The sequence below is a fragment of the Williamsia sp. z71 genome (genome assembly GCF_059553375.1).
On record NZ_JCANWX010000002.1, the window covers coordinates 172,113 to 228,581 of the forward strand.

General features: G+C 65.6%; 56 protein-coding genes and 1 pseudogene (2 of these 57 running past the window's edge). 39 read left to right on the forward strand and 18 right to left on the reverse strand.

Annotated features, from left to right (window positions below; genetic code table 11):
- Window positions 1-950, reverse strand: the 5' portion of a protein-coding gene (locus AC51GR_RS04900; RefSeq protein WP_496323492.1) for a cytochrome P450. 397 nt of this gene lie to the left of the window's left edge; only the first 950 of its 1,347 coding nucleotides appear in the window; its start codon is at window positions 948-950; its stop codon lies off the left edge, out of view.
- Between the two features lie 81 nt (window positions 951-1,031).
- On the opposite strand from AC51GR_RS04900, the gene AC51GR_RS04905 reads away from it, so the two are divergent.
- Together AC51GR_RS04905 and AC51GR_RS04910 are read left to right on the forward strand one after the other, a co-directional pair.
- The gene (locus AC51GR_RS04905; RefSeq protein WP_496323493.1) at window positions 1,032-1,652 is read left to right on the forward strand and encodes a TetR/AcrR family transcriptional regulator; all 621 of its coding nucleotides are present in this window, start codon (window positions 1,032-1,034) and stop codon (window positions 1,650-1,652) included.
- A 158-nt stretch (window positions 1,653-1,810) separates the two neighbouring features.
- Window positions 1,811-2,743: an SDR family NAD(P)-dependent oxidoreductase gene (locus tag AC51GR_RS04910; RefSeq protein ID WP_496323494.1), complete on the forward strand. Its 933-nt coding sequence runs from the start codon at window positions 1,811-1,813 to the stop codon at window positions 2,741-2,743.
- 34 nt (window positions 2,744-2,777) lie between these two features.
- Here AC51GR_RS04910 and AC51GR_RS04915 read toward each other — a convergent pair whose 3' ends face one another.
- Window positions 2,778-3,350 carry a TetR/AcrR family transcriptional regulator gene (locus AC51GR_RS04915; RefSeq protein ID WP_496323495.1) on the reverse strand — a complete coding sequence of 191 codons (573 nt, stop codon included), beginning with the start codon at window positions 3,348-3,350 and terminating at the stop codon, window positions 2,778-2,780.
- A 121-nt stretch (window positions 3,351-3,471) separates the two neighbouring features.
- Here AC51GR_RS04915 and AC51GR_RS04920 point away from each other — a divergent pair, with 121 nt between their 5' ends.
- Both AC51GR_RS04920 and AC51GR_RS04925 read left to right on the forward strand, forming a co-directional pair.
- The gene (locus AC51GR_RS04920) at window positions 3,472-4,416 is read left to right on the forward strand and encodes an SDR family NAD(P)-dependent oxidoreductase (RefSeq protein ID WP_496323496.1); all 945 of its coding nucleotides are present in this window, start codon (window positions 3,472-3,474) and stop codon (window positions 4,414-4,416) included.
- A complete protein-coding gene (locus AC51GR_RS04925) occupies window positions 4,413-5,498 on the forward strand; it encodes an NADH:flavin oxidoreductase/NADH oxidase (RefSeq protein ID WP_496323497.1) in 1,086 nt (361 codons plus the stop codon). The genes AC51GR_RS04920 and AC51GR_RS04925 overlap by 4 nt, the downstream gene beginning before the upstream one ends.
- A 25-nt stretch (window positions 5,499-5,523) precedes the next feature.
- Here AC51GR_RS04925 and AC51GR_RS04930 read toward each other — a convergent pair whose 3' ends face one another.
- Together AC51GR_RS04930 and AC51GR_RS04935 are read right to left on the reverse strand one after the other, a co-directional pair.
- The gene (locus tag AC51GR_RS04930) at window positions 5,524-5,709 is read right to left on the reverse strand and encodes a YbdD/YjiX family protein (RefSeq protein WP_496323498.1); all 186 of its coding nucleotides are present in this window, start codon (window positions 5,707-5,709) and stop codon (window positions 5,524-5,526) included.
- Window positions 5,706-7,973 carry a carbon starvation CstA family protein gene (locus AC51GR_RS04935; protein WP_496323499.1) on the reverse strand — a complete coding sequence of 756 codons (2,268 nt, stop codon included), beginning with the start codon at window positions 7,971-7,973 and terminating at the stop codon, window positions 5,706-5,708. The genes AC51GR_RS04930 and AC51GR_RS04935 overlap by 4 nt, the downstream gene beginning before the upstream one ends.
- A gap of 166 nt (window positions 7,974-8,139) precedes the next feature.
- On the opposite strand from AC51GR_RS04935, the gene AC51GR_RS04940 reads away from it, so the two are divergent.
- From AC51GR_RS04940 to AC51GR_RS04985, 10 genes are all read left to right on the forward strand, one after another.
- Window positions 8,140-8,292: a hypothetical protein gene (locus AC51GR_RS04940; RefSeq protein WP_496323500.1), complete on the forward strand. Its 153-nt coding sequence runs from the start codon at window positions 8,140-8,142 to the stop codon at window positions 8,290-8,292.
- Between the two features lie 154 nt (window positions 8,293-8,446).
- On the forward strand, window positions 8,447-9,145 hold the full coding sequence (locus tag AC51GR_RS04945) for an alpha/beta hydrolase (protein WP_496323501.1): 699 nt from the start codon (window positions 8,447-8,449) through the stop codon (window positions 9,143-9,145).
- A 44-nt stretch (window positions 9,146-9,189) separates the two neighbouring features.
- Window positions 9,190-10,554: an aminotransferase class I/II-fold pyridoxal phosphate-dependent enzyme gene (locus AC51GR_RS04950; protein ID WP_496323502.1), complete on the forward strand. Its 1,365-nt coding sequence runs from the start codon at window positions 9,190-9,192 to the stop codon at window positions 10,552-10,554.
- 151 nt (window positions 10,555-10,705) lie between these two features.
- Window positions 10,706-12,088, forward strand: a complete 1,383-nt coding sequence (locus tag AC51GR_RS04955) for an LLM class flavin-dependent oxidoreductase (RefSeq protein ID WP_496323503.1) — start codon at window positions 10,706-10,708, stop codon at window positions 12,086-12,088.
- Window positions 12,089-12,124: 36 nt separating this feature from the next.
- Entirely contained in the window at window positions 12,125-13,654 is a 1,530-nt protein-coding gene (locus AC51GR_RS04960) for an ABC transporter substrate-binding protein (RefSeq protein ID WP_496323504.1), read from the forward strand.
- Window positions 13,651-14,676: an ABC transporter permease gene (locus AC51GR_RS04965; protein WP_496323505.1), complete on the forward strand. Its 1,026-nt coding sequence runs from the start codon at window positions 13,651-13,653 to the stop codon at window positions 14,674-14,676. Before AC51GR_RS04960 ends, AC51GR_RS04965 begins: the two co-directional genes overlap by 4 nt.
- 7 nt (window positions 14,677-14,683) lie before the next feature.
- On the forward strand, window positions 14,684-15,544 hold the full coding sequence (locus AC51GR_RS04970) for an ABC transporter permease (RefSeq protein WP_496323506.1): 861 nt from the start codon (window positions 14,684-14,686) through the stop codon (window positions 15,542-15,544).
- A complete protein-coding gene (locus tag AC51GR_RS04975) occupies window positions 15,534-16,400 on the forward strand; it encodes an ABC transporter ATP-binding protein (protein ID WP_496323507.1) in 867 nt (288 codons plus the stop codon). Before AC51GR_RS04970 ends, AC51GR_RS04975 begins: the two co-directional genes overlap by 11 nt.
- Window positions 16,390-17,238 (forward strand): ABC transporter ATP-binding protein, encoded by an 849-nt coding sequence (locus AC51GR_RS04980; protein ID WP_496323508.1) that lies wholly within the window; start codon window positions 16,390-16,392, stop codon window positions 17,236-17,238. Before AC51GR_RS04975 ends, AC51GR_RS04980 begins: the two co-directional genes overlap by 11 nt.
- Window positions 17,239-17,350: 112 nt before the next feature.
- Window positions 17,351-18,694 (forward strand): wax ester/triacylglycerol synthase domain-containing protein, encoded by a 1,344-nt coding sequence (locus AC51GR_RS04985; protein WP_496323509.1) that lies wholly within the window; start codon window positions 17,351-17,353, stop codon window positions 18,692-18,694.
- On the opposite strand, the gene AC51GR_RS04990 is transcribed toward AC51GR_RS04985, so the two are convergent.
- Window positions 18,691-19,446 (reverse strand): hypothetical protein, encoded by a 756-nt coding sequence (locus AC51GR_RS04990; protein WP_496323510.1) that lies wholly within the window; start codon window positions 19,444-19,446, stop codon window positions 18,691-18,693. The genes AC51GR_RS04985 and AC51GR_RS04990 overlap by 4 nt on opposite strands.
- Before the next feature lie 48 nt (window positions 19,447-19,494).
- Entirely contained in the window at window positions 19,495-20,079 is a 585-nt protein-coding gene (locus AC51GR_RS04995) for an HhH-GPD-type base excision DNA repair protein (RefSeq protein ID WP_496323511.1), read from the reverse strand.
- A gap of 245 nt (window positions 20,080-20,324) precedes the next feature.
- Between AC51GR_RS04995 and AC51GR_RS05000 the strand changes: the two genes are divergently transcribed.
- Window positions 20,325-21,797 (forward strand): sugar porter family MFS transporter, encoded by a 1,473-nt coding sequence (locus AC51GR_RS05000; protein WP_496323512.1) that lies wholly within the window; start codon window positions 20,325-20,327, stop codon window positions 21,795-21,797.
- 18 nt (window positions 21,798-21,815) lie between these two features.
- Here the strand turns inward: AC51GR_RS05000 and AC51GR_RS05005 are convergent, their stop codons facing one another.
- From AC51GR_RS05005 to AC51GR_RS05020, 4 genes are all read right to left on the reverse strand, one after another.
- Complete coding sequence (locus AC51GR_RS05005; protein WP_496323513.1) at window positions 21,816-22,535, reverse strand: lysoplasmalogenase family protein; 720 nt, start codon at window positions 22,533-22,535, stop codon at window positions 21,816-21,818.
- Between the two features lie 7 nt (window positions 22,536-22,542).
- Window positions 22,543-23,727: a lipase family protein gene (locus tag AC51GR_RS05010; protein ID WP_496323514.1), complete on the reverse strand. Its 1,185-nt coding sequence runs from the start codon at window positions 23,725-23,727 to the stop codon at window positions 22,543-22,545.
- 34 nt (window positions 23,728-23,761) lie between these two features.
- Window positions 23,762-24,658, reverse strand: a complete 897-nt coding sequence (locus AC51GR_RS05015) for a hypothetical protein (protein WP_496323515.1) — start codon at window positions 24,656-24,658, stop codon at window positions 23,762-23,764.
- A gap of 247 nt (window positions 24,659-24,905) precedes the next feature.
- Window positions 24,906-25,727 carry an Rv1157c family protein gene (locus AC51GR_RS05020; protein WP_496323516.1) on the reverse strand — a complete coding sequence of 274 codons (822 nt, stop codon included), beginning with the start codon at window positions 25,725-25,727 and terminating at the stop codon, window positions 24,906-24,908.
- A gap of 379 nt (window positions 25,728-26,106) precedes the next feature.
- Between AC51GR_RS05020 and AC51GR_RS05025 the strand changes: the two genes are divergently transcribed.
- Genes AC51GR_RS05025 through AC51GR_RS05040 form a run of 4 tightly spaced genes read left to right on the forward strand, consistent with a single transcriptional unit; the run spans window position 26,107 to window position 30,255 of the window.
- On the forward strand, window positions 26,107-27,132 hold the full coding sequence (locus AC51GR_RS05025; RefSeq protein WP_496323517.1) for a thiamine ABC transporter substrate-binding protein: 1,026 nt from the start codon (window positions 26,107-26,109) through the stop codon (window positions 27,130-27,132).
- 5 nt (window positions 27,133-27,137) lie between these two features.
- Entirely contained in the window at window positions 27,138-28,781 is a 1,644-nt protein-coding gene (locus tag AC51GR_RS05030) for an ABC transporter permease (RefSeq protein ID WP_496323518.1), read from the forward strand.
- Window positions 28,782-29,855 (forward strand): ABC transporter ATP-binding protein, encoded by a 1,074-nt coding sequence (locus AC51GR_RS05035; RefSeq protein ID WP_496323519.1) that lies wholly within the window; start codon window positions 28,782-28,784, stop codon window positions 29,853-29,855.
- Window positions 29,848-30,255 carry a (deoxy)nucleoside triphosphate pyrophosphohydrolase gene (locus tag AC51GR_RS05040; RefSeq protein ID WP_496323520.1) on the forward strand — a complete coding sequence of 136 codons (408 nt, stop codon included), beginning with the start codon at window positions 29,848-29,850 and terminating at the stop codon, window positions 30,253-30,255. The genes AC51GR_RS05035 and AC51GR_RS05040 overlap by 8 nt, the downstream gene beginning before the upstream one ends.
- A gap of 8 nt (window positions 30,256-30,263) precedes the next feature.
- Here the strand turns inward: AC51GR_RS05040 and AC51GR_RS05045 are convergent, their stop codons facing one another.
- Complete coding sequence (locus AC51GR_RS05045; RefSeq protein ID WP_496324087.1) at window positions 30,264-30,446, reverse strand: hypothetical protein; 183 nt, start codon at window positions 30,444-30,446, stop codon at window positions 30,264-30,266.
- Window positions 30,447-30,620: 174 nt separating this feature from the next.
- On the opposite strand from AC51GR_RS05045, the gene typA reads away from it, so the two are divergent.
- The 6 genes and pseudogenes from typA (at window position 30,621) to AC51GR_RS05075 (ending at window position 38,000) form a co-directional block, all read left to right on the forward strand.
- Complete coding sequence (typA, locus tag AC51GR_RS05050) at window positions 30,621-32,531, forward strand: translational GTPase TypA (RefSeq protein ID WP_496323521.1); 1,911 nt, start codon at window positions 30,621-30,623, stop codon at window positions 32,529-32,531.
- A 105-nt stretch (window positions 32,532-32,636) separates the two neighbouring features.
- Window positions 32,637-34,538: an ABC transporter family substrate-binding protein gene (locus AC51GR_RS05055; RefSeq protein WP_496324088.1), complete on the forward strand. Its 1,902-nt coding sequence runs from the start codon at window positions 32,637-32,639 to the stop codon at window positions 34,536-34,538.
- Between the two features lie 18 nt (window positions 34,539-34,556).
- Complete coding sequence (gene mshB, locus AC51GR_RS05060; protein WP_496323522.1) at window positions 34,557-35,429, forward strand: N-acetyl-1-D-myo-inositol-2-amino-2-deoxy-alpha-D-glucopyranoside deacetylase; 873 nt, start codon at window positions 34,557-34,559, stop codon at window positions 35,427-35,429.
- Window positions 35,430-35,443: 14 nt separating this feature from the next.
- Window positions 35,444-35,854, forward strand: coding sequence for a hypothetical protein (locus AC51GR_RS05065; RefSeq protein ID WP_496323523.1), 411 nt, complete (start codon window positions 35,444-35,446; stop codon window positions 35,852-35,854).
- Between the two features lie 95 nt (window positions 35,855-35,949).
- Window positions 35,950-37,230, forward strand: a pseudogene (gene cofG / locus AC51GR_RS05070) (7,8-didemethyl-8-hydroxy-5-deazariboflavin synthase CofG); the annotation flags it as partial.
- A 14-nt stretch (window positions 37,231-37,244) separates the two neighbouring features.
- Window positions 37,245-38,000, forward strand: a complete 756-nt coding sequence (locus AC51GR_RS05075) for a hypothetical protein (protein ID WP_496323524.1) — start codon at window positions 37,245-37,247, stop codon at window positions 37,998-38,000.
- Window positions 38,001-38,005: 5 nt separating this feature from the next.
- Here AC51GR_RS05075 and AC51GR_RS05080 read toward each other — a convergent pair whose 3' ends face one another.
- Together AC51GR_RS05080 and AC51GR_RS05085 are read right to left on the reverse strand one after the other, a co-directional pair.
- Window positions 38,006-38,395, reverse strand: a complete 390-nt coding sequence (locus AC51GR_RS05080; RefSeq protein WP_496323525.1) for a rhodanese-like domain-containing protein — start codon at window positions 38,393-38,395, stop codon at window positions 38,006-38,008.
- Window positions 38,392-38,934 (reverse strand): cysteine dioxygenase, encoded by a 543-nt coding sequence (locus AC51GR_RS05085; RefSeq protein ID WP_496323526.1) that lies wholly within the window; start codon window positions 38,932-38,934, stop codon window positions 38,392-38,394. Before AC51GR_RS05085 ends, AC51GR_RS05080 begins: the two co-directional genes overlap by 4 nt.
- A gap of 420 nt (window positions 38,935-39,354) precedes the next feature.
- On the opposite strand from AC51GR_RS05085, the gene fdxA reads away from it, so the two are divergent.
- Both fdxA and dapC read left to right on the forward strand, forming a co-directional pair.
- Window positions 39,355-39,681, forward strand: coding sequence for a ferredoxin (gene fdxA / locus AC51GR_RS05090; RefSeq protein WP_331887121.1), 327 nt, complete (start codon window positions 39,355-39,357; stop codon window positions 39,679-39,681).
- Between the two features lie 7 nt (window positions 39,682-39,688).
- Entirely contained in the window at window positions 39,689-40,804 is a 1,116-nt protein-coding gene (gene dapC, locus AC51GR_RS05095) for a succinyldiaminopimelate transaminase (protein ID WP_496323527.1), read from the forward strand.
- Between the two features lie 95 nt (window positions 40,805-40,899).
- Here dapC and dapD read toward each other — a convergent pair whose 3' ends face one another.
- Window positions 40,900-41,850, reverse strand: a complete 951-nt coding sequence (dapD, locus tag AC51GR_RS05100; RefSeq protein ID WP_496323528.1) for a 2,3,4,5-tetrahydropyridine-2,6-dicarboxylate N-succinyltransferase — start codon at window positions 41,848-41,850, stop codon at window positions 40,900-40,902.
- Between the two features lie 233 nt (window positions 41,851-42,083).
- Complete coding sequence (locus AC51GR_RS05105) at window positions 42,084-42,494, reverse strand: VOC family protein (RefSeq protein ID WP_496323529.1); 411 nt, start codon at window positions 42,492-42,494, stop codon at window positions 42,084-42,086.
- Window positions 42,495-42,581: 87 nt separating this feature from the next.
- Between AC51GR_RS05105 and dapE the strand changes: the two genes are divergently transcribed.
- The 11 genes from dapE (at window position 42,582) to AC51GR_RS05160 (ending at window position 52,086) form a co-directional block, all read left to right on the forward strand.
- Entirely contained in the window at window positions 42,582-43,694 is a 1,113-nt protein-coding gene (dapE, locus tag AC51GR_RS05110) for a succinyl-diaminopimelate desuccinylase (RefSeq protein WP_496324089.1), read from the forward strand.
- A gap of 63 nt (window positions 43,695-43,757) precedes the next feature.
- Window positions 43,758-44,537 (forward strand): LOG family protein, encoded by a 780-nt coding sequence (locus AC51GR_RS05115; RefSeq protein WP_496323530.1) that lies wholly within the window; start codon window positions 43,758-43,760, stop codon window positions 44,535-44,537.
- Complete coding sequence (locus tag AC51GR_RS05120; RefSeq protein ID WP_496323531.1) at window positions 44,534-45,073, forward strand: LOG family protein; 540 nt, start codon at window positions 44,534-44,536, stop codon at window positions 45,071-45,073. Before AC51GR_RS05115 ends, AC51GR_RS05120 begins: the two co-directional genes overlap by 4 nt.
- A gap of 157 nt (window positions 45,074-45,230) precedes the next feature.
- Window positions 45,231-46,949 (forward strand): long-chain-acyl-CoA synthetase, encoded by a 1,719-nt coding sequence (locus tag AC51GR_RS05125; protein WP_496324090.1) that lies wholly within the window; start codon window positions 45,231-45,233, stop codon window positions 46,947-46,949.
- The gene (folP, locus tag AC51GR_RS05130) at window positions 46,903-47,814 is read left to right on the forward strand and encodes a dihydropteroate synthase (protein WP_496323532.1); all 912 of its coding nucleotides are present in this window, start codon (window positions 46,903-46,905) and stop codon (window positions 47,812-47,814) included. The genes AC51GR_RS05125 and folP overlap by 47 nt, the downstream gene beginning before the upstream one ends.
- Window positions 47,811-48,827: a glucosyl-3-phosphoglycerate synthase gene (locus AC51GR_RS05135; RefSeq protein ID WP_496323533.1), complete on the forward strand. Its 1,017-nt coding sequence runs from the start codon at window positions 47,811-47,813 to the stop codon at window positions 48,825-48,827. Before folP ends, AC51GR_RS05135 begins: the two co-directional genes overlap by 4 nt.
- Window positions 48,828-48,960: 133 nt before the next feature.
- A complete protein-coding gene (locus tag AC51GR_RS05140; RefSeq protein ID WP_496323534.1) occupies window positions 48,961-49,815 on the forward strand; it encodes an SDR family oxidoreductase in 855 nt (284 codons plus the stop codon).
- On the forward strand, window positions 49,812-50,555 hold the full coding sequence (locus AC51GR_RS05145; protein ID WP_496323535.1) for an acetoacetate decarboxylase family protein: 744 nt from the start codon (window positions 49,812-49,814) through the stop codon (window positions 50,553-50,555). Before AC51GR_RS05140 ends, AC51GR_RS05145 begins: the two co-directional genes overlap by 4 nt.
- A gap of 33 nt (window positions 50,556-50,588) precedes the next feature.
- Window positions 50,589-50,909 carry a DivIVA domain-containing protein gene (locus tag AC51GR_RS05150; protein WP_496323536.1) on the forward strand — a complete coding sequence of 107 codons (321 nt, stop codon included), beginning with the start codon at window positions 50,589-50,591 and terminating at the stop codon, window positions 50,907-50,909.
- A gap of 131 nt (window positions 50,910-51,040) precedes the next feature.
- On the forward strand, window positions 51,041-51,208 hold the full coding sequence (locus tag AC51GR_RS05155) for a DUF3117 domain-containing protein (protein ID WP_023963302.1): 168 nt from the start codon (window positions 51,041-51,043) through the stop codon (window positions 51,206-51,208).
- 41 nt (window positions 51,209-51,249) lie between these two features.
- On the forward strand, window positions 51,250-52,086 hold the full coding sequence (locus AC51GR_RS05160; protein WP_496323537.1) for a putative RNA methyltransferase: 837 nt from the start codon (window positions 51,250-51,252) through the stop codon (window positions 52,084-52,086).
- Here the strand turns inward: AC51GR_RS05160 and glgA are convergent.
- Window positions 52,059-53,228 (reverse strand): glycogen synthase, encoded by a 1,170-nt coding sequence (gene glgA, locus AC51GR_RS05165; protein ID WP_496323538.1) that lies wholly within the window; start codon window positions 53,226-53,228, stop codon window positions 52,059-52,061. The genes AC51GR_RS05160 and glgA overlap by 28 nt on opposite strands.
- A gap of 155 nt (window positions 53,229-53,383) precedes the next feature.
- On the opposite strand from glgA, the gene glgC reads away from it, so the two are divergent.
- Window positions 53,384-54,601 (forward strand): glucose-1-phosphate adenylyltransferase, encoded by a 1,218-nt coding sequence (gene glgC, locus AC51GR_RS05170; protein ID WP_496323539.1) that lies wholly within the window; start codon window positions 53,384-53,386, stop codon window positions 54,599-54,601.
- A gap of 22 nt (window positions 54,602-54,623) precedes the next feature.
- Here the strand turns inward: glgC and AC51GR_RS05175 are convergent, their stop codons facing one another.
- Together AC51GR_RS05175 and AC51GR_RS05180 are read right to left on the reverse strand one after the other, a co-directional pair.
- Window positions 54,624-55,190 (reverse strand): NUDIX hydrolase, encoded by a 567-nt coding sequence (locus tag AC51GR_RS05175; protein ID WP_496323540.1) that lies wholly within the window; start codon window positions 55,188-55,190, stop codon window positions 54,624-54,626.
- On the reverse strand, window positions 55,187-56,469 hold the 3' portion of the coding sequence (locus AC51GR_RS05180) for a coenzyme F420-0:L-glutamate ligase (RefSeq protein ID WP_496323541.1). 103 nt of this gene lie beyond the right edge of the window; only the last 1,283 of its 1,386 coding nucleotides appear in the window; its start codon lies beyond the right edge, outside the window; the stop codon is at window positions 55,187-55,189. The genes AC51GR_RS05175 and AC51GR_RS05180 overlap by 4 nt, the downstream gene beginning before the upstream one ends.

Consider the following 56,469-nt stretch of genomic DNA (forward strand, 5'->3'; position numbering starts at 1 on the left):
CGTTGGCATTCCTTGATCACGAGCGTCGCCGAATACAGCTCGCCGAGTTGGTCCGGAGTGGGGGAGTCGGTCTGGAGCGCCAGCGATTCCTGGCGACAACGTTCTTGCCACTCCGGGTGCTTTCCCAGTTCGAACAGGACCGTGCTCAACGTGCTGGTGGACGTGTCGTGGGCGGCCATCATCAGGAAGATCATGTGATTGATGACGTCGCGCTCCGACAACCGCTCGCCATCGGCCTCCACCCGGCACAACACGCTGAACACGTCGTCGCCCATGCCTTCTCGCCGGGCGGGCAGATACCGCTCGAAGAATGCCTCGAGTGTGGCCCGTCCGCGGACGCCCCGGCGCCAGCGGGTGAAGGGGAGCGGGTAGCGCACGATCGAGGTCGCGGCCTGGACGCAACCGATGAACGATCGATTGACGCGGTCGATCTCACCGGGCGCCAGGCCCTCGGCGCCACCCATGAACAGTTCGGTCGCGATGTCTAGGGTGAGTTCCTTGAGTGCCGGATATGCCAGGTGGTCGTTCGACGCAGGCAAGGTGCGTACGTGTTCGGCGATCGTCGGCTGCATCAGTTCGGTGTAGGCCGCCAACCGCTCCCGCGTGAACGCCTTCGCCAGGATGCGTCGGTGGCTGCGGTGTTCGTCGCCGTCGAGCAACATCAGGCCGCGGTCGAAGAACGGGCCGATCAGGGTGCGCCAACCGGCCCCGTTGACCAGTGCGCAGTCCCGGTTGATCAGGGCTTCCCCGAGTGCGTCAGGGCCGAGTATCAGCGCCCATTTCTGGCCCAGGAACGAGAGCTCCGACACCGGACCGCCGGTTCGGTACCGGTTGTCCATCAACTCCAGGGGTCGGCGGAAATAGGCAAAGGCGTCCCCGATGAAAGGCACGCTCCGACCGCCGGTGATGGGTGTGGCGCCGACCGGCGCGGGTGAGGTTTTGTGGGCCATCTGGATCACTTTCTATCTGACAGGCGTGTCTTCCTGATAACGTAGCGTGCATCACATCGAGGCGGGTGTCAACATGGTGCGGTGGCGGTCTCAGAGCGGAAGTACGGTGGCGCAAGCGCACATGAGCGGGTGAGCCGCCGGCGCAGGCAATTGCTCGATGCCGCGTTGGAGGTCGTTTCTTCCGTCGGGGCGGAACGGGCGACGATGACCGCGGTCTGCCGGTCGGCGGGGTTGAGCGAACGGTACTTCTATGAGAGCTTCAGCGGGCTCGATGCGTTGATGAGCGATCTGCTCGACGAGCTCGCTGCCGAGGTCCGCGCGGCGGTCCTGGACGCATTGGCCGACGACCCGGACGCCGCGCCTGAGCAACAGATCCGTTCGGCGATAAGCGCTTTCATCGCCATCATGACCGAGGATCAGCGCAAGGGGCGAGTGGTGCTCACCGAGTCGCTGGGCCTGGCCGCCACCCGCGAACACCGCCGCGCCATCGTCAACGAATTCGCCGGGCTGCTGGCGGCCAGGATTCCGGAGATCTTCGGTGACGACGCGGTCCCGGTGCAGGACCGCCGGCCGTTGGCACTTTTGCTGGTCGGCGGTATCGCGGAACTGACCGCCGAATGGGTCTCCGGCGGCCTGAATGCGTCACCGGACCGGATCGTCGAGGTGGTCACCCGCCAGCTGTCGCTCAACCGGGTCGGCTGAACCGGGCCCCACTGCAGCGATGTGCTGAGGAGTGATGCGTCGGTGCTGAGGCGCGACACCTCCATCGTCGGCAAATCGCGACTTTGCCGGCGACAACTTTCGCGCGGGCTACATTCGAAGTGCACCGGATTGTTCATCGGAGGTCTGGAGGTTTACCGATGGCCGACAGGTACTTCCACTGGAATCTGCAAGCGATGCCGGACCAGAGTGGGCGACGGGTGATCATCACGGGTGCGAGCAGCGGGCTCGGCGCGATCATGGCCCGGGAGTTCGCGAAACGCGGGGCCGATGTCGTCGTGGCGGTACGCGACGTCGCAAAAGGGTGTCGGGTGGTGGACAAGATCCGGACCGTGCGGTCCGACGCCCGGGTTCAGGTCGGGGAGATCGAGCTGACCGACCTGCAGTCGGTGCGCGCCTTCGCCGAACACATGGCCGCCCTGGACGAGCCGATTGATGGCCTGATCCTCAATGCGGGAGTCGGCAATCAGCCGCACCTCCTCACCGCGGACGGTATCGAGAGCACCTTCGCGGCCGACGTCGTCGGACATTTCGAGTTGACCGGCAAGCTGATGCCGCTCCTCGACCGGGCGAGCGCCGGGCGGGTGGTCAGCGTGGGCTCCAACCTCTACCGCCGGGTCAAGATGGAGGTCGACTTCAGTGACCTGACCTTCGAGCATGATCATTCACCCCACGGCGCCTACGTCAGGGCGAAGGTGGCAACGGTGTTGTTCGCTGTTGAACTCGAGAGGCGATTACGCGAAAGTGGTTCGTCGGTACGGAGTTTCGTCGGACATCCGGGTTTCACCAAGACTCCCATGCACAACACGGTGACCGGTGTACTGCCGCGAGCGGCGATGGCGGTGGCACATGCGACCGTGGCGCGCGAGCCGGAGGAAGGTGTGCTGCCGCTGCTCTTTGCCGCAACCAGTGAGCACGCCGAGACCGACAGGTTCATCGGCTGGCACCTGCGTCGGGGTGACAAGCGGATCTGGAGCGACGAGATCAGGGGCGTCGGTCTCGATCGTGAGTTGGCGCAACAGATGTGGGAGGCCATCGAAGCGGTGACCGCGGGCCCGGCTCAGGACGGATGACGTGCCGGGTGGGGGTCGATGCCGGACAGTGGACCTAGGCGCGTAGCCCTTTGACGAGCACCTGCACGTAGTTGTTCAGCGAGTCGCGGCCGGCGGTCCGGACGGCGAACGTGGTGCCGCAGATCAGATGTTTGATGTCGGCGGCATCGAGCGCGGCCGAGATCGCGCCCTCTTGCACACCCCGCGCGAGAACCTGCGAAATCAGCTGTCCCAGTTCGCCGAACAACTCTTTGGTGTCCGGGCAGGTGGGGCTTTCGGACGCGAGCACCGCGGCCAGGCCGGGGTCGTCGAGCTGGAGTTCGATCGCGGATCCGATCAGTTCTTCCAAGGCGTGCAGCGTGTCGGGATCCTCGGCGATCTCGCGCGCGATCACGATCAGCTTGTCAAAGGAGTCGACGGCCAGGGCCTCGAGCAGCACCTGCCGGTTGGGGAAGTGCCGGTACGCCGTCCCGACCCCGACCCCGGCGTCTTTGGCAAGTGCGTTCATCGCCAGGGTGTCATCGCCGCATGCGAGGCAGTGACGGGCCGCGGCCAGCAACGCGTCGCGATTGCGCACCGCGTCGGCGCGGAGGCCTTCGCCCGGATGTGCGTGCTGGATGTCGTCCACAGGCCGAGTGTACCGGAGGAAAAATCCATTCGGATGATCTATCCACTTCTGCTAGGTTTGTCGAAGCGGATCAATTATCCGAATCAGTTCGGTCTCGATTCCACGACCAGGAGGAGAAGTGATGGGCCAGAAAACCACCTACTGGACGCTGGATCAGATGCCCGACCAAACCGGCAGGCGCATGATCGTCACGGGAGCCGGCAGCGGCCTGGGTGCGATCGTGGCCCGAGAGTTCGCCGCACGCGGTGCAGAGGTGGTGTTGGCGGTTCGTGACCTCGACAAAGGCGAACGGGTGGCAGACGCGATCCGCGTTGCACATCCGGAAGCGCGCTGCCGGGTCGACGAACTGGATCTGGCCGACCTGGCCTCAGTCGATGCGTTCGCTGCCCGGATGCTGGATGACGACATCCCGCTGGACGTTCTCGTCCTCAACGCGGGCATCGCGAACCAGCCGCATGTGGTCACCGCGGACGGCATCGAGAGCACCTTCGCCACCAACGTCGTCGGACATTTCGTTCTGACCGACCAACTGCTGCCACTGCTCGAACGCGGTGACGATGCCCGAGTGGTCAGCGTGGGTTCGAATCTCTATCGCCGCTTCCGGGCCGACCTGGACTTCGGGGACCTGACATTCGGCCACGACCACTCACCCAGCGGGGCGTATGTGCGCTCGAAGGTTGCGACGGTGCTCTTCGCCACCGAGCTCGAGCGTCGATTGCGAGGGATGGGATCGTCTGTCCGCAGTTTCATCGCACATCCCGGCGTGAGCACCACCCCCATGCACGACACGGCAACCGGCATCCTGCAGCGGACGGTCGTGGCGCTCGCCCACGCGACCATCTCCCGGGATGCCGACGAGGGCGCCCTCCCGATCCTGTACGCCGCGACAAGCGAAGACGCGCAGGTCGGTCGTTTCATCGGGTGGCACTCGCGCCGGTCGGACAAGCGGATCTGGAGCGACGAGTTCGTCGGGGCGGGCCTGGATGTATCGCTCGCGCAGCAACTCTGGACCCGTCTGTCGGCCGTCGGAATCGATGAGGACTCACGGTCGTTGTGGACCGTATGACCCACCCTGCGCTCTTCACGCCGATCACCCTCCGCGGACTGACGATCACCAACCGGGCATGGCTGGCGCCGATGTGTCAGTACAGCTGCTCTGCCGAGGACGGCCTGCCCACCGACTGGCACCTGGTTCATCTGGGCAGCCGCGCGACCGGTGGGTTCGGTCTCATCATGACCGAGGCATCGGCCGTGACCGCGGATGGCCGGATCAGTCCGCAGGACGCCGGGATGTGGAGTAATCGGCACACCACGGCATGGCGCCGGATCGTCGACTTCGTCCACGACCAGGGGTCGGTGATCGGGATGCAGCTTGCGCACGCCGGACGTAAGGCGTCCACGTACGCACCGTTCGCACAGGCCAGTGGATCGATCTCGATTGCCGACGGCGGATGGGTGACCAGCGCCCCATCGGCGATCGCGTTCGACGGATATGACACGCCGGAGTCGTTGAGCCACAACGGGATCGAGAACCTGGTCCAGGCGTTCGCCGCGGCCGCCCGCCGCGCCGACGAGGCCGGGTTCGACGTCATCGAACTCCATGCGGCCCACGGCTATCTGATCCACCAGTTCCTCTCACCGTTGTCCAATCACCGCGACGACGTGTACGGCGGCGACTTCGCCGGACGCACCCGTTTTCTGATCGAGGTCGTCGAGGCGGTGCGCGGGGTGTGGCCGTCGGACAAGCCGCTGTTCGTCCGGCTCTCGGCCACCGACTGGACCGAGGGCGGCTGGACACCCGAGGACAGTGCAGAGCTCGCGGGGATTCTCCAGACCCGGGGCGTCGACCTGATCGACACGTCGTCGGGCGGCAACGTAGCGGCGGAGATCCCGGTCGGCCCGGACTATCAGGTCCGGTTCGCCCGGATCATTCGTGAGCACTCGGGGTTGCCGACTGCCGCGGTCGGTCTGATCACCGAGCCCGGACAGGCCGAGAAGATTCTCACCTCCGAAGCCGCCGACGCGGTCCTGCTGGGTCGTGCCGCCTTGCGTGAGCCGGCCTGGCCGCTCCGCGCTGCGCACGAACTCGGACTCGACAAAGATCAGGCGCCGTATCCGCCCCAATACATCCGGGGCGCGTGGCGGTGAGCGAGGTTCTCGTGGCGGCCTGCGATCAGCAACAGCGGCCCTGCGGATTGTTGTCCTGCGCAGCGTAACGCGCACGCCAGTAGTCACCCTCGGTCAGCGGCGGGGCGTCTGGATGCCGCGAACGGTGGTGGGCGACGTAGCGCTGATAGTCGTTGTCGCCCATCACTGATCTCACATACCAGCGCACCGCCCGCAGGCCACGCCGTGTCATCGAGGCAGCGGTGCCGGTTTCTCCTTCCGATACTCGTCCCATTCGCGTTGCACCTCCTTTTCGGTCGGCGTTGCGATCATCCCGCTCGGTGCGAAGAACTTGCTCTGCACCGGTTCGTCCTCGGTGGTGGGCAGGCCGTGACTGCGAATCGCTTTGGTGGACACGAATATCGCCGCGATGACGACGATCAGGACGAGCACCGCGAAGACGATCGACAACGTGCCCTGGATGAACGTATTGCGGATCACGGCATCGATCTCGCCGGATGTCTTGGCGGTTTTGAAGGCGGTCAGGCCGGAATCCTTCGCCTCGACGAAGTCTTGGTGCTGTTGCCAATACCCGATGGCCGGGTTGTTCGAGAAGATCTTCTGCCACGACGCGGTCATGGTCACGATCAGGTCCCAGACCAGCGGAACCCCGGGTATCCACGCCCATTTGAACAGCCCGCGTTTGAGCACGATCACCAGCACCACGGTCAATGCGATCGCGGCCAGCAACTGGTTGGCGATGCCGAACAGGGGGAACAGGGTGTTGATGCCGCCGAGGGGGTCGGTAACCCCCATCAGCAGGATGGAACCCCACAGTCCCACCACGATCACGGTGCACAACCAGGCACCGGGCCGCCACGACGGGTCCTTGAAGCGCTTGCCGCCCTTCACATTGCTCAGGCCGTCCGAGAGCATGAACCGGGCGACGCGGGTCCCGGCGTCCACGGTCGTCAGGATGAACAACGCCTCGAACATGATTGCGAAGTGATACCAGAAGGACCGCAACGATTCTCCGCCGAACGCGCTCTGCATGGTGTCTGCCATGCCCATGGCCAGCGTCGGTGCGCCACCGGTTTTCGAGATGATCGACTCCTCGCCGACCGCTCTGGCCGCCTCTTCCAGTTGCGCTGCGGTGGCCGGGTCGCCGCGTAGGCCGGGCAGACCGTTGACGTATTCCGCCGCGGTCTCCGGGGTTCCGCCGGTGACGGCGGCGGGCGCGTTCATCGCGAAGTACAGATGCTGGTTCAGGATGCAGGCGGTGATCAAGGCCATGATCGCCACAAACGATTCGGTCAGCATGCCGCCATAGCCGATGATCCGGGCCTGGCTTTCCTTTTCGAGCAGCTTCGGTGTGGTCCCCGACGCGATCAGCGCGTGAAAGCCCGAGAGTGCGCCGCACGCAATGGTGATGAACAGGAATGGGAACAACGCTCCGGCGAAGGCCGGGCCCTGCCCGTTGCTCGCGAAGTCGCTGACCGCCGGTGCCTGCATCACCGGGCGGGCGATCACGATCCCCAGTGCCAGTAGCACGATCGTGCCGACCTTCATGAAGGTCGACAGGTAGTCGCGTGGTGCCAGCAGCAGCCAGACGGGCAGCACCGCGGCAGCGAAGCCGTAGATGATGATGCACCAGCTCAGGAACATGGGAGAAAGGCTGAACAAGTCACGGCCCCAGCCTGATTCACCGACCCAGCGTCCGGAGACGATCGCCAGTATCAACAGGACGAAACCGATCAGCGACACCTCCGACACCTGGCCGGGCCGCAGGAAGCGCAGATACACGCCCATGAACAGCGCGATGGGGATGGTCATGGCGATCGAGAAGACGCCCCAGGGACTGTCGGCCAACGCGTTGACGACCACCAGTGCCAGCACCGCGATCAAGATGATCATGATCGCGAAAACAGCGATCAATGCCGCGAATCCACCGACGTCCCCGAGTTCGTCGCGGGCCATCTGGCCGAGGCTTCGGCCTCGTCGGCGGGTCGAGATCGACAACACCAGATAGTCCTGGACGCATCCGGCGAACACGGCGCCGATGATGATCCAGATGGTGCCCGGCAGGTATCCCATCTGTGACGCCAGCACCGGCCCCACCAGCGGCCCGGCCCCGGCGATGGCTGCGAAGTGGTGGCCGAACAACACCCGGCGATCGGTGGGCATGTAGTCCTGGGCGTTGTCGAGGACCTCGGCGGGGGTGGCGTGGTCGTCGCGCGGACGTACCACCTTCATCTCGATCAGCCGGGCGTAGAACCGATAGCCGATGATGTACGTGCAGATCGCGGCGATCACGAACCAGACCGCGTTGACGGACTCGCCACGCACGAACGCGATGATCGCCCACGCGCACGCGCCGATGATGGCGATCACCGCGAAGGTGAGCCGTTTTCCGATGGTCATCGGACTGCGATCGATGATCGCGACCGGTGGTAGATCCGGGTCGGTCCGAATGAGCTCGATGTGTGGATCCGGCCGGCGTTCCTGGGTGTCGGTCACCGTGACTCCTGGGTGCGTGTGGGCGGTAGGAGGCTGCTTTCCAATTGTGGCGCGCGCCACCCCATGACCCACCCGGTTCGGCGATCTTGGCACCCTCCGACCGATGGCCGGTGTGGTCGGCGGGTGATGGTGCTCTTGCCCAGGGGCCAGTCCGGGGATCGGCGGGTTGTCGGCCACCGCTCGGGTGGCCGGCTACCTCCTCAAGAAAGCCGAGGCCGACGTGCAGCGCACGATCGTCGCGGTCGCGAGGGGAGATGCCGTCTTCGGTCCCCGCGTCGCCGAACAGGTGGTCGGGTTCTTCGCCGGATCCGGCGACTGATCGGCCTGGCCGTGTTCATGTTCCGAACAAAAGCCTCTCCAAGGCGCGATTCGCGAATTATGTTCGGCCTGAACCTTAATCTTGTCCACCACCCAGGAGCCGCGAGATGGTTGCCTGACACCCCGTGCGGGGCCGACCTGGAGTTAGGACGTCTGTGAGTATCGACTGGCTGGAACCGGAAGCAACGGTGCGTGGTTCGGTGATTGTCATCGCCGGACGCGGTGAGCATGCCGGGGTGTACCGCCGTTTTGCTCGCCGCATCGCATTCGACGGGTATCGGGTCAGGGTGGTGGATGCCGGTCATGATGCGACCCTTCGCGCGGTTGCCGAGGCGGACGCGTCGTTGCCGATCGTGGTGGTGGGTTCGGACTCCGGTGCCACCGACGCGCTGACCGTCGCAGCATCGACGCCCGCGGTGACCGGTGTGGTGGTTGCCGGCCTTCCCGTGGAGACGGCCGCGGCAACATCCGTGGACTGGGATGACGAACTCGAGATCAGGTCGGCATGCCCGGTTCATCGAGGGGTGCTCGGTGCGGGAGACAACCTCGACCGGGGAGCATTCGACGTCCCGGCTGCGCCGGTGACAACCGAAGCGCTCACCGCCACAGCCATTCCTGCGCTGGTCGTGCATGGTTCGGCCGATGCGATCAGTCCCGCGGGCGAGGTGCAAAGACTCGCCCAGTCCTTGCCCGTCGCGCGAGTCGTGATCGTGAACGAGGGCAGGCACGACATCCTCAACGACGTGGCGCATCGATCTGTGGCAGCCGAGATCGTGCAGTTCCTCGAACGTCTCCGACTGCCGGGCGTGCCTGAGATCATCACCCGGGTCCCGGCCGGTGCGCTCGCCGGATAACGGTGGTCGCACGAGCTGCACTGCAGCAATCGAAGGAGGCGACGATGTCGGGTGCGCTTCAATCCGATGTGATTGCTCCAGAGTGGCTGGGTCGGCGCGTCGCCGGCCGCACGAACAATCTCGCCGAGGCGGTTGCCGAATTGATCAGGTCAGGCGAGATTGCGGTCGGCGACCGGCTCCCCACGGTTCGCTCGCTGGCCAAGACGACCGACTTGACCGTCGGCGCAATCGTCCAAGCGTGGTCGCAACTGCAGGACCAGGGGTTTGTGCAGACCCGCCGGCGTGGTGGGACAGTCGTCCTCCCGCCGCGAGACTCTGTTCCGGAGAGGGGTATCGCGGACTGGCGGGGAGTCGATCTTGCCCAGAACGCACCCGACCTGGCTTTACAGCCATCGCTGGCAGATGCTCTGATCTCCAGCCTCGGGGCCGAGACCCTGAATGTGTTCGGTCGCGAGTTGATGACCCGGCGGCTGCAGCGGGCGGTTGAGCAGAGTTGGCCATTCGAGCCGCAGTTCTGGGCGACGGCCGGGGGTGGTACCGAGGCGTTGTTGCTCGCGCTCGAGGCATCGGCTCCGCCCGGTTCGACGATCGCTGTGGACGAGCCACTGGGACCCGGTGTGCTGGACACGATCCGGGATCTGGGACTGCATGCGATCGGTGTCGGCGCAGACGCCGATGGCCCTTGTCCCGATCAGTTGGAGGCTGCATTGGCCGCCGGTGCAGTGGCATTCGTCTTCCAGCCGGGTGCTCCGTTTGCCATCGATCACGTGGTGACGAACGAACGAGCCCACGAGCTCGCGCAGGTTCTCGCTGCCCATCCGGGGATATGGATCCTCGAGGATGATTCGATCGGACCGCTGGAGTCGGGCGAGCTGCCCTCGATGGGCGCTGCGTTGCCGGACCGCGTCGTTCGGATACGTAGCTACTGCAAGGCGTATGGAATCGATGTTCGCACTTCGGTTTTGGGTGGATCACGGGAACTGGTCGAAGCGGCGATGAGGCTGCGCAGTCACGGGGTCGGATCGAACAGCCGCATTCTGCAGGACACACTCGCGTACCTGATCGACAGCGACGACGCCGAACGCGCGGTCCGCACGGCGCAGGAGCGATACGGCGCGCGGCGCACCGCACTTCTCGGCGCATTGGTGGCCCGGGGCGTCGATGCACGCGCCGGCGCGAACAGTCTGGTGGTGTGGGTGACGGTTTCGGACGAGACAGCTGCGCTTGTTGCTCTTGCCCGACAGGGAATTTCGGTCGGAGCGGGGTCGCGCTCGTTCGTCGGGCCGACCGCTCGCAACCTGTTGCGGATTTCAGTGACCCAGTTGCCTGACGACACTGAGGGAATCGATCAACTTGCGGACCTCGTCGCGACCGCGGTCGCCGAGTCGACGCGGGAGTTCTTCGACTGACGAACTATGTTCTGGCGCCCGCGCCACAACATAGAAATATGTTTCGAACCTCGGAGAATCTAAACCTCTGCACCGGGTTCTTTGTTCCATACACTCCGATGTAACACGAGTGAATAACTCCGCCAACGGCATTCACATAAGGAGCATCTTCATGACCAAGCGACAGCTCAAGCTGGGGGCAGTTCTGACTCCCACCGGTGGTCCAGGTCATCCCTACTCCTGGCTGGACCCGGAGATCCCCGGTGACGCCAGTGTCGACATCGACTGGTACATCAAATATGCGCGCATCGCCGAGGACGCAAAGTTCGATCTCGTCTTCATCGTCGACAGCCAGTTCATCACCCCGGATTCGCCTCCGCACTACCTGAACCGTCTCGAGCCGCTGACCCTGTTGTCGGCACTGGCGGTGGCCACCACGAGCATCGGACTCGTCGGCACCGCGACCACGTCGTTCAACCAGCCGTTCAACCTGGCCCGTCGTTTCGCGTCGCTGGACCTCATCAGCCGAGGCCGTGCCGGCTGGAACGTCGTCACGAGTGGCGATGCGGGCACGGCCGGAAACTACGGCCTCGAAGAACACTACGACTACGCAACCAGATACGGCCGCGGACTCGAACACGTGGAGGTGGTCAAGGCGCTGTGGGATTCCTACGAGGACGACGCATTCCCGCGTGACAAGGAGACGAAGCAGTTCCTCGATCCCGGTAAGCTGCACGCTCTGGATCATCGTGGTGAGTACTTCTCCGTCGTCGGTCCACTCAACATCGAACGTTCCAGGCAGGGGCAACCGGTGATATTCCAGGCCGGGGACTCCGAACAGGGTCGCGATCTCGGCGCACGGATCGCCGATGGAATCTTCACTCATGCACCGAGTTTCGAGGTCGGCGCGGCGTTCTATGCCGATATCAAGAACCGGGCGTCGGCACTGGGACGTTCTCCCGACGACATCGTGATCCTGCCCGGTGTGTCGGTGACGGTCGGCGACACGGATGCCGATGCACGTGAGATCGAACGCGCCGCGCAGTTGGCGGACAACAACTTCGACAAGTCTCTCAACGAGCTCGGAAGGCCGTTCGGGTGGCACGACTTCCGGCAGTATGACCTCGATGCACCGTTCCCGACCCAGGCTCTCAAGTTCGCCGAGCGCAGTTTCTATACCAACGCCAAGAAGATCACCGACCTGGCGGCCGAGCGCGGACTGACCTTACGCCAGACGGTGGAGACGCTCAGCTCGCCGAAGCTCTCACCCTTCACCGGCAGTGCCGAGACGATCGCGGACGAACTGCAGCGGTGGCTCGATGGCAGGGCGCTGGACGGCATCAACATCCACATCGGTCATCCCGCGCAGTTTCGTCGATTCGTCGACGAGGTGTTGCCGATCCTGCGAGACCGTGGGGTCGTCCGACAAGACTATGAGGGAACAACCCTGCGCAGCAACCTCGGCCTTCCCTTTGTCGAGAATCGACACACGGTGGCGGCGCGCGACGGCATTGCCCCCGCACCACTTCCCGGCGCCTTCTCCGCCAGCGTCTGACACATCCCATCCAATTCTTTTCAACAGGAGTATCCAGTGAGCAGGAAGAGCCGGCGCAGTGCCGGCATCGTAGTACTCGGGCTGATCGTGGCACTGATGGCAACTGCATGCGGTGGCGGAACCAGCAGCAGTGCAGGCGGTTCCGAGGTGAAGTGGGCGTTCAGCCTCCCCACGTCGTGGGATCCGGTGACGAGCCGAACCGGCAACGACATCAACACGATCAGCCTCGCCTACGCATCACTGACCCAGGTGGACAAGGACGGGAACGTGAAGCCGTCGTTGGCCGAGAGTTGGGTGTACAACGAGACCGGCACCGAAGTGACATTCACACTCCGGGACGGACTGACCTTCACCGATGGCACCGTGCTCGATGCGACTGCGGTCAAGGCATTCTTCGACCGTGGTAAGACGCAGGAGGATTCGTTCCTCAAGGATCAGCTCGCCGGTGTCACAGAGGCGGTCGTGGACAGCCCGACCGAGGTGACCCTGAAGTTGTCGGCACCGGACTACCAGATCCCGTATCTGGTCGCCGGACGCACCGGTGCGATCTCGAGTCCCGCTGCAGCGTCGGACACACAGAAGTTGAGTGTCTGGCCCGTTGGTGCAGGCCCGTTCAAGATCACCGACTTCGTGGCCGAAGATCACGCCTACTTCGAGAAGAACCCCGATTACTGGGATGCCGAGAACATCGATATCGACACGTTCCAGCTCAGTGTCGCACCGGACCCGGCGACACTCGTCGCGGCCGTACAGTCGGGCTCGATCGACTTCGCCACATTGCCCGCACTGCAGGCCGAACAAGCGAAGGCCTCCGGCCTCACCGTGACCGTCGCGCCCTCCCTGGCCGCGAACAATGCGTCGATCAACCTGAACAAGGCGCCGTTCGACAACCCGAAAGTGGTCGAGGCCTTCCGGTACGCGTTTGATCGGCAGGCGTTTGTCGATGTGATCACTGCCGGCCTCGGTAGCGTCACCAGTCAGCCTTTCCCCGAGGGCAATCCGGCGTTCAACCCCGAGGTCGAGAAGTTGTGGAGCTACGATCCCGAGCGCACCAAGCGGCTCCTGCAAGAAGCCGGGTACGGCCCGGGCGAGTTGTCACTCACGATCACTGCGCAGTCCACGGCCACCAACCGAGCCGAACTCGCTCAAGCGCAGCTGAAGAAGGTCGGCGTGGAATCCACCATCGCGGTGGTGCCTCCGGGCTCATCCACATGGCAGAGCGAGGTCTACATCGCCAAGAATCCGCAGCTGGCGACCGACGGCACGATCGGTCGCGAGTCGCCGGTTCAGAACCTGCTCGCCACCTACGGCAGCGAGGGAATCATGAACCTCAGTGGCCCACATGCTTCACCGGAGTTCGTCGCGGCTCTCGATCTCGTGCGTGCAACACCGATCGAAGATCCGCAGTACCAGGCTCGTCTGTGGGCGGCGGTGAAGGCGGGTGTGGAACAGTCGCCGAGCAACTACCTGTTCAGCAACCCGTGGATCATCGTCTCGGACCCGGCGCTGAAGAATCTCAACATCCTTCCATCCCAGATCCGTTGGGAAGGCGTCACGGTCTCATGACCTCGACCACGATCGGACCCGCCCACACCGGGAGAGCCTCGGCCCTCCCGGTGTGGCCGGGCGCGGTGCGTTCGATGTTGCGCGTGGTGATGGGCACGGCGTTGATCGTCATCCCGGTCTTCTTGTTCTCGACCCTGATCACCTTCCTTCTCGGCGCCGCCAGCGACATGAATCCGGCCGCCGGAATCGCAGGTGATGAGGCCACGCCGGAAACGATCGCCAGGATCAACGCGGAGTTCGGATTGGACAAACCGCTGTGGCAGCAATACTTCGACTGGATGTCGAGCATGCTCACCGGGGATCTGGGCGTCTCGTGGTTCAACAAGATTCCCGTCAGTGAGTTGATTGGGCAGAGGCTGGCCGTCAGCGCATCGATCGCCGGTCTGGCTCTGGTGATCGGTATCGTGTTCGGGGTCGGCCTGGGGCTGCTCGCCGCGGTGTATCGGGGAAGCGTTTTCGACCGTCTGGTCACCGCCTACACGTCCGTGGTCTCGACCTTGCCGCCGTTCGTCATCTCGATCGGTCTCATCCTGGTCTTCAGTGTTTGGCTGGGGTGGTTGCCGTCCGCCGGATACGTTCCGCTGGAGGAAGATCCGGGCCGCTGGCTGATGTTGATCATCATGCCGGCGGTGGCGCTGAGCATGGACGTGGTCGCCGACATCGCTCGGCAGCTCCGCACCGGACTGGTCTCCGAGTTGGAGCAGGATTACGTCGTCGGCGCAGTGGTGCGAGGTATCAGTCCGACGCGCATTCTCTTCGTCCACACCTTGCGCAACGGGGCCGGGCCGGCACTGGCCATCTTGGGGATGAAGATCCCTACCCTGATCGGAGGCGCGGTCGTGATGGAGACCATGTTCTCGATGCCCGGATTCGGGCGGCTCGCAGCAGATTCCGCTCTGCGGGGTGATGTACCGATCGTGCAGGGCGCACTCGTGGTCGCAATCGTGTTCGTCCTGGTCTGCAATCTTGTCGTCAACATCGTGCTGGGCACCCTGACTCCGGCAGCCAAGCGAAGGGAGTGAAGACAACATGCTCACCATGATCTTGCGGTATCGGTCCGCGCAGTTGGCGACCGCCGTCCTCGGGTTGATCGTGCTGCTGGCGGTCTTCGGGCCGGTGCTGGCACCATTCGATCCGCTGGAGCAGGACAGCGCAATGATTCTCTCGGGGCCGAGTGCTCAGCACTGGCTCGGCACGGACAGTGTCGGTCGTGACGTGTTCAGCCGAGTCCTCGCCGGATCGACAGTGTCCGTGATCTCGGCGTTGCAGTCCGTTCTTGTGGGGTTTCTCCTCGGGGTGATCCCGGGATTCCTTTCGGTGTACCTCGGCCGCGGCGTCGAGTGGTTCACGTTGCGCCTGATGGACGCCCTGATCACGTTGCCGTTCCTGGTGTTCGCAGTGGCGATGACAGCGCTGCTCGGGAACGGCCTGACACAGGCGATGTTCGCCGTCGGAATCCTGATCGCCCCGGCGTTCTACCGCGTCACGCGCGCGGCCGCGCTGACCGTCGCGAACTCGCAGTACGTCGAGGCAGCCGCGTTGATGGGCGCGAGCACCCGGTGGATCGTGCTGCGCCACGCGGTGAAGAAAGTGCTTCCGGCAGTGGGGGTCACATTCGCGACGATGACCGGCGCCAGCCTTGTGATCGTTGCGTCGCTGACATTCCTCGGGATCGGGGTGGTGCCACCGGACCCCACGTGGGGCGGGCTGCTCGCAGACGGCCTTCAGTATCTGTACCAGTCACCTTGGTCTCCGGTGGTCCCCGCCCTGTTGATCGTGGTGACGGTCTGGGCACTCAACGCCATCGCCGATGCTCTACGCGACGCGACCGCCACGTCTCGTCGGCGACGTACCAACGACAAACAGGAGCTGACCTCAGATGTCGTCTGACACTTTAGATGTTGCCGCCACCGATGAGACCACCCGTAGTGGTCCGGTGCTGACGGTGACCGATCTGCACATCGCGCTGGGAGACGGCACCGAGCTGGTCCGTGGGGTCGACTTCGCGTTGAACCGAGGCGGCGCTCTCGGCATCGTCGGGGAGTCGGGCAGTGGAAAGTCGTTGACGTGCAGCGCGATTCTGGGAATCCTGCCCGACGGAGTGGAGATCGCCACCGGGTCGATCGAATTCGACGGCATCGAACTCAGCACGCTTGGTGCGAAGGCCTGGCGACCTCTGAGAGGTACCCGGATCTCGGCGGTGTTCCAAGACCCGGCAGCGTACCTGAATCCGTCGATTCGAGTCGGGGAACAGCTCGCCGAAGCGCTGCGGTCCACCGTGGGACTCTCGCGCGCCGCCGCCAGGTCACGGGCGGTGGAACTGTTCGCGAAGATGGGACTGCGCGATCCCGTCTCGGTGTATCGGCAGTACCCGTACGAACTGTCGGGCGGGATGCTGCAGCGGGTGGTGATTGCCATCGCAGTCTCCGCGGAGCCCGAACTGCTCATCGCCGACGAGGCGACCACCGCCCTCGACGTCACCGTCCAGGCCGTCGTGCTCGACCTCATCGACGACCTTCGGCTCGAGTTGGGTCTCGCGCTGGTCCTGGTGTCACACGATCTCGCCGTCGTGGCGCAGGTCTGCGATGACGTGATCGTCATGCGAAACGGTGTGATCGTGGAAGCGGGACCGGCGGAACGACTGCTGAAAGAACCCCGGCACGATTACACCAGGCAACTCGTCGACAACCACCGCGACTTCGGTCTCGAGGCGATTATGGGGAAGGAGATTGCCGGTGTCCGCTAACACGCCGCTGCTGCGCTTGGAGGATATCCGCGTCGAGCGAGGGAGCCGGAGAGCCCGAAAACAGATACTCCAGAGCGTCGATCTGCATATCGATGCTGGCGAGAAGGTTGGGTTGATCGGGGAAAGTGGTTCGGGCAAAACCACATTGGCCTGCACTGTTCTCGGCCTGATCACACCCACCACCGGATCGGTCGAACTCGACGGCAGGCGGATCGATGGGCTGGGCAAAGCCGATCTGCGGAAGCATCGACTCGGGGGCTCGGTGCAGTACGTGTTCCAGGATCCGTTGCTCAGCCTCGATCCCGAGATCGAGGTGGGGGTGTCCATCGGTGAAGGACTGTCGGTCCGTGGCACGCACAACCGAGCCGAGATCAGTAGCCGGGTGGATGAGGTTCTGGACAGCGTCGGCCTTGATCGGAGCTTTGCGACGCGACTACCGGCGGAACTGTCGGGCGGGCAACGCCAACGCGTCGCGATCGCGCGTGCGATCATCCTCGACCCGTCACTGCTGTTACTCGACGAACCGGTCAGTGCGCTGGACTCCGTGCACCGGATTCAGATACTCGAGCTCCTCGACGAGCTCGGCAGAGACCGTAACCTCGCGCAGCTCTTCATCTCTCACGACCTCGGAGCGGTCGCGGCGCTCGTCGACCGGATCGCCGTCATGTACCAGGGCAGGATCGTCGAACTAGCTGACACCGCACGGGTGATCAACGATCCCCAGCACCCGTATACCGCGTTGCTGATAGGTTCGGCACCCACGCTGTCCGGCGGGACCGTCAGTCGTGAACGTCGCCGCGAGCTCCGTCGCGCATTGGCCGACGACACCGCAGCATGACAGAGCGTCATCTGGGACTCGGGCTGCCGGCCAATCGACATACTCATCGACGGACTGCCGGGGAGCGCGGAACCTCGTGTGCGTGCCTTCCGGCTTCGGTAGGTTCTCCCTCATGGAGCGAATGGCGCCGGTCGACGCCCAGATGTACTGGATGTCGGACAAGATCCCCAACGACCAGTTCCTGCTCTATGCCTTTGCCGGTGTGCCACGCCAGATCGAAGTCGCGATCGAGGGCGCCCTGGAACGGGCTCGGGCGGTGCCGGATCTGGGCCTGCGGATCGCGGACGTGGATTGCGCGCTCGACTATCCGTACTGGGTGCACCGCAGTGTCGACCGCGACCAGGTGGTGGTCCACACAGAGGGGTCCACCGAGTGGTCCGATTGCCTGCGGGTGGTGGCCACCCTGGCCGACGACCAGCTCGATGCGCGCGAGTACACCTGGCGGCTGAATCTGTTCGAGGGTGTCGAAGGGGTACCGGACTGTGGGCTCGCGGCCACCGTCGCTGTGCTGCAGGTGAGCCATGCGCTGGCCGACGGGCGCCGCTCATCTGACCTGGCCCGCAGGATCTTTGCGCCGGGCGAGCCGCAGGAGTCGTCGGCCGCCGAGGCCGATACGCCGTATTCGGCGCTGCATGCGGCGACGCTGGCAGCTTTCCGTTTTCCCCGGCAGATCGGAGTGCTGGGTTTACGGGCAATCGAGGCCACCCGCACCCATCGTCGATTGATCGACGACGTCGCCGCCGGGGTGGTGCCCGCGGCGGCGGAAGGCCGGCCGCCGCTGTCGACCAACACCCGGCCCGACGGCGCGCGGGCGGTCCGCACCCTGGTGCTGCGGCGCGACGACTTCCCTGGCCCGACGGTGACCATCAGTGCCCTCACCGCGATTTCGCTGGCGCTGTCCGATCACCTACGGTCGGTCGGGGAGGATCCGACCGCCCTCGGCGCCGAGGTGACGATGGAGAAGTTCGGTAAGCCGATGGCGCGTAACCACTTTCGTAATGTCGGTATCGGATTGTTCTCGGGGACAGCCGCCCTCGATGATCGGACCGCACGCATCGCACAGGCGCTGGGGGAGCGGCAGCTGCGCAACGGCCATCCGGCGCTGCGTGCCTCCGACGAGGCCTTCGCGGCGATACCGGCGCCCCTACTGCGCTGGGGCGTGGCGCAATTCGATCCGACTGAGGTACCGAGTACGGTCGACGGCAACACCGTGGTGTCGAGTGTGAACCGGGGCCTGGCCGACCTGCGGTTCGGGGATCGGCCGGTCGCGTTCACCGCGGGGTATCCGGCACTCTCGCCGGTGATGAGTGTGACGCACGGTGTGCACGGCATCGGTGACACCGTGGCGATCAGTGTTCATGCTGCTGCGTCGGCGATGGACGACATAGACAGCTACCTCGACATGTTGCAGGCCTCGATCGCCTGGAACCAGATCGTCAGGGCTTCCGGTCGCTAGTGCTGCGAGCCACGCTCTTCATGGCCGTTCTTGCTGCGCACCAATCGCTTCGGCAACCGCCCGACGAGTTCTCCGAGCGGCGCGACCGCGTCGTTGAGAGCCCCGGCCGCAATATTGAGTTCGAGAACCGTCTCCTGCAGGCTCGCGATGCTCGGGGGCAGCTGGGCGAGCATCTCGACGAGTTCGGACAGTCGGTCGATGGGACCGCCCGGGACGATGGCCCGTTCCAGGGCGCCGCCCTCACCGACGAGTTGTTCCAGCAGTCCCTCTTCGACGGTCAGCCGGTCGAGGAAACCCTCGTCCTCGGAGATCCGGTCGAGTAGACCACCCTCTTTGGTGAGTTTGGCGAGCACCCCGTCCTCGGACAGCAGGCGATCCACCGGACCACCCCGGGACAGCAATCGGTCGAGTGGGCCGCCGGTCTCGGTCATCTGATCGAGCACTCCATCATCGGCCAGGACGCGTTCGACCAGGCCGTCCTCGGCCAGCAGTCGATCGAGGGGTCCGCCACGCGAGAGAATCCGTCCGAGTGAGCGGTCTTCTTCGAGCAGTTCGCCGAGCTGGTTGAGCAGCTGCAGCGGACTGCGAAATGCGGGTGTCTCCCGCATGCCCATGGTGAGGGCGATCTCGTGGTGGGCGTTCTCGACGGCCATCCGGCTGAGCGCGACCGTGGCCTCGACGGCGCTGAGTGCGGCGCCCGCCACCGCAAACCCCAACCGCGTCGGGACCTCGATCACCAATCTGGCATCCATGACTTCACCCTAGGGGTTTGGCTCAACTCGCGGACACAATCACCGGGCTCAGTCGGCCTTGGCCGCCTTGGCCGCGGCTTTTGCCTGCTTCTTGAACTCGCGGACCTCCTGCAGGCTCACGTCGTCGACGACGTCGGCGACCGACCGGCGTTCGCCCTCGTTGCCGTAGTCACCGGCGGCCTCGCGCCAGCCCTTCGGTTCCACGCCCACCTGCTTCCCGAGCAGTGCCAGGAAGATCCGGGCTTTCATGTCGCCCCAACCGGGCAGTGATTTGAGACGTTTGAGCACCGTCTTGCCGTCCGGATCACCCTCGGTCCAGATGGCCGACGGGGTGCCGTCGTAGTTGTCGACGATGAAAACGGCAAGGTCATGGATGCGTTTGGCCATCGAACCGGGGAAACGGTGGATGGCCGGGGTCTGCGAGCACAGGGCCACGAACTCGTCCGGATCGGAGGCCGCGATCTTCTGGATATCGAAGCCGTCCATCCTTTCGGCGATCTTCTGGGGGCCCTTGAACGCCGCTTCCATCGGGAACTGCTGATCCAAGGTCATGCCGACAACCAGCGCAAAGTCGTCGACGGACAGGAGCTGGTCGGCTTCTGGCTCTTGCGCGATACAGATGTGGCGGGTCATTCGGACCTCCGGTCGCCGGGGAATTCACTGCCCACCCAGCTTATCGGCAGGGCGCGCAGCAGCGTCGCAGCGTCCCTGCGAACAGGGAAGGACTCTCTTCCTCTGCCTGCCTGTCGATGTGTCCGAATGGTGATCGATTGTCTTCTACCGACTTACGGACTCGACGGGTATCAGGGGCGTAACGTCAGCTGATGGTAAACGTCTCGGAGTAGACAGCCGCCGCCCGGAAGGTAGGTGTGATCCCTATGTCCACTGGTGCCGCCAAGAGGCCGTCCTCATCGGCAGTCGGAGAAGCCCACGTGGCCAAGGTCATCGGGGTCACCGTGGCCGCTGCGGTCGGTGGGTTCCTGTTCGGTTTCGACAGCTCGGTGGTCAACGGCGCCGTCAATTCCATCGGCGACCACTTCGAGCTGAACCACTTCATGCAGGGCTTCGCGGTTGCGATCGCCCTACTTGGATGTGCGCTCGGTGCCTGGTTCGCCGGCCGGCTGGCGGACATCTGGGGTCGCAAGAAGGTGATGCTGCTCGGCTCGGCGTTGTTCATCGCGTCAGCGATCGGAACAGGTCTGGCATGGTCATTGCCGGACCTGTTGATCTGGCGTGTGATCGGCGGCCTCGGGATCGGCATCGCGTCGGTGATCGCCCCGGCCTACATCGCGGAGATCGCCCCGGCTCGCTACCGCGGTGCACTCGGGTCGTTGCAGCAGTTGGCGATCACGATGGGCATTTTTGTCGCGCTGCTCTCGGACGCGCTGATCGCCGACGGAGCCGGTGGTGCCTCGAACGACCTGTGGTTCGGTATCGAGGCCTGGCGATGGATGTTCATCGTCGGTGTGATCCCGGCCCTCGTCTACGGCCTGTTGGCACTGCTCATCCCGGAATCACCCCGTTATCTGGTGGGTAGCAATCTCGATGAAGAGGCCGCGCGCATCCTCACCGAGGTGACGGGGGAGCCGGACCCACTGTCCCGGGTCAAAGAGATCCGGTTGACCCTCAAACGCGAATCGACGGTGTCCATCAAGGACATTCGCGGTCCGTCCTTCGGCCTGCATCCACTGGTGTGGGTGGGTATCTGGATTGCCGTGTTGCAGCAGTTCGTCGGGATCAACGCGATCTTCTACTACTCGACAACGCTGTGGCAGTCGGTGGGATTCAGTGAGAGCGAGTCATTCCGGACGTCGGTGATCACCGCGGTGATCAACGTGGTGATGACCTTCGGGGCGATCATGTTCGTCGACCGGATCGGCAGACGGCAACTATTGCTGATCGGCTCTGTTGGCATGTTCATCGGACTGGTGCTGGCGTGTGTGGCATTCACGCAGCAGATCGGTACCGGCGACGACATCTCGCTGCCCGACCCTTGGGGTGTGGTCGCCCTGATCGGTGCGAACCTGTTCGTGGTGGCGTTCGCGGCCACCTGGGGTCCGGTGATGTGGGTGATGCTCGGGGAGATGTTCCCCAACCGCATCCGGGGCGTGGCACTGGGTGTCTGCACGGGCGTCAACTGGCTTGCCAACTTCACCATCTCGCTGCTCTTCCCCGAACTCAACAGCATGCTGGGCCTGGCGTGGATCTACGGGTTCTTCGCCTTCTGTGCCCTCGTCTCCTGGTTCTACGTGCACTACAAGGTGCCCGAAACCAAGGGGATGGAGCTCGAGGACATGGATTCACTCGGAGAGGTGGAGGCAGCCATCAAACAACAGAAGAAGGCCCATTAGCGCCGCCCGGGCGTGAGTTCATCTGGCGGCGTGGGCGCGTCGGCTGACACTGTCCAGGCCGTCCAGGAGCAACATCTGCGCCGCGAAGTATGTCGAGAGAACCAATGCCTCGCCGACCGCGCGGAGACCGTCCCTGTTGCGCAGCAGATACCGACGATTCATCAGGATCGCATCGGAGGCCATGAACGTGATACCGCCGGCTGCCAGTCGCCGTGTCGGGTCAGTGGAATCCCCGCCGGTGAGCCCCGGATCGGCCGCCGTCGCCGCCATGGTTGCCAAGGTGGCGCCGTATGTTCCCAAGACCGGCAGCAGTCGGGGCGCGTTGAAGGCCAGCAGGGTGGTGACCTCGTTCATCAGCCCGAAGCGCGCGAGCAGTCGGCGTTTGTCCGGCCGGGCTCCGTGGCGGGTCAGCAGACCGAGGTAGGACAGATGTGCGAGCCCGAACATCGTTGCGCCGGTCTGGATCTGCCGATCCTTCTCGGGACCGGTGGCGAACTCTTCGCGGTACATGAAGTAATCGCCCGCAGCGGACGTGGCGATCGCGGCGGTCAGCAGTGCGTTGTCGACCCCGGACCGCTCACGTGCACCCCGCGCCATCCCCACGGCGAGCGCGGCCAGGGCAGCGGGCTTGGCGACGGCCACACCGGGCCGCCACCGCGCGGCGCCGGCGGCCGAAACCGCCAGCGTCGCAGCGACGAACAGTTTGCGCTCCGGGCGCTCCCAGGCCGGTAGACGCATGTGATCGCTACCGGGCGAACAGTGACGTCACGAAGGCCGACGCGTCAGGCAACGCGGCCGCTGCTGTTCCTTGTCCGTCCACCGGGTAGGTGCGGATGGTTGTCGACTGGCTCGACGTCTCCACCCGGCCCAGGAACTCGAGGGTGTACGGCAGGATCACCTGGGTATCGAGCAGCCCCTGGCCGAAGAACACCGGCTTGACGTACCCGGTGTCGGGCACTCCGAGATAGGCCTCGACGATGGGACGCAGATTCGGGATCGAGTGCACCGGCCGGCTGAACAATGCGTTCAAACTCGTTGACGCCACGGCGCTTTGCAGCTCGGCCGAACACATGGTGACCGCTTTGTCGGCCAGCGATCTGCCCTCCGCGGTCAGGTACGAGTCGAGGTTGAGCTCGGGATGAGACCCACGGATACCGGCGATGGCGTACAGCACCTCGGCGGTCAGGTCGGAAGGCAGCGGCACCGGGATGAAGTCGGGACCGGCATTGAGGACGAGTTCCCCGAGGTTGGCCGGAACGCTGGTGACGGTGGCACCGCGGAAATCGAGGTCCGGACCCTGGATCTGCGCTGCACTGCGGGCGGTGGCCAGCGCGGCGGTTGCGCCGCTGCCGTTCCCGTTCACCACCCACTGATCCGAGAGGTCCCCGGTGATGTCGTGGGCAGCCTTCACGGCATCAACGATGTTGTGTGCCTTGATGGTTGTCTGGAGGTCGGGGAGTGCGCCCTCGACGCCGAGTCCGGCGTAGTCGGAGGCGACGACCGCGTAGCCCTTCCGCAGCCATGGCGTGATGTCGTTCCAGTGGGCCGACGATTCGGTTTTGCCCGACCACGACGGCGCGCACTTGTCTGCCAATCCAACGGTGTCGTGGGCCCAGGCCACCACCGGCCAGCCACCCTCGGGTGCTTCACCGCGGGGGAGGTAGACAGCGGCACTGCTCAACTCGGTGCGGTCGGTGGCGGCGTTCGTCCAATAGGTGAAGCGGTCGGCTGATCCCGCGCCGGTCACCCAACGATCATCGGGCAGACCGATATTGGCAAACACTTTGCCTGCGGTTCCGCCCGTCGGAACCGGGTCCGCGGTTGCGATGCCGGTGCCGCCGAGGCCGCCGGCGACCACGGCGGCCAGTGCGGTGGCGGTCAGGCTGCGAATACCGATCCGGCGTAGTGCTTGCTTGTGAACACTCTTCATGACTACTACTCCTACCAAGGTCCGCGTACGCGGACTAAACCTGCGTGATCCCGATCATCGGGAGGAAGAAACAATTTCGGTCACCGTTCTCCACGGTGCCGAATACAGCGGAAAGCACTGTGCCATTGCCGGTCTCGACCGGTGCCAGTCGTGAACCCGGCAGGCTGAAGGCATCGACCAGCGGCGTCAGGATCTTCGTGAGTTCTGCACGCGCAGTTTCGGCCACGGGGTTGGTGCCGGGGATCTGTTCGAGGATCTTGTCGACGACGGTGGTGCCCACCGGGGCCATGTCCTTGAAGCCACCCTGCAGGGTGTTGACGTTGAACCAGGCGACCTGCATGCCGGTGCCCTTGCCGTCGGCGGTGATGCCGGACGGGAAGAAGCCGAACAGCGTTTCTCCGTCGCCGACGAGTTCTGGAGTGAAGCCGGGGAAGAGCGTTTTGACGAGGGCCGGGACCGACACCCCGGGGACGACATACGGGCCGGGCGCAGCCCCGCCGACGGCAGGCACGAGTCCGAACGGGTTGTCCGCGGTTGCCTCGACGCAGTTGAACGCAACGGTCGGGTTGATGAAGGACTGGATGCCCAATTTGCGCAGTGCCTCATCGGCTGCGGCCAGCGATCCGAGGAGGTCGGTGGCGTCGGCGGCCGGCGTCGCCGCGGGATCGGTCGCCGGGGTGGACTCGATCTGTGTCGTCCCGCCCAGGAGTGCCTTCGCGGCGGCCAGGGCGGCGGGATCACCCGCTGTCTTTCCGAGCGCGGCGATCGCGGCCTTCAACGCGTCGTCGCCCGGGATCTGCTTGGGTGCGGTCAGCGAGGCCGAGTCCGGGGCGACCGGTTCTGCGACGGCAACGGCAGGGGATAGCAGGGCGGCGGACGCGACGACCGCCAGTGCGGCGGCGCTGCGGCGAATCAGCGTTGAGCTGGGCATGGATCTCCTTGGACAGACGCGGGGACGCACCTGTTACGTCTGTGACAGGTGTGACCAATGGTGCTCTTGTTACACAAGATCATGGCGCGGGAGCTCAGTGCAAGTTGCGAGTTCAACCTGTGATGCAACCGCGACCGTTCCGGTGTTCGGCTGTGCATCAACAGATCTGGGATTCCGGCGCAATGTGACGCGCAACAAAAAACAGGCGCCGACCCGAAGGTCGACGCCTGCTGTGGAGAGCCGGTGGTCAGACGACGGCCAGTCCGACCGTGGGGACGATCGTGCAGCTCACGGTCTTGTCCTCGGTCTTGGTGGTCACGTTGCCGTAGATTGCCGAAATGACGCGACCCTGACCGGTTTTCACGATCGTGGTGAAGGTGCCGGGTCCGTCGGCGGCGTTGATCTTGTCGTTGCGGCGCAGGTTCTGCTGGCCGGTCGCACCGGTGTCGATGTTGACCCAGGCCACGGTCAGCGGTGCGGCATCGTTGTTCAGTGCCGGTCCGGTGCCGAGGCTGGTGTAGACGTATCCGGCCTCGCCCTTCTTGGGGCCCGGGGCCGGAGCCTGCTGCGGTCCGGCGGTCACCAATGCCGAGCCGATGGAGTTGCCACCGGGGATACATCCCTGACCGATGGTCGGGTAGAGGAACTGCTGGATGACCGGTGCGCCCGGGCCGGACGGGATGTCCGGGCCGCCGCCGCCGGAGCCGTCGAGGAAGCTGACGACCTTGTCCCAGATCGCGGCGAGTTCCGGCGGGAGCGCCGAATCTGCCGCGAGCACCTTGGCGTTGGAGAGCAGGCTGGCGTCGACCTTGCCGTCGGCTCCGGGGGTGGCGGCCGAACCGATGATCGCGGGCACGAACGCACCGAGGGACTGCAGGGTCGGCTGATCGATCTCGAGGTTGGCGGGAATGGGAGGGAACGCGGCTTCGTCGGCAGATGCGACAGCGGGCAGTGTCAGCGCTGCGGTGGCGGCGATGGCAACGGCCGTCACTGCGCGGCGGACATTCCGGCCTTTCGCGGCCTTGTGGAAGCGCCCGCGGTTACGGTCTGCCTGCTGATTCAAAAGCACTGTTCTTGGTGTCCCATCTCGCGTTGAGCCCGACTGATGACGGCTCGACATGTCTATCGCCGTGCTGACGGTAACCGTTTCAATCCCCTGCCGCCAGTAGCGGCAGCGCGGAGGCGCACGGTTCGCCGTCGCCCTGGAACCGTACCGTGTTACTAGAGTGAACAGTGTTTCTGGTGATGCAATTGTTATGTCACGTTGAGGCCACGAAGATAGGGGTGAGCCGGATCCGAAAGGTGCTGTTCGGGCGATCGACGTGATCGTCGCGCTCCGACTCCGGGCGGCCGCCCTGGGCCTGCTTAGATTCACGATGACGGAACGAACACGCGTTGTACGGAACCAACCGGCTGTTCTCACTGCCCGAACACCACCTGGAGGGTCGATGCTTCGACGATCACAGCTCGCCGCGGCACTCGTCGCGCTCTCGATCGGGGCCGGTGTCCTGACGGCCTGCGGCGATTCCGGCTCGTCGGACGACGTCGTCCTGCTCACCCACGATTCCTTCGCGCTGCCGGATGAATTGCTGGCGTCGTTCGAAGACGAGACCGGACTGACCCTCAAGGTGGTCAGGGAAGCGGACGCCGGTCAATTGTCGTCGTCGATCGCGCTCACCGCCGGTTCGCCCCGCGGCGACGTCGTCTACGGCATCGACAACACCTTCGCCTCCCGGGTTCTGGGCGCTGATGCCATCGAGCCCTATACGAGTCCGGACAACAACCTCGGCCCGCAGGAATATGCGCTCGGTGAACCCGATCGGCTGACCGCGATCGACCGCGGCGACGTGTGCGTGAACGTCGACACCGAATGGTTCACCGAACGCGATCTCGCACCGCCGGCGAACTTCGAAGAGCTGACCGACCCCCGGTACAAGGGGCTGACCGTGGTGATGGACCCGGCCACCTCGTCGCCCGGTATGGCATTTCTGCTCGCCACGATCGCCGCCTATCCGGGAGACGATGCGTGGGAAGGATATTGGGAGCGCCTACGCGCCAACGGCGTGAGTGTGGCTCCGGGGTGGACCGAGGCGTACAACCAGGAGTTCACCGCGGGTGAGGGTCAGGGCAGCAAGCCCATCGTGGTCTCGTACGCGTCGTCGCCGGCCTTCCTGCCGACCACCAAGGCCCTGTTGAACACGTGCTTCGCGCAGATCGAATACGCCGGGGTCCTGCGTGGAGCCGAGAACGTCGAAGGCGCCCAGCAGGTGGTCGACTTCCTGCTCAGTGAACCGGTGCAGGCCGCGCTGCCCGAATCGATGTATGTGTACCCGGTCCGCACCGGGACGCCACTGCCTGCCGACTGGGCGCAGTTCGCGCCGCAGCCCGAGTCCGCGGTGACGATGCCGCTGGAGGTCATCGCCGAGAACCGGGAAGCCTGGCAGCAGGAGTGGCGCACCGTCATGGGCCGCTGACCCCGGTGCCCACTCGCGCAACCATCCGGCGCCCACCCACCCGGTGGGGGTCCGGCACATCCCTGGTGGCCGCCGCGGGCGTAGTGCCGTTGCTGTTCGTCGGGGTGATGTTCGGCTGGCCGTTGATGGCCCTGGCCGTCCGCGCGTTCGGGGATGGCTCCGGCATCGACGTGATCGCATTGCTCGACGACGCCAATGCCGCACATCTGTTGTGGTTCACAGTGGCCCAGGCCGCGGCCAGCACGGTGCTCACCCTGATCGTCGGCCTGCCGGTGGCGTGGGTCCTGGCCAACTTCGAACTGCGAGGTGCGCTGGCGCTTCGGGTGATCGTCACCATTCCCTTCGTGTTGCCCACCGTCGTGGTCGGTGTCGCGTTCACCGCGCTGCTCGGTGAGCGTGGCCCGCTGGGTTGGCTCGGCATCGGATCGTCGGTGTGGGCGATCTTGTTGGCGCACATGTTCTTCAACATCGCGGTTGTGGTGCGGACCGTCGGTTCGGTCTGGGGCCAACTCGACCCGCGTGCCGAACAGGCCGCCCGGACGCTGGGCGCGGACCGTTGGCACGTGCTGCGCACCGTCACCGCACCCGCCCTGGCCCCGGCGATCGCGTCGGCGGCGTCGGTGGTGTTCCTGTTCTGCGCCACCAGCTTCGGTGTGGTCCTCATCCTCGGCGGCGGCCGGTACGACACCATCGAGACCGAGATCTACCGGCAGGCGATCGGGTTCTTCAAACTGCCTGCCGCCGTGGCCCTGTCGATGATCCAGATCCTGGTGGTCGCGGTGGTGGTCGCCATCAGCGCGGTGCTGGGCCGCCGGGCCCGGGGAGCCGGGGCGCCCCGGCGACGCCGCCGACCGCAAGGAGCGCAGCGCGTGGTCGTCGGGGCCATCGTGGCGTTCGTACTGGTGATCTTGCTGGCCCCGCCGGCGGTCCTGGTCTGGCGATCGCTGCGGCCCACGGTCGGCGGAAGCTGGAACCTGGACGGCTATCGGGCGCTGGCGGAGCCGATCAACGGTGAAACCCCTTGGGAAACAATGCAATACTCGTTGGTCAGTGCATTCTGGGCGACCCTGATCGCACTGGTGCTCGGTCTGCTCGGCGCACTGGCCATCTCTCGCGCGCGCGGCGTGTTCGGCGGTGTCGCCACCGGGATCGCGATGCTCCCGCTGGGTGTGAGCGCGGTGACGGTCGGTCTGGGATACCTGGTGATCCTGACGTCGATGCCGCGTGAGGTCGCGACCTCCCCGGCTGTTGTCCCCGCCGTGCAGGCGCTGATCGCGACACCACTGGTGATTCGCATCCTCGTGCCGGCGATGGGCCTGGTCGACCCCCGGCTGCGTCAGGCGGTGGCCACGCTCGGCGCCGGCCCACTGCGGGTCTGGTGGACCGTCGACCTCCCGATCATCAAGCGAGCACTGTGCGCGGCGACCGGCTTCGCCTTTGTGATCGCGATCGGCGAGTTCGGTGCGACCAGCTTTGTGGCCCGGCCCGACACCACCACGGTGCCGGTGCTGATCGGCACGTCCCTCTCGCGCCCGGGAGCAGGTAACTTCGGCACTGCAATGGCCTGTTCGGTGATGATGCTGGTGGTGACCGCGGTGGTGGTGGCCCTGATCGAGGTGGTCCGGCGGGACGAGGGAGGTGAGTTCTAGATGCTCGAATTATCCTCCGTCACAGTCGGTTACGGGTCTGAGATGGTCCTGACCGATCTGGATCTGGCGATCGGGACGCAGGGAGCGACCATCACGGCGCTGCTCGGCCCGTCGGGATGTGGCAAGTCGACACTGATCCGCGCCATCGCGGGGCTCGAACCGCTGTCCGCGGGAACGATCACCTTCGACGGCGTCGACCTCGCCCCGAGCCCGACCCATCGCCGCGACTTCGGCGTGGTGTTTCAGGACGGTCAGCTGCTGCCCGGCCGCACCGTTGCCGACAATGTCGGATACGGGCTGCGGGTCCGGCGCTGGCGCAAGCCCGACATCACCCGTCGGGTGGCGGAACTGCTCGACCTGGTCGACCTGCCCGGTCTCGGCGACCGGAAGGTGACCGAGTTGTCCGGCGGCCAGCAACAGCGGGTCGCGCTGGCCCGGGCGCTGGCTCCACGACCGCGACTGCTGCTCCTGGACGAGCCGCTGTCCGCACTCGACCGGCAACTTCGTGATCGCCTGGCGCTGCAGATCGCGGAGATCATCGGCGCCACCGGCACTCCGACGATCGTGGTCACCCATGACCATTCCGAGGCCGCGATGATGGCCGACCGGATCGCGGTGATGGACCACGGCCGGATCGTCCAGGACGATCATCCCGAAAAGCTTTGGCGGGCACCGCGGACCGAGCGGATCGCGCAGTTCATCGGTTGCACGACCATCTGCGGAGCCGACATCTCCGCGGGTGTTCTGCACAGCCCACTCGGCCGGGTTTCCGTCGACCTGCCCGACGGTGGGGTTCGGATCGGACTGCGTCCGGAGGCGGTTGTGGCCACGCCGGTCGCAGACGGGTCGAGCGGTGTCGTCGGTACCGTCCGCCATGTCGCATCACTGCCCGAAGGTGCCCGGGTGCGGCTGGCGGTCGCCGGTATGGAGGTCGATGCGGTCGGTGATCGACGGCTCGGCGTCGGAGACGAGGCCTCGATCACGCTGGATCGCAGCCGGATCGCCATCATCTCCGATCCAACCGTCGAGTCGGCGAGGGCGAAGGGCGAGGGAGCGGTGGGCCGGGATGCGTGAGGTCGTGGCCGGTGCGGTCATCAGCGAAGGACGACTGCTGCTGGCTCAGCGCACGTATCCGGTGGAGGTGGCGGGCCTGTGGGAACTGCCCGGCGGCAAGGTCGAGCCGGGGGAGACCAGGGCTCAGGCGCTCGGGCGTGAACTCGGCGAGGAGCTCGGGATCACGGTGGCGGTGGCCGACCAGATCGGACAGCCGGTACCGCTACGGCCGGATCTGGTGTTGGTTGCGATGGCCGCGGAATTGCTCACCGGCCGGCCGCATCCGCGCGAACACTCCGGAGTCCGCTGGGTGGATGCCGACGACCTCCACCGGATGGCCGGCGCCGGGGAACTGGTGCCCGCCGATGCCGTGTGGCTCGACGACCTCACCGCGCTGCTCGCCGACCCGGCCCGAAGGTGAACTGAGTCTCAGGCGGCGCGCGACCGCACCTTCTTGAGGGCCTTGGTCAGCTCCTTGTTCGACATCCCGGCAGAGGAGTACTTCTGCATCTTGTGGATCACCACTGGGCAGCGAAGGCAACGGGTTGAACTGCGGCAACACTTTTTCTTCGGCTTCATGTCGCAGACGTCAGCCGCCTTCTTCTTGCCCATGTATCCGCCTTCCAACAGGTCTCGCACCTAGGGGAAAGTTAGGTTAGCAGCACCTTAATTTGCGGGTTACGGCGCATGTGACGACGCTCTCATTGCCGGAGCACGTATCCTTGAGTGGTTTGAGCACCAGGCTCGACCGTTTTGACATGCCCACTTCACGTCCGGAGAACTTCAGTGACTTCTGCCCCCAATTTCCGCAACGTTGCGATCGTTGCGCACGTCGACCACGGGAAAACGACCCTGGTCGATGCGATGCTGCGGCAATCGGGAGTGTTCGAGGAACGCGCGGAACTCGTCGACCGGGTCATGGACTCGGGCGACCTCGAGCGCGAGAAGGGCATCACCATTCTCGCGAAGAACACCGCAGTGCACCGTCGCCAGCCCGACGGCACCGAGGTTGTCATCAACGTCATCGACACCCCCGGCCACGCCGACTTCGGTGGTGAGGTCGAGCGCGGCCTGTCGATGGTCGACGGCGTCGTGTTGCTGGTCGATGCCTCTGAAGGCCCGCTGCCGCAGACCCGTTTCGTGCTGCGCAAGGCGCTCGCCGCCTCATTGCCCGTGATCCTCGTGGTCAACAAGACCGACCGCCCCGACGCCCGCATCGCCGAGGTCGTCGAAGAGAGCCACGACCTGCTGCTCGACCTGGCGTCGGATGTCGACGACGAGGCTGCTGCGGCCGCCGAGCTCGCCCTCGATCTGCCGGTCCTCTACGCCTCGGGTCGCGCGGGTGTTGCCAGCACCGTGGCCCCCGAGAACGGCCAGGTCCCGGACGCCGAGAACCTCGACGCCCTGTTCGACGTGCTGCTGTCGTACGTGCCCGCCCCCAAGGGTGACCTCGACGCACCGCTGCAGGCCCACGTCACCAACCTCGACGCCTCGGCGTTCCTCGGCCGCCTCGCGCTGGTCCGTCTCTACGCCGGCACCCTGAAGAAGGGCCAGACCGTGGCCTGGCTGCGTGAGGTCAACGGCGAGCCCGTCACCGAGCGCGCCAAGATCACCGAGCTCCTCGTCACGGTCGGTGTCGCGCGGACGCCCGCCGAGACCGCCGTCGCCGGCGACATCGTCGCCGTGGCCGGAATGCCGGACATCATGATCGGCGACACCCTCACCGACGTCGACCACCCGGTCGCGCTGCCACGGATCACGGTCGACGAGCCGGCCATCTCGGTGACGATCGGCACCAACACCTCGCCGCTGGTCGGCCGCGTCAAGGGTCACAAGCTCACCTCGCGCATGGTCAAGGACCGCCTCGACAGCGAGCTGATCGGTAACGTCTCGCTGCGCGTCCTCGACATCGGTCGCCCGGACGCCTGGGAGGTCCAGGGCCGTGGTGAGCTCGCGCTCGCCATCCTCGTCGAGCAGATGCGCCGCGAAGGCTTCGAGTTGACCGTCGGCAAGCCGCAGGTGGTCACCAAGCAGGTCGACGGCAAGCTGCACGAGCCGTTCGAGCACCTGACCATCGACGTCCCCGAGGAGTACCTCGGCGCGGTCACGCAGCTGCTGGCCGCTCGTAAGGGCCGCATGGGCGACATGGCCAACCACGGAAGTGGCTGGGTCCGCATGGAGTTCGTCGTTCCCTCGCGAGGTCTGATCGGTTTCCGTACCGACTTCCTCACCGAAACCCGCGGAACCGGCATCGCCAACGCCGTGTTCGAGGGCTACGGCCCGTGGGCAGGAGAGATCCGGGCGCGTCACACCGGTTCGCTCGTCTCCGACCGCGCGGGAACGGTCACCCCGTTCGCGATGATCCAGCTCGCCGACCGTGGAACGTTCTTCGTCGAGCCCGGCGCCGACACCTACGAGGGCATGGTCGTGGGCATCAACCCGCGGATGGAAGACCTCGACATCAACGTCACCAAGGAGAAGAAGCTGACCAATATGCGTCAGTCCTCCGCCGACGTGATGGAGACCCTGGCCAAGCCCATCAAGCTCGAGCTCGAAGCCGCGATGGAGTTCTGTACCGACGACGAGTGTGTCGAGGTCACCCCCGAGGTGGTCCGGGTGCGCAAGGTCAATCTCGACTCCAACACCCGCGCCCGCGAGCGCTCCAAGGCGAAGTCTCGTAACCAGGGTGTGAGCTAGAAGGGACGCAATCGGCGGTCGTCACCGACCGCCGATTGCCGACTGATCGTGACCGGCGGACAGAGGAATCGAGTTTTGGGTAGACGATGGACCACCGCGACTCCGATGGCCGCGGTCGTGCTGTCCTGCCTGCTGTTGCTGACAGCATGCGTCGCTGATCCACCGCCGGCGGTGCAGCAGACGAACTCGGTGCCGCCGGAGCCCGCCGAGCCCTCGGGCCGGGTGCTGTACGTGGCAACCGACTCGATCGGCAACGGTTTCAATCCACATCTGGCCGCCGACCAGTCCGCGGTCACCACTGCGGTGGCCGCGATGACGTTGCCGAGTTCGTTCCGGCCGACCGCCCAGGACGGCCGCGTCATGTGGCTGATGGACGAGGCGCTGCTGACCAGCGCCGAGGTCTCGGGCACCGACCCGTTCGCGGTGACCTACAAGATCCACGAGGACGCGCAGTGGTCGGACGGATTGCCGATCACCGCAGAGGATTTCGTCTATCTCTGGCAGCAGATGTCCCGGCAGCCCAACGTGACCGCCCCCGCGGGCTACCGCATGATCACCGACGTCCGCAGCTCGGCGGGCGGCAAAGAGGTCACCGCGACGTTCGCCGCGCCCTACCCGGCGTGGCGTGAGCTGTTCAACGACCTGCTGCCCTCGCACGTCCTCAAGGGGGCACCCGGGGGTTTCCAGACCGGCATGGACAGCGGATTCCCGGCTTCGGGCGGTCCGTTCACGATCAGCGGTATCGACCACAGTCGTGACGAGGTCCGGCTGATCCGCAACGACCGGTTCTGGCTGACCCCGGCAGGCGTCGATCGGGTCACCCTGCGCCGCGGGGGAACCACCAGCCAACTGGCAGATTCCATGCGATCCGGCGATACCCGGGTCGTGTCGGTCAGCGCAGGCGAGGCGCTCGGCGCCACCCTCGGCAGCATCGGTGGGGTCATGACCGGTCGCGTCGCGCAGTCCCGGACCCTGGGCATGACGGTCAACACCCGCACGGAATCGATGTCGAACATCGACCTGCGCCGGGCCGTTCTGGGAACCATCGACACCGCTCTGGTGACCTTTGCCGCCGCCGACGACACCGAGGTGCTCCCGGACACCAACTCCGTGTACGCCCCGTCCGATCCGGGCTACTACCCGGTGCCGCGTCCGGCTCTGACGCCCGAACAGATCGAAGGGTGGCTGGTCGCCGCCGGTTACCGGCGCGGTCCGGCGACACCGGCACCCGCTCCGCCCACGTCGTCCGGCGCGCCGAGCACCACCGCGGTCCCCACCACCACGACAACCCCCGTCGACGGGACGTCCACGACCGCGCCGAGCGATCTGCCGACGTTGCCCGCCGGCACACAGCCGGTCGATCAGGAGGACGGGCAGCCGCTGGTGATCCGGGTCGGTTCGGTCACCGGAGATCTCCGCACGGGTGCGGCGGCGGCCAACATCGTCGATCAGCTGAACCGCGCAGGTATCCGTGCCACCAGCGTGGCGATGTCGACCGCCGACCTGTACAGCTCGAGCCTGACCGGACGCGAGGTCGACCTGGTGGTCGGCTGGAGCCGGGCCGGGGAATCACCGGCCACCGCGCTCGCGTCGAACACCGAATGCCTGAGCACCGAAGAATCCACCGAGACGAGTGCATCACCGGACTCGGGTGAGCCGTCGGCGACATCGGCCCCGGAGCCGTCGGCGACGTCGTCACCGGCGCCGACGACATCGGAGACCGAAGAATCCGAACGCAGCGAACCGCGTTACACGAGCAACGTCTCGGGCCTGTGCGACCCCGAACTGCAGGAGATCGCGACCCGCGCCATCTCCGCGGAGGATCCGACCGAGGACCTGCGCATCGCGCAGCGCCTGCTCGACGAACGATCGGTGTATCTGCCGTTCTATCAGGACGTACTGACCAACGCCGTCTCCCCACTTGTCGCCGGCGTCCCGGTCACCGGTCCGGTGCAAACCGGCATCTACGGTGACTCCGCCCTCTGGCGCCAGCAGACCGGCAACTGAAAGCGAAGCCGAAATCCCATGAATCGTTTGTTGCTCGTTCATGCCCATCCGGATGACGAGACCATCACCACCGGCGGCACCATCGCCAAGTACCTCGATGCGGGCGCCGAGGTCACCGTTGTCACCTGCACGCTGGGTGAGGAAGGTGAGGTGATCGGCGACCGATGGAGTGGACTGGTCGCCGACGGCGGTGCCGACCAACTCGGCGGGTACCGGATCATGGAGCTGACCGATGCATTGGCCGAATTGAGCCCCGATCCGTTTGCACCGGTGGAGCCGATGTTCCTCGGTGGCGCCGGACGCTGGCGGGACTCCGGGATGTCGGGGGCGCCATCGAACCATCACGAGCGCGCCTTCATCGCGGCGGGCACCGAGGCGCCCACGCAGGTCCTGGCGGATCTGATCCGGGAACTGCGCCCGCAGGTCGTCGTCGGATACGACCCGGTGGGCAGCTACGGCCATCCCGATCACATCGGTGTCCACGCCATCAGCCATGCCGCCGTCGAGCTCGCGGCGACCGGTGAACAGGGATGGTCGGTGTCGAAGCTCTACTGGACGGTCACCGAGAAGTCCGCACTCGAGGCAGGTCTCGCGGCGGCGGGCACCCGCATACCGAAGGGCTGGCGGATGCCGGCGCCGGGGGAGTTGCCCAGTCATCCGGATGCGGAGATCACCACCGCCATCGACGTCCGCGAGGTCTACGATCGCAAGGTGCGGGCGCTCAGTGCCCACGCAACGCAGGTGACCGTGTCCGCGTCGGGCACCGAATATGCGCTGTCGAACAACATCATCCAGCCGATATTTGCCGAGGAACACTTCATGCTGGTCGCCGGGGAGCAGGGCCCCACCGATGAGTCCGGGCGGGAAACAGACCTCTTCGGTGGTCTGTGATGGCCTCGGCCGTGATGAGCTCAGCTCCGATGCGCTGGGCCCTGCTGGGTTTGCTGTGGGTCGACGGTTTCCTGGTCGGCGTCCTCGCCCTGGCGTTTCTGCCGCTGCACATCGGGTCGGTGCCGTTCCCGATCAGCGCGGTGCTGGCGGCGATCGCCAACTACATCCTGCTGTGGTGCAGCGCCACCCTCGTCGAGGGTGTCGCCCGCTTCGGTGCCCTGATCGCCTTCATGATCGCTTTTTTCGTCCTTGCGGCCGGAGGCCCCGGTGGTGACATCGTGGTGCCGCAGGACCTGACGGTCTTCCTGCTCCTCGGACTCGGTCTGGTGGTCCCGGTGTTCGCCGCGTTCGCCGGCCTGCTGCCCGACCCCGGGTCGGACGCCGCAATCGGTTCGAAGCAGGTGGGGAAGGGGTCGGGGGAATGATCCGTCCCCGATGACGCATTATCTAAGGGGTGACCTCCAAGATCCCCGAAGTTCTCGCTGCCACATCGGATCGGACGCTGCTGCCTGATCCGGCGATGCCGCCGCGCGTCACCGGAGCCACGCAGGCGCGTCCTGACAACGACGCGGTCCGGCAGGTACTGGCCCGGTTGCACGAGGATGTCGCCCTCGACGTCGAGGCGGCCGCGATCTTGCTCGCGGCCCGCGGGGACGAACTGGCCGAGCTCTGCGCGATCGCGGCGGGGATTCGGGACGCCGGACTGATCGCCGAAGGGCGCGAACGTCAGATCAGCTACTCGCGCAAGGTGTTCATCCCGCTCACGAGGCTGTGCCGGGACCGGTGCCACTACTGCACGTTCGTCACCGTGCCGGGCAAACTGGCCCGCGACGGCCACGGCATGTACCTGGAGATCGAGGAAGTACTCGAGATCGCCCGCAGTGGTGCCGAGATGGGTTGCAAAGAAGCGTTGTTCACGCTCGGCGACCGTCCGGAGGAGCGTTGGCCGGAAGCCCGGCAATGGCTCACCGAGCGTGGGTACACATCGACCTTGGATTATGTTCGGGCCGCGTCGATCCGGGTCCTGGAGGAGACCGGCCTGCTGCCGCATCTCAATCCCGGTGTGATGAGCGCCGACGAGATGGCGCTGCTGAAGCCGGTGGCCCCTTCGATGGGCATGATGCTCGAGACCACCGCGCGTCGGTTGTTCACCGACAAGGGCAATGCGCACTACGGCAGCCCCGACAAGGATCCCGAGGTTCGCAAGCAGGTGCTCGTCGACGCTGGTCGTCTTTCCGTCCCGTTCACCACGGGCATCCTGGTCGGCATCGGGGAGAACCTCACCGAACGGGCCGATTCGCTGATCGAATTGCACAAGGTGCAAAAGACTTTCGGCAATATCCAGGAAGTGATCGTCCAGAACTTCCGGGCCAAACCCGATACCGCGATGCGCGGGGTCGCCGATGCCGAGTTCGACGAGTTCCTGGCCGCGGTGGCCGTGGCCCGGATCATCCTGGGCCCCGCGATGCGGATTCAGGCCCCACCGAACCTGGTGTCGCCGGCCGAATGCGCTGCGCTGGTCGGCGCCGGCGTGGACGACTGGGGCGGGGTCTCGCCATTGACCCCCGACCACGTCAATCCCGAACGGCCCTGGCCGCACCTGGATTCACTGGCCACGATCACCGCCGAGACCGGCTACGTGCTGACCGAACGTGTTGCGGCCCAACCCAGATACGTGCTGGCCGGCGCCCCGTGGATCGATGAGCGGATCAGTCCTCACGTGTGGGCACTGGCCGACCCGGTGACCGGACTGGCTGCCGACGTACTCCCGATCGGCCGCCCCTGGAACGAATCGGGCGAGGGTCGGTACACCGCATGAGGATTCCGCTGCCGCCGGCCAAAGCGCTGTCCGACGACGACGTTGCGCGGATGCTCTATCAGGCCACCGGCGTGATCGATCTGCTCCTCGACGCGGTCGACAGTGACCCGCTCGGCATCAAAGGACGGACGTTCGAGGGTGCCGAACGTCGGTCCGGCGGACCCGACGACGCGCTGGCCGCCAAGGTCATCGGCGCCATCGACGGACCCCTGGTGTGGGCGGCCGACACCACCGGGCTGCCGGGTACCGCGAAGTGGGCCGACTGGAAGCCTGAGCAACGTCGCGACTGGTGGATCGAGCGGGTCGGGGCCATCACCACCGTCGGAGTGGCATATCCGGGTGTCTTCGGTGCCCTGGTGAACCGTCTGCCGATCCAGACCGTGCTCGGATTCGGTCACCAGGCGATCCTGCTGTGTGCGGTGGCCCGTGCCTACGGCATCGACGACCGCTACCGGCAGACCGATCTGCTGGCCGAGGTGCTGTGCCGCCGGACCCTGAGTTCGCGGACGCTGCTCACCGGTGAGTCCGAAGACGGCGAGAGCAGCGCCGAAAACGACGCGCTGGTGAAACAGATGTGGACCGGCATCGGGAGATCGCGTGCGGTCCTGGGTGAGCTGGGGCGGCGGCCCTCGCCGAAACAGCCGTGGCGCATGCTGTCCGGGCTCCCGCTGGTCGGAGCCCTCGCCAGTTACATCGGGGAGACGGGCGCACTACGCCGGTCGGCCGATGCCGTTGTCCGAGAGGTTGTTTGACTGTCCTAGGGGGAGGTGCCGTCGATGCCGGCGGCGACCAGCGCCTCGTAGCCGCCGATCACATCGGTGGCGCGGTGCAGTCCGAGTAGTTGCAGCGACGCCGCGGCCAGACTCGAGGTGTAGCCCTGCGAACAGATCACGACCCACGGGACGTCGTGGTCGATCGCCTCCGGGATCCGCGCATCGGATGCCGGGTCGAGTCGCCACTCGAGGACGTTGCGCTCGATCACCAGTGCGCCGTCGAACTCACCTTCGGCGGCCCGCTGCGCCGCCGGCCGGATGTCGACGACCAGGGCGCCACCGGCCAGCGCGGCCGGCAGGTCTGATGCGCTGATCCGGTCGAGACCCGAACGGGCCTGGAGTAGAAGATCGTCGATGGTGGCCACGGTGCTCATGCTGCCCCACCGTCGGTGAGAACGGTCTTCGTCCGGCGAAGTGACTGTGCATCGGTCACCTCGTAGTAGGACATGGCCGTCAGAGGCGGGGAGTAGGCGTGGACGCTGAGGGTGGGTTCGCTGGTGACCGGGAGGTTCGGCTTGCGGACCACGTCGTGCACCCAGCCGAGCGGGAATGAGGCCTGATCGCCTTCGTCGAGTGTGCGGGCGCGGAGTTGGTTTCCGGTCCAACGGTATTCGGTCAGGGCGCCGGAGAGCACGGTCAGTGCGCCGAGGGAGCCGGCGTGGTCGTGCAGATCCGTCGACTCGTCCGGGGTCCAGCTGATCAGCCAGAGATCGACATCGTCGTCGTAGTGCAGACGTGTGGCCCACCGGTTCTCGCGATCCCAGCGGCTCGGCAAGAGATGGTCATAGGTGCCGTCGAGCACGTCGGAGGCACTCTGATCCGTCAGACGCAGCAGGTCAGCGGGTCGCAGCCGGGTCGGCAGATGATGGTTGGGTAATCCGGCAGCAGCCGGCCGGGACAGGGTGGAGGTCATGCGGTGGGTACTCCTGGACGTGGTTCGAATGAGGGGGAAAGGTTGCGGTCAGCAACAACACATTCGGTTCCACTGGAGATTCGGTGCCGCGGTCACGCCCACCACAGTGCCCTCGCGACCGTGCTCGGTCCAGATTTACGCGCTCTCTGATTTGAACCGCGCCGTCGACCGTGCCGAAATCACCGTCGAGTGTGCCGAAAACGCAGGGCAGAACTTGCCCGGCGGGCAACTTCGGCACGCTCGACGGCGATAAGGGCACGGTCGACGGGGTGGTGGTGGGGGTCGAGTTTTGACTTGAAATCGGTGTCCCGGATACTGGTGGGTGATAAGCGGGCAGCCGACGTCCATGAGGTCGGAGGGTATGCCCGCTTTTGAGCGCGTACAGCCCACGCGCACTGAACTGATGAGGAGGGGTTGTCGGTGACATACATCATCGCTGAGCCTTGCGTTGACGTCCTGGACAAGGCCTGCGTGGAGGAATGCCCCGTCGACTGCATCTACGAGGGCGAACGGATGCTCTACATCCAGCCCGATGAGTGCGTCGACTGCGGCGCCTGCGAACCGGTGTGTCCGGTCGAGGCGATCTTCTACGAAGACGATGTGCCCGACGAGTGGGAACCCTATGTGAACGCCAACGTCGACTTCTTCGATGATCTGGGTTCGCCGGGCGGTGCCAGCAAACTGGGCAAGGTCGCCTACGACTCGCCGTTCGTGAAGGCTCTGCCCCCGATGAACACCGAGGAATGACAGCCGCATGACGTCGATGCGTGGCCGGACCTCAGTGTCGTCGCGGTTGCCCGAGTTCCCCTGGGACACTCTCGCCGATGCCAAGGAGCGTGCCGCGAGGCATCCCGGCGGCATCGTCGACCTCTCGGTGGGTACCCCGGTCGATCCGGTGGCACCGCTGATTCGTGATGCGTTGTATGAGGCCTCGGATTTCCCGGGCTACCCGGTCACGATCGGTACGGCCGCGCTCCGCACGGCGGCCTGTGCATCGTTGGCGCGTCGGCACGGCATCACCGGCCTCGACAACTCGATGATCCTGCCGGTGATCGGCACCAAAGAGGTCATCGCCGGACTGCCCGCCACTCTCGGGATCGGCGCCGGTGACGACGTCGTGATCCCGGAGGTCGCTTATCCGACATACGAAGTCGGTGCGTTGCTGGCCGGTGCACGACCGGTTCGGGCCGATTCCCTGACCCAGCTCGGACCGAGCACTCCGGCGCTCATCTATCTGAACTCACCGTCCAACCCGACCGGTAAGGTGCTGCCCGTCGAGCATCTGCGCAAGGTGGTGCAGTGGGCGCGTGACCGCGGCACGATCGTGGTTTCCGACGAGTGCTACCTGGGTCTGGCGTGGGATGAAGAGCCGGTGTCGATCCTCGATCCGAGGGTGACCGACGGCGATTTCACCGGGTTGCTGGCGGTTCATTCGTTGTCGAAGACCTCGAATCTGGCCAGCTATCGGGCCGGTTTCCTCGCCGGTGATCCGGCCCTGATCGGTGAACTGCTCGCGGTCCGCAAGCACGCCGGCCTGATCGTTCCGTTCCCCGTGCAGGGCGCGATGACGGCGGCGCTGAGCGATGACACCCATACCGCGCAGCAGCGTGAGCGCTACCGGGCGCGACGCGAGGTCCTGCGTGGGGCAGTGGTGGCTGCCGGTCTGCGCATCGACGAATCGGCTGCCGGCCTGTACCTGTGGGCAACCCGTGATGAAGACAGTCGGGCCACCGTCGACTGGCTCGCCGACCGCGGCATCCTGGCGGCGCCGGGTGAGTTCTACGGTCCCCGCGGAACCCGCCATGTGCGGCTGGCGCTCACCGCGACCGACGAGCGGATCGCGGCGGCGGCCGAACGACTGTCCGCCTGACCCGCGCCTATCCCGAATCTGCGGCCACACCCACCTGAATTCACTGCGCCCACCGGCAATTGCCGGTGGGCGCAGCTGATTCAGGTGGGGGGCGATCAGTTGGCGTGCAGGATGGCGTTGAGCTCGATGCCGTCGCCCTTCCAGGGCACGACCTCGACGGCACCGGTGGTGCTGTTGCGGCGGAACAGCAGGTTGCTCTTGCCGGACAGGTCGCGGGCCTTGATGACCGTTCCGTCCGGACCGGTGACCTTGGTGCCTGCGGTGACGTAGAGGCCGGCCTCGATGACGCAGTCGTCGCCCAGGGCGATGCCGCAGCCGGAGTTGGCGCCGAGCAGGCAGCGCTTGCCCAGGGTGATGATCTCTTTGCCGCCACCGGACAGGGTGCCCATGGTGGAGGCGCCGCCACCGACGTCCGAGCCGTCGCCGACGATGACACCGGCCGAGATGCGGCCCTCGATCATCGACGCGCCCAGGGTGCCGGCGTTGAAGTTCACGAAGCCCTCATGCATGACGGTGGTGCCCTCGGCGAGATGGGCTCCGAGCCGGACACGGCCGGCATCGGCGATCCGAACTCCGCTCGGCACAACGTAATCGACCATGCGGGGGAACTTGTCGATGCCGTTCACGGTCACCTGGCCACGGGCCTTGAGCTTGGCGCGGGTCACCTCGAACCCCTCGACGGCGCACGGACCGAAGTTGGTCCACACGACATTCGACAGTTTCCCGAAGACGCCGTCCATGTTGAGGCCGTGGGGGATGACCAGCCGGTGCGAGAGCAGGTGCAGACGCAGGTACGCGTCGTGGGCGTCGGCCGGGGCGTCGGCGAGCACGATCGAGGTGCGGACGGCGACGGTCCGCACGCCACGGTCGGCGTCGGTGCCGACCAGCGAGATCAGTTCGGCGGGGGTCTCGTCGACGGCGAGTTCGGTGGTCCCGGACGTGGTCTGCTCACCCAACTCGGGTGCGGGATACCAGGTGTCGAGTACTGCGCCCGAGTCGGTCATGGTGGCGATGCCGATTGCGGAGGCTCCAGATGCATTGGTCACCTCCAGAAGTTTACGCGTGGCAGTTTCACCAGGAACAATGCGCGGGTGACATCTACCGTGACATACGCCGAGCGACGGTCCGGAAGCGGAAATCTTGCCTGACGGCTGCATGGTTCTGCTCTGGACTCCCGACGGTTTGATCGTGGCGGACCCGGATGTTTCGCCGGTGTGACTGCGGACATGTTCCGTGAGTTCCGGGCGGTGACGAACCGGTCACCCGCCGAGTTCGGGGATCAGCCGAGCGCGGCGTAGAAGTCGACGCCGTTGCCGTTCGGGTCGAGGACGCCGGCGTACCGCTGCCCCCAGAAGGCGTCGAACGGTTCGAGTTCGCCGACGTGACCGGCCGAGGTCAGCGCGGCGTATCGGGCGTCGACCTCCGCGGTTCCGGAGCATTCGAAGGCCAGGGAGATGCGCTGCCCACCGGCCGCAGCGGTCCAGCCGGGGTTGAACGTGGCCACGCTGGCCGCGGTGTCGAAGAGGATCCGGAAGCCGCCGGCGGCAGTGGTCTCGGCATGCGGGGCGGTGTCGGCGTCATCGGGGAACTCGAGACCGCAGGCGCGATAGAACGCCAGTGTCGCGGCCATGTCGTCGACAACGATGGAGATGGCATTGAGGGTGGGCACGGGTGATGTGGAAGGCGTCATGGCGTCGATGCTATTTGCGACATGGACGATGATGATGAACATTTCGGACATCGGGGGGCTCGTGAGCGTCATCGGTCGGCGACTACGGTGTTCACCGTGACCACCACCGCTCTGGACCTGCATGCCGACCCGATCGACCTGACGGCAGCGCTCGTCGACATCGCCAGTGAGAGCCACGACGAGGTTGCGATCGCCGATGCCGTCGAGGCGGCGCTGCGAGCGCAGACCACCGGTTTCGAGATCGTGCGCCACGGCAACAATGTGCTGGCGCGAACCAACCGCGGTCTCGATCGGCGGGTGATCCTGGCGGGACACCTGGACACCGTGCCCATCGCCGACAACGTGCCGAGCCGGCGCGAACGCGACAGCCCCGAAGGCGATGTGCTCCATGGTTGCGGAACAGTCGACATGAAATCCGGCGACGCGGTCTTCCTGCATCTGGCGGCCACCCTCGACGAACCGACCGCCGATCTCACCCTGGTCTTCTACGACTGCGAGGAGATCGCGGCCAAGTACAACGGACTGGGGTTCATCGAACGCGATCTGCCCGACTGGCTGTCCGGCGATGTCGCGATCCTCGGTGAGCCGACGGCCGGCCAGATCGAGGCCGGCTGCCAGGGCACCTTGCGCGCCCGGCTGACCGCCGCGGGCACCCGAGCACATTCGGCCCGTTCGTGGTTGGGGGACAACGCCATCCACAAACTCGGCGCGGTGTTGCAGACGATGGCCGACTACACGCCTCGCCGGGTCGACATCGACGGTTGCGAATATCGCGAGGGGCTGTCCGCGGTCCGCATCGACGGCGGCGTCGCCGGAAACGTGGTGCCCGACGCGGCGAGCGTGGACGTCAACTTCCGATTCGCACCGGACCGCTCGGTCGAACAGGCCACCGCGCACGTGCGTGAAGTCTTCGCCGCCGCAATCGATTCCGGTGAGGTCACGTTCGAGATCACCGACGCGGCAGGCGGTGCGCTGCCAGGTCTGTCGAACCCGGCGGCCGCGAAGCTGGTCGACGCGGCCGGTGGCCGGTTCCGGGCGAAGTACGGATGGACCGATGTCTCGAGGTTTTCCGCGCTGGGTATCCCGGCGGTCAATCTGGGCCCCGGCGACCCGAACCTCGCACACAAACGTGACGAGCGGGTGCCCACGGCGCAGATCACCGAGGTGACCGACATCCTGCGGCGGTACCTGCTCGGCTGAGGTCTCCTTGCCTCGGGCTTGCCTGTCGGACGCGATGCATTGCACATTGCTAGCGTCTTGGGCATGGCACCTCCCGAACGCGACACCCGGCTGAGTTATCGCGGCGCAGCGCGGATCCGCGAAGACCCACACACACTGACCCAGACCACCGACCAGCGTTTGCTCAGGTCAGCGGACTCGGCCAGGGATCCCTGGCGGGTGCTGCGGATCCAGTCCGAGTTCGTCGAGGGATTCGACAACATGTCGACCGTGCCGCCGGCCGTCACGGTGTTCGGGTCGGCGCGTACCGCGCGCGACACCCCCTACTACAACCTGGGTCGCGAGCTCGGTGCCGCGCTGGCCGAGGCCGGATATCCGGTGATCACCGGCGGTGGTCCGGGATTGATGGAGGCGGTCAACCGGGGTGCCTGTGAGAGCGGTGGCCAATCCATCGGTCTGGGCATCGAGCTCCCGTTCGAGCAGGTGCTGAACGAATGGGTCGATCTCGGGGTCAACTTCCGGTACTTCTTCGTCCGCAAGACGATGTTCGTGAAGTACGCGAAGGCGTTCGTCTGCCTGCCGGGCGGTTTCGGCACCCTCGACGAGCTGTTCGAGGCGCTGACCCTGGTGCAGACGCGGAAGGTCACCCAGTTCCCGATCGTGTTGCTGGGCACCGAGTTCTGGGCGCCACTGCTCGACTGGATCAAGGGGACGCTGACCGAACAGGGGTTCGTGTCAGCGGCCGACGTCGAGCTGCTGCAGGTGACCGACTCCGTCGCCGAGGCAGTGGAGATCATCAAGCTCTCGCGGCAGCGCGAGCACGACGTGCAGAAGCAGGCCGGAAAACCGGAGGATCAGGCATGACCGCGATCTGCGTGTACTGCGCGTCGGGCCCGGTCGCCGATCATCATCTGGCGCTGGCCGCCGAACTGGGCACCGCACTCGGTGCCGGCGGGCACACCCTGGTCTCCGGTGGTGGCAACGTGTCGATGATGGGCGCGGTCGCCCACGCCACCCGCGCGGCCGGCGGCCACACCATCGGGATCATCCCAAAGGCGTTGGTGGCCAGGGAAGTAGCGGACATCGACGCCGACGAACTGGTGATCACCGACACGATGCGGCAGCGCAAGCAGCTGATGGAGGACAAGGCGGACGCCTTCATCACCCTGCCCGGCGGTATCGGCACGCTGGAAGAGTTGTTCGAGACCTGGACCGCCGGGTACCTCGGAATGCACAGCAAACCGGTGGTACTCCTCGACCCCGACGGGCACTACGCGCCGCTGCTCGACTGGCTGGAGACGATGATCGAACCGGGTTTTGTCTCGAGATCGGCGTTGGACCGGTTGGTGCAGACGAGCACGGTGACCGAAGCCCTCGCGGGGTGTGGGGTCTATCTGTGATTATCGGTAACCTTGCCAGTCGGGGGCTTTACCGTGATAGTTCATCGAGCCCCCGATAGGTTGGGCCAAGGGACAACTCACGAGCATCGGAGCTTATGTGGTCAGCGAGAACCGGACCAGTGTTGGACTACTCGACGTGGCCAGGGGGGCACTGGCGATGGTCCCGGATCTTCCGGGAGTCATCCGGCATGCGCCGGGACTGGTACTGCGGAGGCCGAAGGCGCAGGACACCATCGGGTCGGTCTTCAACAAGGTGGTCGCCAAGCATCCGCAGCGCCCCTTCATCCGGTTCGAAGGCGTGTCGATCACCTACGGCGAGGCAAACCGCCAGATCAACCGCTATGCCGACTTCTTCGCCCGTAAGGGTGTCGGCCCGGGCGATGTGGTCGGCGTGCTGGCCAAGAATCATCCGCAGACACTGCTGGTGATGCTCGCGACGGTGAAGCTCGGTGCAGTGGCCGGGATGCTCAACTACAACCAGCGCGGACAGGTGTTGTCCCACAGTGTGAGCATCCTCGACGCGGTGGTGCTGGTGGTCGACCCGGAGGCCGCCGAGGCCCTCGAATCCATCGACAAGACGGAACTGCCCTCCGTCACAGTCGACTTCGTCGAACTCGACGCGCAGGCCGAGGGTTTGAGCGAGAGTAACCCCGAGATCACCGCGAAGCTGCCGGCATCGACCAAGGCCTTCTACATCTTCACCTCCGGCACAACAGGTTTGCCGAAGGCCAGCATCATGTCGCACTACCGCTGGATGACCAGCATGGACGGTATCGGCGGGATGGGCGTGCGTCTGCGGCACACCGACACCATGTATTCGCCGCTACCGCTCTATCACAACAATGCGCTGACCGTGGCGCTGTCCTCGGTGCTGGCCTCGGGTGCGTGTCTGGCCATCGGCAAGTCGTTCTCGGCCTCGCGGTTCTGGGACGACGTCGAAATCAACCGGGCCACCGCGTTCTGCTACATCGGAGAGTTGTGCCGCTACCTGCTGGCCCAACCGGAGCAGCCCACCGATGCCACCAACGGGATCAAGACGATCGTCGGCAACGGCATGCGGGCCGAGATCTGGGACGACTTCGCCGAGCGTTTCGGGATCGAGCGGGTTGTCGAGTTCTACGGCGCCTCCGAGCTGAACCTGGCGTTCATCAATGTCTTCAACATCGACCGGACAGCCGGGTTCTGCCCGCTGCCGTTCAAGATCGTCGAATACGACCACGAGACCGGCGAGCCCGCGCGGGATGCCAAGGGTCGGCTGAGGAGGGTTCCCAAAGGTGAAGTAGGCCTGCTGATCTCGGAGATCTCGTCCAAGGTGCCGTTCGACGGGTACACCGACTCGGATGCCTCGAACAAGAAGATCATCACCGATGCCTTCAAGTCCGGCGACCGCTGGTTCAACTCCGGTGACCTGGTCCGCGACCTCGGGATGAACCACATCGCCTTTGTCGACCGTCTCGGTGACACCTTCCGCTGGAAAGGCGAGAATGTGGCAACCACCCAGGTCGAGGCAGAGCTCGGTGGTGTCGAGTCGATCGAGCACGTGGTGGTCTACGGCGTCGAGGTACCCGGCGCCGACGGCAAGGCCGGCATGGCTGCGATCACCCTGCGCGAGGGCGCGGAGCTCGACCCCAAGGAGTTGGGCGGCTACCTGTACGAGCAGCTGCCCTCGTATGCGATTCCGCTGTTCCTGCGGGTCGTGCCGGAACTGGAACAGACGTCGACCTTCAAGAACCGCAAGGTCGAGCTACGCGATCAGGGATTCACCGACGTGGGCGATGACGATCTCTATGTTTTGACCGGACGTGGCGAAGGGTATGTCAAGTTCTACGATGACTATCCAAATGATGTCGCCGGAGCGAAAGTACCCAGAGGCTGACTTGGCACCCACTCTGTGTGGCCGACCGGTTGCCACGGATCGGGCGTTGGTGATGGCCATCGTCAACCGCACCCCGGACTCGTTCTATGACCGCGGTGTGAGTTTCTCGGACGAAGCCGCGAAATCGCGGGTGGACCAGGCGGTCGCCGAGGGAGCCGACATCGTCGACATCGGCGGCGTCAAGGCCGGTCCGGGCGACATCGTGGATGCCGCGGAAGAGATCCGGCGGGTGTTGCCGATGATCGCCTGGATCCGCGAACGACACCCGGGCCTCATCATCAGCGTCGATACGTGGCGGGCCGATGTGGCCCGCGAGGCGGTGGCCGTCGGCGCCGACCTGATCAACGACACGTGGGCCGGGGCCGACCCAGACCTGGTGTCGGTGGCCGCGGAGCTGTCGGTCGGCATCGTCTGCTCGCACACCGGTGGTGCGGTTCCACGCACCCGCCCGCACCGCGTGCGGTACCCCGATGTGGTGGCCGACGTCGTCGCCGAGGTGACCGGGGCGGCCGCTCGCGCACTCGCGGCCGGTGTGGATCGCGATTCGATCCTTATTGATCCGACCCACGATTTTGGGAAAAATACCCATCACGGGCTGGCTTTGTTACGCCACGTAAAAGTTCTCGTTAACACCGGTTGGCCGGTCCTGATGGCGCTCAGCAACAAGGATTTCGTAGGGGAGACTTTGGGGGTAGGCCTGGAAGATCGGTTGGAGGGGACTCTGGCCGCGACGGCACTCGCAGCCTCTTCGGGGGCCCGGGTCTTTCGCGTACACGAGGTAGCCGCCACACGAAGGGTGGTCGACATGGTGGCCGCGATTGTGGGCACCAGGCCACCTGCCCGAACAGTAAGGGGTTTGGCATGACCGCTGGGAAGCAAGTCACCGGAAGAACCGAACGTGCATGGGCGCCGATCGCATCGGCTCCGCAGGAGTCACCCGCGGCCCATTGGGCTGCGGATCACAGTTGGGACCGTCCTGACTGGACTGTCGAGGAGCTCGTCGCGGCCAAGAACGGCCGGACCGTGTCGGTGGTGTTGCCGGCATTGAACGAAGAAGACACCGTCGCGGACGTGATCGCCTCGATCCGTCCGCTTGTCGGCACCCTCGTCGACGAGCTGATCGTGCTCGACTCGGGGTCCACCGACGCCACCGCCGAGCGGGCGACCGCCGCCGGTGCCCGGGTGATCAGCCGAGAAGAGGCTGTCCCGGAGGTCGAGCCCGTCCGTGGCAAGGGTGAGGTCCTCTGGCGCTCGCTGGCCGCGACCACCGGCGACCTGATCGCATTTGTCGACTCCGACCTGATCGATCCCGATCCGATGTTCGTGCCCAAGTTGCTCGGACCACTGCTCATCAACCCCGAGATCCATCTGGTCAAGGGCTTCTACCGTCGTCCGCTGCGCACCGGACAGGGCGAGGACGCCAACGGCGGCGGCCGGGTCACCGAACTCGTCGCCCGACCGTTGCTGGCCTCGTTCAAGCCCGAACTCACCGCGGTTCTGCAGCCGCTGGGCGGGGAGTACGCCGGCACTCGCGAGCTGTTGTGTGCGGTGCCGTTCGCCCCGGGTTACGGCGTGGAGATCGGCCTGCTGGTCGACACGTACGACCGCTACGGCCTGGCCGGGATCGGCCAGGTCAACCTGGGCGTCCGGACCCACCGCAACCGTCCGTTGGTGGAGCTCGGGGTGATGAGCCGTCAGATCGTCGGCACCCTGATGGGCCGCTGCGGGATCGTCGATTCCGGGGTCGGACTCACCCAGTTCAAGATCCAGCCCGATGGCACGTTCCTGCCGAAAACGACCGAGGTTCATCTCACCGACCGGCCGGCGATGAACACGCTGCGCCCGCCGGTACCTGCGCGACGTCGCCGAGCCTCATAGCACCACCCCAAACGAGCCGGTAATACGAAGACGAGCCACATACATGTGGCTCGTCTTCGTATATCCGGCGCGTTTGGGGGCAGGGGCAGCTACCGTAGTTAGAACATGTTCTAGTTCTACGGGGAGTGGGTAGATGTCGGATTCGATGGTGGGTAAGTCAGTTCTGGTCACCGGTGGTGGCAGCGGGATCGGGGAGGGGATTGCGGCACTGCTCTGTGAGCGGGGCGCGCAGGTCACCATCGTCGGTCGCGGCGCCGAGCGACTCGAGAAGGTCGCCGCCGGACTCAACGCGGGCACCGGAAAGGGTGCCGTGTACGCGCACGCCGCGGACATCACCTCCGAGGAGCAGGTCGCAGGCGCGGTGGCCGCAGCGACGGAACGCACCGGCCGACTCGACGGCATCGTCGCCTGTGCCGGCGGCAGCGAGACCATCGGGCCGATCACCCAGATGGACACCGAGGCCTGGAAGCGGACCGTCGATCTCAATCTGAACGGCACGATGTTCACGATCAAACATGGTGCGCGCGAACTCGTTCGAGGTGGCGGCGGTTCCATCGTGGCGATCTCGTCGATCGCTGCGAGCAATACGCACCGGTGGTTCGGTGCCTACGGTGTCACCAAATCCGGGGTCGATCACCTGGTCGCCTTGGCGGCAGACGAGTTGGGCGCGAGCAACGTTCGCGTCAACGGGATCCGTCCGGGATTGACGCGCACCGAACTCGTCGACCTCGTCGTGCAGGATCCCGCGCTCAGCGAGGACTATCGCGTCAGTACACCGCTGCAGCGCGTGGGCGAGGTCGAGGACGTCGCGGGTCTGGCACTGTTCCTGCTCGGCGCCGAATCGACCTGGATCACCGGGCAGGTCATCAATGTCGACGGTGGCCAGATGCTGCGCCGCGGGCCCGACTTCAGTTCGATGCTCGAACCACTGTTCGGCACTGAGGGTTTGCGCGGGGTAGTTGCCTCGGAAGATGCGGTGACGTCATGACCGCACACGAGGTTCTCGGAACCGAGGTGCAGATGCCGGTCCGGATTCGGCATGCGAGTTGTTTTGTGGCCGGTTTCACGGCGTCGGCCGCTGCGGCACAGGAGATGATCGCCGACACCGGACTGCGGGTGATGCAGGTCAGGCCGGGTAGGACGATGTGCATGCTGGTCTTCGTCGATTATGTGGACGGAGATCTCGGCCCCTACAACGAGTTTGGGGTGTGTGTGCTGCTCGAGGATCCCGACACGCCCGGGCGGTCGACCATTTTGGGAAATCTTCGTGCGCTGGCGACCGGGCAGGCCCGCGCCCTGGTGCATCGTCTGCCGGTCGATGGCGACTTCACGCTCGCCGCAGGCCGCGGGATCTGGGGTTTTCCGAAAACGTTGGCGGACTTCGACGTCGACCACTCGTCGGCAACGAAGCGGGGCGTCGTGAGCGAAGGCGGAAAATTGATTGTCGCGCTCACCGTTCGCCCGGGGATCAAGGTTCCCGATTCTGATGCGACTGCGGTGCTTCGGGCCTACTCGTATCTGGACGGGGTCACGCGCGAGACGCCCTGGGTCCTCAACCGGACCGCTGACACGCGAACCCGGCCCGGGGGAGCGAGCCTGCAGCTCGGATCACATCCGATCGCCGAGGAGCTACGTCGGCTTCGACTCGGCCGGTACGCGCTGATGACGTCGTCGGTCGGGCACATCGAGATGACCTTCGAGGATGCCCAGGTGCGCAGCGCCGGGTAACAGCACCTCAGCCGACCTGGAATAGTGGATGACGTGCTGACACTTCTGCTGTACCTGCTGATCATGGTCGCGGTGATCGGTGTGGTGTTCGCCGTGGTCTGGTTGGTCTTCGGTCGTTCGGAGGATCTTCCCCCGCTCGAGCGCGGAACCACCCTGACGCGTCTGCCCCGCGCCGGGATCACCGGTGAAGACGTGCGGTCACTGCGCTTCGCACAGGTGACCCGTGGCTACAAAGCAACTGAGGTCGACTGGGCGCTCGAGAAACTCGCCCGCGAAATCGACGAGTTGCGGAATGCACTACACGATCTTCAAGCTCGTGAAGAGGCCGAAAGCCCTGCGCAACGGGAAGAATAACCGGTCGGCGGTCCGTAGTATGGAGCGCGACCACGCAGCACCGAAACGTGCGGTGTCAGCAAACGCTGGCATCGACCTAATAAGATCAGACTTCGACGCCGACTGAGGCAGCGAATCTGAAGGGAGCAGAGATGGCGGCGATGAAGCCACGGACCGGGGACGGTCCCCTTGAAGCAACCAAGGAGGGGCGAGGAATCGTTGTTCGCATCCCCATCGAGGGCGGTGGCCGACTGGTTGTCGAGCTGACCTCGGACGAGGCGGCAGCATTGGGTGAAGAATTGCGCGGGGTGACCGCCTGAGTACCACGCCGTAAGGGCAACTGAAGGAGACGATCGAACGCGTGCTGACCACTGTGGTCGATCTGTTGCGTTGCCCGGTGTGCCGAGGATCGCTGGAACTCGCCGACCGCACCCTGTGGTGCCCGGCGGGCCATGGCTTCGACCTCGCCCGGCAGGGGTACGTAACCCTGTTGGGCGGGGCCGGAAGCAACTTTCGTTCAGACACCGCCGACATGCTGGCCGCCCGAACCAGATTCCTCGAGCGCGGGTTCTTTGATCCGATCATGTCGGCCGTCTCGCGGCAATGCCCTCCGGCGGCAACGATTCTCGATGTCGGTGCCGGGACCGGACACTATCTCGCGGCCGCCGTCGAAGCGTGTGGCGGACGCGGTGTGGGCCTTGACCTTTCCAAGATCGCCGCTCGGCAGGTGAGTCGGTTGTCGGACTCCATCGGGGCCGTTGTGGCCGACGGATGGCAGCCGTTTCCGATCGCCGACGACGCCATCGACGTTGCGTTGTCCATCTTTTCGCCCCGCAACGTCTCCGAGTTCGCGCGGGTGCTACGTCCCGGCGGGACCCTGGTGGTCGTGTCCCCGACGCCGCGACACCTGGCCGAACTGGTGTCGGAGGTCGGGATGATCGGCGTCGACAAAGACAAGTCGGAACGCATCGGCAACAGCATGTCCGGGCACTTCGTCCGCACCGAACGAACGCTGGTGGAATACCCGATAGAGCTCACCCACGACGACGTGGCGGACGTCGTCCTCATGGGCCCCTCGGCATTTCACCTATCCAAGGCCGAGGTCGACGCGAAATCGGCCTCCCTGCCTGATCCGGTGACCGTCACCGCATCGGTGACCGTCGCGGTGTATCAGACCGGCTTGCAGACGGATTCGTAGATCCGCAACGTTTGCTCGGCGATGGAATCCCAGGAGAAGTCGGCAATCGCCCGAGCCCGACCCGCCGCACCCATCGACCGGGCCAGCTCCGGATCGGCAATGACCCGGTTGACCGCCTGGGCGAGGTCGTGTTCGAAGTCGCGGGTCCGGTTTTCGTCGTAGTGCACCAGAAGTCCGGTGATCTCGTCGCGCACGACCTCGGGAATGCCGCCGACGTCCGAGGCGACCACGGCCGTCCCGCAGGCCATCGCCTCCAGATTCACGATGCCCAGCGGTTCGTAAATCGACGGGCAGATAAAAACTGTTGCGGCGGAGAGTATTTCGCGGATCCGGTCGGTGGGTAGCATCTCCCGGATCCAGAACACCCCGGACCGCGTCTGGGAGAGCTGTTCCACCGCCGCGGCGATCTCGGCCCCGATCTCGGGGGTGTCGGGCGCTCCGGCGCACAATACGAGCTGCAGATCGGGGTCCATGTGATGGGCCGCCGCGATCAGATGGCGCACGCCCTTCTGTCGCGTGATCCGGCCCACGAACGCCGCGATCGGACGACGCGGGTCCACCCCCAATGCGGTCAGTGCGGCATCGGCTTCCGCCGGATCGACCGGGTGCCAGGTCTGGGTGTCGACGCCGTTGCGGACCACGTGCACCTTCTCCGGATCCAGGCGGGGATAGGCGTCGCAGACATCGATGCGCATGCCGGAACTGACCGCGATCACCGCGTCGGCGTATTCGATGGCGTTCTTCTCCACCCAGCTCGACACCCGGTAGCCGCCACCGAGCTGTTCGGCCTTCCAGGGCCGCCGCGGTTCGAGTGAATGTGCGGTCAATACGTGCGGGATGCCGTGCAGTTGCGCGGCTAGGTGCCCGGCTAGGCCGGTGTACCAGGTGTGCGAGTGGGCGACCTGGGCGCCTTCGGCCGCCACTGCCATCCGCAGATCCGACGACAGCGTGGTGATGGCCGGATTGGCGCCGATCAATGCCGGATCGACGCCGTGGACCTCGGCACCGGGGCGCTCGGCACCCATGCAATGGACGTCGACGGTGGCCAGTGTGCGCATGTGCCGTACCAGTTCGGTGACGTGAACCCCGGCCCCGCCGTAAACCTCTGGCGGATATTCCCTGGTCATCATTGCCACGCGCATGACCTTGACGCTAGCCGGGTGTGGCGGGCTGTGCCAACGGGGGTCGAAAAGATCACAGCGTTCGGGCCGTCAGGTTAATCGGCTGGGGCCAAGCGATTTCGAAAGATCTGCACCCGTCTATGGCCGCGGACTCGGATGGCGGATAGGTTGAAGGAGTGATTTCACAGCGCCATGTCCTTGGGATCGTTCTTGCCGGCGGCGAGGGGAAACGACTCTTTCCCCTGACGATGGACCGCGCCAAGCCGGCCGTCCCATTCGGTGGCGGATACCGCCTGATCGACTTCGTGCTCAGCAACCTCGTCAACGCCGGCTACTCACGTCTGTGTGTGCTCACCCAGTACAAGTCCCATTCACTCGACCGGCACATCTCGCAGACGTGGCGGCCGTCGGGCTTCAACGGTGAATACATCACCCCGGTCCCGGCGCAGCAAAGGCTCGGCCCACGCTGGTACACCGGTAGCGCCGACGCGATCTTCCAGTCGCTTAACCTGGTCTACGACGAGCAGCCCGCCTACATCGTGGTCTTCGGCGCCGACCACGTCTACCGGATGGACCCGGAGCAGATGGTGGAGGCGCACATCGCCTCAGGCGCCGAATGCACGGTGGCCGGCATCCGCGTCCCGCGCAGCGAGGCCACCGCCTTCGGTTGCATCGATGCCGATGACAGCGGCAGGATCACCCAGTTCCTCGAGAAGCCCGCCGATCCGCCCGGCACCCCCGACGACCCCGATGCCACCTTCGCGTCGATGGGCAACTACGTCTTCACCGCAGATGCCCTCGTGCGGGCCATCACACTCGACGCCGACAACAGCGACTCCGACCACGACATGGGCGGCGACATCATCCCGGCGTTCGTCGAGCGGGGCGAGGCGTTCGTCTACGACTTCAAGGACAACCAGGTCCCCGGCGCCACCGACCGCGACCGCGGTTACTGGCGCGACGTCGGCACGTTGGACGCCTTCTACGACGCCCATATGGATCTGGTCTCGGTGCACCCGATCTTCAACCTGTACAACCGGCGCTGGCCCATCCACGGCTCGGCCGACTATCTCGTGGCGCCGGCGAAGTTCGTCAAAGGTGGACTCGCACAGGAATCGATGGTGGGGGCGGGCAGCATCATCTCCGCGGCCACCGTCCGCAACTCGGTGGTCAGTTCCAACGTGATCATCGAGGACGGTGCCACCGTCGAAGGCAGTGTGCTGATGCCCGGTGTCCGGGTCGGTAAAGGCGCAGTGGTCCGAAAGGCCATCTTGGACAAGAACGTTGTGGTCACCGACGGCGAGATCGTCGGCGTCGACGAACAACGCGACCGCGAACGTTTCGCGTTCAGCGCCGGCGGCGTGGTCGCGATCGGAAAAGGTATCCGGGTCTGAGCCGCGGGCCGCGGTCGAGCGGTCAGAACCGGTTGAGGGCTGCGGTGATCAGGTCCGGGATCGCCGGGTGTTCGGTGTTGTCGGGCAGCGCGTCGATCGGCCACCAGGCCAGATCGACCGACTCGTCGCTGCGAACGAACTCGGGCAGTGAGCCGTTCGGCAGGTCGTCGGCGACTGCGGCGAATCTCAGATCGAGGTGCCGGGTCGGGACGCCCAGTGAGCAGGTGATCGGGTGGGTGTGGACCTGGACCAGTTCGCCGGTGATCCGGAGGTCGGCGATACCGGATTCTTCTTGGGCCTCGCGGGTTGCCGCGTCGGCGATCGTGGTGTCGCTCTCCTCGCAGTGACCACCGAGCTGAATCCACTTGCCGACCCTGGGGTGCAGCGTCAGCAACACATGGGTGCGTGCCGAGTTGAAGACGATCGTCGATGCGGTGATGTGGCCGGCGGCCGATTCACGCAGACACCCGTTCGGGGCGGCGGCCAGAAAGGCCAGCATCGTGTGACGCAGTGAATCCTGGTGTGGATCAGGGGTTTGCCACCGGGTGAGCAGGTCGCTCGCCGACTCGTGCAGGCTGCTTGCGCTCACAGTTCGACCACCAGTGAGTCGATGCTCGCAGCCGGCCGGGGCCGGTCGGTCGGTTCGGCGGGATAGCCGATCGCCACCGCGCCCAACGGCTCCCAGTCCGCAGGAAGGTCGAGTTCGCTGCGGACGAGTTCGGGAGCGAAGATCGTCGACCCCACCCAGCAGCTACCCACCGATCGGGTGGCGAGCGCGACCAGCAGACCCTGGACCGCGGCGCCGCCGGCCACGGTGAACATGGTGCGTTCGGCGGCGGTCCGCTCCGCGTCGGGATAGTCGTGGCGGCCATCGCCGGTCAGCACGGGGATCACCATTTCGGGTGCGGTGTAGAGCAATTGGCCGCGGGCCACGCGTTTTCCGATCGACTCGTCGGTTTTTCCGTCGCCGGTCAGGTGTTCTCTCCAGCGGCGCGCCATCGCATCGAGCAGTGCGACGCGGCGAGCGTGCTCACGCAGCCAGATGAACCGCACCGGGTGACTGTGGTGCGGAGCCGGCGCGGTCAGTGCGTCGGCAAAAGCGGCCCGCATGATCTCTTCGGGAACCCGCTCGCCGGTGTAGCTGCGCACGGAACGTCGCATCAGCAATGCCTGTCGACGGCCGAGCTCGAGCGACTCGGCAGTGCCGAGCCAGAACAGGTCTTCCTCGCCGGGACGTACGAGATCTCTTGCGGTGGTGCCGTTTTCGCGAGGCTTCAGTCCGCGGACGACGGCCACCGGGATTTCTCCGAGCTTGCCCTTGACCAGGTCTGCGGCAGCGGCCAGTTCATCGGCGACCGCGATCTCGCTGACGATCAGTGGGTTGCCGTACTCGTCGACGGTCCCCTCGTAGGGGTGCGTCACTGCGATTCCTGCGGCCCCGATCGCGGCATCGGTCTGTCCGATGCGCCAAGCGCGGCCCATCGTGTCCGTGATCAACACAGCCACCTCTACGCCCAGACGTGCACGTAGGGACGCCCGCAGGGTCGCCGCACTGGCATCGGGATCGACCGGGAGCAATGCCAATTCGTCGCTGCCGACATTCGAGCCGTCGACACCGGAGGCCGCCTGGACGATGCCGAGTTTGTTCTCGGTGATCAGCGTGCGGTTCTTGCGCGCCACCACCCGGACGGCTTCGGAGTCGACCAAGGCCCGGCGGGCCGCATCGCGTTCGTCGGGATCGGTGGGGGCCGGGACCATCCGGCCCTCGATCTTGGAGATGATCTTGCTCGTGACGACGAGGATGTCGTCGTCGCGGATCCATCCGGCGGCGTCGGCGAGCGCCGCGGCGAGATCGTCACCGGGGTTGA

What these genes read in the sequence shown, in the direction of transcription:
- AC51GR_RS04910 (WP_496323494.1), top strand. Translation starts at nt 1,811, where the DNA reads ATGGCCGACAGGTACTTCCACTGGAATCTGCAAGCGATGCCGGACCAG.
- AC51GR_RS04920 (WP_496323496.1), top strand. Translation starts at nt 3,472, where the DNA reads ATGGGCCAGAAAACCACCTACTGGACGCTGGATCAGATGCCCGACCAA.
- AC51GR_RS04925 (WP_496323497.1), top strand. Translation starts at nt 4,413, where the DNA reads ATGACCCACCCTGCGCTCTTCACGCCGATCACCCTCCGCGGACTGACG.
- AC51GR_RS04930 (WP_496323498.1), bottom strand. Translation starts at nt 5,709, where the DNA reads ATGACACGGCGTGGCCTGCGGGCGGTGCGCTGGTATGTGAGATCAGTG.
- AC51GR_RS04950 (WP_496323502.1), top strand. Translation starts at nt 9,190, where the DNA reads ATGTCGGGTGCGCTTCAATCCGATGTGATTGCTCCAGAGTGGCTGGGT.
- AC51GR_RS04955 (WP_496323503.1), top strand. Translation starts at nt 10,706, where the DNA reads ATGACCAAGCGACAGCTCAAGCTGGGGGCAGTTCTGACTCCCACCGGT.
- AC51GR_RS04965 (WP_496323505.1), top strand. Translation starts at nt 13,651, where the DNA reads ATGACCTCGACCACGATCGGACCCGCCCACACCGGGAGAGCCTCGGCC.
- AC51GR_RS04970 (WP_496323506.1), top strand. Translation starts at nt 14,684, where the DNA reads ATGCTCACCATGATCTTGCGGTATCGGTCCGCGCAGTTGGCGACCGCC.
- AC51GR_RS04975 (WP_496323507.1), top strand. Translation starts at nt 15,534, where the DNA reads ATGTCGTCTGACACTTTAGATGTTGCCGCCACCGATGAGACCACCCGT.
- AC51GR_RS04985 (WP_496323509.1), top strand. Translation starts at nt 17,351, where the DNA reads ATGGAGCGAATGGCGCCGGTCGACGCCCAGATGTACTGGATGTCGGAC.
- AC51GR_RS04990 (WP_496323510.1), bottom strand. Translation starts at nt 19,446, where the DNA reads ATGGATGCCAGATTGGTGATCGAGGTCCCGACGCGGTTGGGGTTTGCG.
- AC51GR_RS04995 (WP_496323511.1), bottom strand. Translation starts at nt 20,079, where the DNA reads ATGACCCGCCACATCTGTATCGCGCAAGAGCCAGAAGCCGACCAGCTC.
- AC51GR_RS05000 (WP_496323512.1), top strand. Translation starts at nt 20,325, where the DNA reads ATGTCCACTGGTGCCGCCAAGAGGCCGTCCTCATCGGCAGTCGGAGAA.
- AC51GR_RS05005 (WP_496323513.1), bottom strand. Translation starts at nt 22,535, where the DNA reads ATGCGTCTACCGGCCTGGGAGCGCCCGGAGCGCAAACTGTTCGTCGCT.
- AC51GR_RS05010 (WP_496323514.1), bottom strand. Translation starts at nt 23,727, where the DNA reads ATGAAGAGTGTTCACAAGCAAGCACTACGCCGGATCGGTATTCGCAGC.
- AC51GR_RS05015 (WP_496323515.1), bottom strand. Translation starts at nt 24,658, where the DNA reads ATGCCCAGCTCAACGCTGATTCGCCGCAGCGCCGCCGCACTGGCGGTC.
- AC51GR_RS05025 (WP_496323517.1), top strand. Translation starts at nt 26,107, where the DNA reads ATGCTTCGACGATCACAGCTCGCCGCGGCACTCGTCGCGCTCTCGATC.
- AC51GR_RS05035 (WP_496323519.1), top strand. Translation starts at nt 28,782, where the DNA reads ATGCTCGAATTATCCTCCGTCACAGTCGGTTACGGGTCTGAGATGGTC.
- AC51GR_RS05040 (WP_496323520.1), top strand. Translation starts at nt 29,848, where the DNA reads ATGCGTGAGGTCGTGGCCGGTGCGGTCATCAGCGAAGGACGACTGCTG.
- AC51GR_RS05045 (WP_496324087.1), bottom strand. Translation starts at nt 30,446, where the DNA reads ATGGGCAAGAAGAAGGCGGCTGACGTCTGCGACATGAAGCCGAAGAAA.
- AC51GR_RS05055 (WP_496324088.1), top strand. Translation starts at nt 32,637, where the DNA reads ATGGCCGCGGTCGTGCTGTCCTGCCTGCTGTTGCTGACAGCATGCGTC.
- mshB (WP_496323522.1), top strand. Translation starts at nt 34,557, where the DNA reads ATGAATCGTTTGTTGCTCGTTCATGCCCATCCGGATGACGAGACCATC.
- AC51GR_RS05065 (WP_496323523.1), top strand. Translation starts at nt 35,444, where the DNA reads ATGAGCTCAGCTCCGATGCGCTGGGCCCTGCTGGGTTTGCTGTGGGTC.
- AC51GR_RS05075 (WP_496323524.1), top strand. Translation starts at nt 37,245, where the DNA reads ATGAGGATTCCGCTGCCGCCGGCCAAAGCGCTGTCCGACGACGACGTT.
- AC51GR_RS05080 (WP_496323525.1), bottom strand. Translation starts at nt 38,395, where the DNA reads ATGAGCACCGTGGCCACCATCGACGATCTTCTACTCCAGGCCCGTTCG.
- AC51GR_RS05085 (WP_496323526.1), bottom strand. Translation starts at nt 38,934, where the DNA reads ATGACCTCCACCCTGTCCCGGCCGGCTGCTGCCGGATTACCCAACCAT.
- dapC (WP_496323527.1), top strand. Translation starts at nt 39,689, where the DNA reads ATGACGTCGATGCGTGGCCGGACCTCAGTGTCGTCGCGGTTGCCCGAG.
- AC51GR_RS05105 (WP_496323529.1), bottom strand. Translation starts at nt 42,494, where the DNA reads ATGACGCCTTCCACATCACCCGTGCCCACCCTCAATGCCATCTCCATC.
- AC51GR_RS05115 (WP_496323530.1), top strand. Translation starts at nt 43,758, where the DNA reads ATGGCACCTCCCGAACGCGACACCCGGCTGAGTTATCGCGGCGCAGCG.
- AC51GR_RS05120 (WP_496323531.1), top strand. Translation starts at nt 44,534, where the DNA reads ATGACCGCGATCTGCGTGTACTGCGCGTCGGGCCCGGTCGCCGATCAT.
- AC51GR_RS05125 (WP_496324090.1), top strand. Translation starts at nt 45,231, where the DNA reads ATGGTCCCGGATCTTCCGGGAGTCATCCGGCATGCGCCGGGACTGGTA.
- folP (WP_496323532.1), top strand. Translation starts at nt 46,903, where the DNA reads ATGACTATCCAAATGATGTCGCCGGAGCGAAAGTACCCAGAGGCTGAC.
- AC51GR_RS05135 (WP_496323533.1), top strand. Translation starts at nt 47,811, where the DNA reads ATGACCGCTGGGAAGCAAGTCACCGGAAGAACCGAACGTGCATGGGCG.
- AC51GR_RS05140 (WP_496323534.1), top strand. Translation starts at nt 48,961, where the DNA reads ATGTCGGATTCGATGGTGGGTAAGTCAGTTCTGGTCACCGGTGGTGGC.
- AC51GR_RS05145 (WP_496323535.1), top strand. Translation starts at nt 49,812, where the DNA reads ATGACCGCACACGAGGTTCTCGGAACCGAGGTGCAGATGCCGGTCCGG.
- AC51GR_RS05155 (WP_023963302.1), top strand. Translation starts at nt 51,041, where the DNA reads ATGGCGGCGATGAAGCCACGGACCGGGGACGGTCCCCTTGAAGCAACC.
- glgA (WP_496323538.1), bottom strand. Translation starts at nt 53,228, where the DNA reads ATGCGCGTGGCAATGATGACCAGGGAATATCCGCCAGAGGTTTACGGC.